The organism is Nitrospirillum viridazoti CBAmc, assembly GCF_000730165.1.
Taxonomy (GTDB): Bacteria; Pseudomonadota; Alphaproteobacteria; order Azospirillales; family Azospirillaceae; genus Nitrospirillum; species Nitrospirillum viridazoti.
In genome coordinates, this window is sequence record NZ_CP022112.1 from 1200687 (window position 1) to 1258357 (window position 57671).

General features: G+C 67.7%; 45 protein-coding genes (2 of these 45 cut by a window edge). 14 read left to right on the plus strand and 31 right to left on the minus strand.

The genetic code is table 11. From position 1 onward, the window contains the following. Positions 1–365 carry the end of a universal stress protein gene (locus tag Y958_RS26840; RefSeq protein WP_244909620.1) on the plus strand. Its footprint begins 562 nt before the window's first position, so 365 of the gene's 927 nt are visible here — the last part of the coding sequence; the start codon falls outside the window, past its left edge; the stop codon is at positions 363–365. A gap of 83 nt (positions 366–448) precedes the next feature. Beyond that, on the plus strand, positions 449–2980 hold the full coding sequence (mgtA, locus tag Y958_RS26845) for a magnesium-translocating P-type ATPase (protein ID WP_088875265.1): 2532 nt from the start codon (positions 449–451) through the stop codon (positions 2978–2980). A 25-nt stretch (positions 2981–3005) separates the two neighbouring features. Here the strand turns inward: mgtA and Y958_RS26850 are convergent, their stop codons facing one another. The 4 genes from Y958_RS26850 to Y958_RS26865 are packed head-to-tail and all read right to left on the minus strand — an operon-like array spanning position 3006 to position 7300. Next, positions 3006–4487 (minus strand): efflux transporter outer membrane subunit, encoded by a 1482-nt coding sequence (locus tag Y958_RS26850; protein ID WP_088874919.1) that lies wholly within the window; start codon positions 4485–4487, stop codon positions 3006–3008. Then, on the minus strand, positions 4477–5448 hold the full coding sequence (locus tag Y958_RS26855; protein ID WP_088874920.1) for an efflux RND transporter periplasmic adaptor subunit: 972 nt from the start codon (positions 5446–5448) through the stop codon (positions 4477–4479). The genes Y958_RS26850 and Y958_RS26855 overlap by 11 nt, the downstream gene beginning before the upstream one ends. Continuing rightward, positions 5438–6160 (minus strand): ABC transporter ATP-binding protein, encoded by a 723-nt coding sequence (locus tag Y958_RS26860; protein WP_088874921.1) that lies wholly within the window; start codon positions 6158–6160, stop codon positions 5438–5440. Before Y958_RS26860 ends, Y958_RS26855 begins: the two co-directional genes overlap by 11 nt. Before the next feature lie 3 nt (positions 6161–6163). Next, on the minus strand, positions 6164–7300 hold the full coding sequence (locus Y958_RS26865; protein ID WP_088874922.1) for an ABC transporter permease: 1137 nt from the start codon (positions 7298–7300) through the stop codon (positions 6164–6166). A 259-nt stretch (positions 7301–7559) separates the two neighbouring features. Between Y958_RS26865 and Y958_RS26870 the strand changes: the two genes are divergently transcribed. From Y958_RS26870 to Y958_RS31645, 7 genes are all read left to right on the plus strand, one after another. Continuing rightward, positions 7560–7985 (plus strand): DUF3775 domain-containing protein, encoded by a 426-nt coding sequence (locus tag Y958_RS26870; RefSeq protein ID WP_088874923.1) that lies wholly within the window; start codon positions 7560–7562, stop codon positions 7983–7985. Positions 7986–8002: 17 nt separating this feature from the next. Next, positions 8003–9178, plus strand: a complete 1176-nt coding sequence (locus tag Y958_RS26875) for a patatin-like phospholipase family protein (protein WP_088874924.1) — start codon at positions 8003–8005, stop codon at positions 9176–9178. A gap of 34 nt (positions 9179–9212) precedes the next feature. After that, a complete protein-coding gene (locus Y958_RS26880; RefSeq protein WP_088874925.1) occupies positions 9213–9983 on the plus strand; it encodes a polysaccharide deacetylase family protein in 771 nt (256 codons plus the stop codon). Further along, positions 9980–11242 (plus strand): putative glycoside hydrolase, encoded by a 1263-nt coding sequence (locus Y958_RS26885; protein WP_244909621.1) that lies wholly within the window; start codon positions 9980–9982, stop codon positions 11240–11242. Before Y958_RS26880 ends, Y958_RS26885 begins: the two co-directional genes overlap by 4 nt. An 8-nt stretch (positions 11243–11250) precedes the next feature. Further along, positions 11251–13521, plus strand: coding sequence for a serine hydrolase (locus tag Y958_RS26890; RefSeq protein WP_088874927.1), 2271 nt, complete (start codon positions 11251–11253; stop codon positions 13519–13521). 126 nt (positions 13522–13647) lie between these two features. Continuing rightward, entirely contained in the window at positions 13648–14214 is a 567-nt protein-coding gene (locus tag Y958_RS26895) for a nitroreductase family protein (protein WP_088874928.1), read from the plus strand. Between the two features lie 21 nt (positions 14215–14235). Beyond that, positions 14236–14580, plus strand: a complete 345-nt coding sequence (locus tag Y958_RS31645) for a c-type cytochrome (protein WP_145727730.1) — start codon at positions 14236–14238, stop codon at positions 14578–14580. Between the two features lie 90 nt (positions 14581–14670). Here Y958_RS31645 and Y958_RS26900 read toward each other — a convergent pair whose 3' ends face one another. Genes Y958_RS26900 through hutI form a run of 8 tightly spaced genes read right to left on the minus strand, consistent with a single transcriptional unit; the run spans position 14671 to position 22063 of the window. Continuing rightward, positions 14671–15447 carry an ABC transporter ATP-binding protein gene (locus tag Y958_RS26900; protein WP_088874929.1) on the minus strand — a complete coding sequence of 259 codons (777 nt, stop codon included), beginning with the start codon at positions 15445–15447 and terminating at the stop codon, positions 14671–14673. Next, on the minus strand, positions 15444–16175 hold the full coding sequence (locus Y958_RS26905) for an ABC transporter permease (RefSeq protein ID WP_088874930.1): 732 nt from the start codon (positions 16173–16175) through the stop codon (positions 15444–15446). Before Y958_RS26905 ends, Y958_RS26900 begins: the two co-directional genes overlap by 4 nt. Positions 16176–16180: 5 nt before the next feature. Then, on the minus strand, positions 16181–16891 hold the full coding sequence (locus Y958_RS26910) for an ABC transporter permease (RefSeq protein WP_088874931.1): 711 nt from the start codon (positions 16889–16891) through the stop codon (positions 16181–16183). Beyond that, positions 16888–17787, minus strand: a complete 900-nt coding sequence (locus Y958_RS26915; protein ID WP_088874932.1) for a transporter substrate-binding domain-containing protein — start codon at positions 17785–17787, stop codon at positions 16888–16890. Before Y958_RS26915 ends, Y958_RS26910 begins: the two co-directional genes overlap by 4 nt. Then, complete coding sequence (locus tag Y958_RS26920) at positions 17784–18371, minus strand: HutD/Ves family protein (protein WP_088874933.1); 588 nt, start codon at positions 18369–18371, stop codon at positions 17784–17786. Before Y958_RS26920 ends, Y958_RS26915 begins: the two co-directional genes overlap by 4 nt. Further along, entirely contained in the window at positions 18368–20035 is a 1668-nt protein-coding gene (gene hutU, locus Y958_RS26925; protein WP_088874934.1) for a urocanate hydratase, read from the minus strand. Before hutU ends, Y958_RS26920 begins: the two co-directional genes overlap by 4 nt. Then, on the minus strand, positions 20032–20856 hold the full coding sequence (gene hutG / locus Y958_RS26930) for an N-formylglutamate deformylase (protein ID WP_088874935.1): 825 nt from the start codon (positions 20854–20856) through the stop codon (positions 20032–20034). The genes hutU and hutG overlap by 4 nt, the downstream gene beginning before the upstream one ends. A gap of 1 nt (position 20857) precedes the next feature. Beyond that, the gene (gene hutI, locus Y958_RS26935; protein WP_088874936.1) at positions 20858–22063 is read right to left on the minus strand and encodes an imidazolonepropionase; all 1206 of its coding nucleotides are present in this window, start codon (positions 22061–22063) and stop codon (positions 20858–20860) included. 89 nt (positions 22064–22152) lie between these two features. Here hutI and Y958_RS26940 point away from each other — a divergent pair, with 89 nt between their 5' ends. Then, on the plus strand, positions 22153–23529 hold the full coding sequence (locus tag Y958_RS26940) for a formimidoylglutamate deiminase (RefSeq protein ID WP_088874937.1): 1377 nt from the start codon (positions 22153–22155) through the stop codon (positions 23527–23529). After that, positions 23526–24236 (plus strand): histidine utilization transcriptional repressor HutC, encoded by a 711-nt coding sequence (gene hutC, locus Y958_RS26945; RefSeq protein ID WP_088874938.1) that lies wholly within the window; start codon positions 23526–23528, stop codon positions 24234–24236. The genes Y958_RS26940 and hutC overlap by 4 nt, the downstream gene beginning before the upstream one ends. Positions 24237–24275: 39 nt before the next feature. Here the strand turns inward: hutC and Y958_RS26950 are convergent, their stop codons facing one another. Together Y958_RS26950 and Y958_RS26955 are read right to left on the minus strand one after the other, a co-directional pair. Beyond that, entirely contained in the window at positions 24276–26606 is a 2331-nt protein-coding gene (locus Y958_RS26950) for a TonB-dependent receptor (RefSeq protein ID WP_244909622.1), read from the minus strand. A gap of 176 nt (positions 26607–26782) precedes the next feature. Then, positions 26783–28795 carry a tetratricopeptide repeat-containing sulfotransferase family protein gene (locus Y958_RS26955; protein ID WP_145727729.1) on the minus strand — a complete coding sequence of 671 codons (2013 nt, stop codon included), beginning with the start codon at positions 28793–28795 and terminating at the stop codon, positions 26783–26785. Positions 28796–29030: 235 nt separating this feature from the next. Here Y958_RS26955 and Y958_RS26960 point away from each other — a divergent pair, with 235 nt between their 5' ends. After that, positions 29031–30521 (plus strand): HAL/PAL/TAL family ammonia-lyase, encoded by a 1491-nt coding sequence (locus tag Y958_RS26960; RefSeq protein WP_088874940.1) that lies wholly within the window; start codon positions 29031–29033, stop codon positions 30519–30521. Positions 30522–30529: 8 nt separating this feature from the next. On the opposite strand, the gene Y958_RS26965 is transcribed toward Y958_RS26960, so the two are convergent. From Y958_RS26965 to Y958_RS26990, 6 genes are all read right to left on the minus strand, one after another. Then, positions 30530–31444 carry an SDR family NAD(P)-dependent oxidoreductase gene (locus Y958_RS26965; RefSeq protein WP_244909623.1) on the minus strand — a complete coding sequence of 305 codons (915 nt, stop codon included), beginning with the start codon at positions 31442–31444 and terminating at the stop codon, positions 30530–30532. 85 nt (positions 31445–31529) lie between these two features. After that, on the minus strand, positions 31530–32207 hold the full coding sequence (locus Y958_RS26970) for a TetR/AcrR family transcriptional regulator (RefSeq protein WP_198924870.1): 678 nt from the start codon (positions 32205–32207) through the stop codon (positions 31530–31532). 72 nt (positions 32208–32279) lie between these two features. Next, a complete protein-coding gene (locus Y958_RS26975) occupies positions 32280–33848 on the minus strand; it encodes an AMP-binding protein (protein ID WP_088874941.1) in 1569 nt (522 codons plus the stop codon). An 11-nt stretch (positions 33849–33859) separates the two neighbouring features. Beyond that, positions 33860–35509: a carboxylesterase/lipase family protein gene (locus tag Y958_RS26980; protein WP_244909624.1), complete on the minus strand. Its 1650-nt coding sequence runs from the start codon at positions 35507–35509 to the stop codon at positions 33860–33862. Further along, positions 35506–36861 carry a spinster family MFS transporter gene (locus Y958_RS26985; RefSeq protein ID WP_244909625.1) on the minus strand — a complete coding sequence of 452 codons (1356 nt, stop codon included), beginning with the start codon at positions 36859–36861 and terminating at the stop codon, positions 35506–35508. Before Y958_RS26985 ends, Y958_RS26980 begins: the two co-directional genes overlap by 4 nt. Before the next feature lie 10 nt (positions 36862–36871). After that, positions 36872–39133 (minus strand): TonB-dependent receptor, encoded by a 2262-nt coding sequence (locus Y958_RS26990; RefSeq protein WP_088874942.1) that lies wholly within the window; start codon positions 39131–39133, stop codon positions 36872–36874. Positions 39134–39415: 282 nt separating this feature from the next. Between Y958_RS26990 and Y958_RS26995 the strand changes: the two genes are divergently transcribed. Then, positions 39416–41341 (plus strand): M61 family metallopeptidase, encoded by a 1926-nt coding sequence (locus tag Y958_RS26995; RefSeq protein ID WP_088874943.1) that lies wholly within the window; start codon positions 39416–39418, stop codon positions 41339–41341. A 36-nt stretch (positions 41342–41377) separates the two neighbouring features. On the opposite strand, the gene Y958_RS27000 is transcribed toward Y958_RS26995, so the two are convergent. After that, positions 41378–42139, minus strand: a complete 762-nt coding sequence (locus Y958_RS27000) for an SDR family oxidoreductase (RefSeq protein WP_088874944.1) — start codon at positions 42137–42139, stop codon at positions 41378–41380. 48 nt (positions 42140–42187) lie between these two features. Next, positions 42188–43324: an MFS transporter gene (locus tag Y958_RS27005; protein ID WP_244909626.1), complete on the minus strand. Its 1137-nt coding sequence runs from the start codon at positions 43322–43324 to the stop codon at positions 42188–42190. Between the two features lie 144 nt (positions 43325–43468). Here Y958_RS27005 and Y958_RS27010 point away from each other — a divergent pair, with 144 nt between their 5' ends. After that, the gene (locus Y958_RS27010) at positions 43469–44389 is read left to right on the plus strand and encodes a LysR substrate-binding domain-containing protein (protein ID WP_088874946.1); all 921 of its coding nucleotides are present in this window, start codon (positions 43469–43471) and stop codon (positions 44387–44389) included. On the opposite strand, the gene Y958_RS27015 is transcribed toward Y958_RS27010, so the two are convergent. The 9 genes from Y958_RS27015 to Y958_RS27055 all read right to left on the minus strand — a co-directional run. Then, entirely contained in the window at positions 44376–45749 is a 1374-nt protein-coding gene (locus Y958_RS27015; RefSeq protein WP_244909627.1) for an MFS transporter, read from the minus strand. The two genes, Y958_RS27010 and Y958_RS27015, sit on opposite strands and share 14 nt — an antisense overlap. Before the next feature lies 1 nt (position 45750). Further along, complete coding sequence (locus Y958_RS27020; protein ID WP_088874947.1) at positions 45751–46938, minus strand: DUF3089 domain-containing protein; 1188 nt, start codon at positions 46936–46938, stop codon at positions 45751–45753. A 76-nt stretch (positions 46939–47014) separates the two neighbouring features. Continuing rightward, on the minus strand, positions 47015–48316 hold the full coding sequence (locus Y958_RS27025; protein ID WP_088874948.1) for a glycoside hydrolase family 1 protein: 1302 nt from the start codon (positions 48314–48316) through the stop codon (positions 47015–47017). A gap of 57 nt (positions 48317–48373) precedes the next feature. Then, positions 48374–49957 carry an AMP-binding protein gene (locus tag Y958_RS27030; protein ID WP_244909628.1) on the minus strand — a complete coding sequence of 528 codons (1584 nt, stop codon included), beginning with the start codon at positions 49955–49957 and terminating at the stop codon, positions 48374–48376. 79 nt (positions 49958–50036) lie between these two features. After that, a complete protein-coding gene (locus Y958_RS27035; protein WP_004273190.1) occupies positions 50037–50726 on the minus strand; it encodes a TetR/AcrR family transcriptional regulator in 690 nt (229 codons plus the stop codon). 70 nt (positions 50727–50796) lie between these two features. Continuing rightward, a complete protein-coding gene (locus Y958_RS27040; protein ID WP_088874950.1) occupies positions 50797–52455 on the minus strand; it encodes a carboxylesterase/lipase family protein in 1659 nt (552 codons plus the stop codon). Positions 52456–52463: 8 nt separating this feature from the next. Next, positions 52464–54743 (minus strand): TonB-dependent receptor, encoded by a 2280-nt coding sequence (locus Y958_RS27045; protein ID WP_088874951.1) that lies wholly within the window; start codon positions 54741–54743, stop codon positions 52464–52466. A 369-nt stretch (positions 54744–55112) separates the two neighbouring features. Further along, positions 55113–56954 carry a tetratricopeptide repeat protein gene (locus tag Y958_RS27050; protein ID WP_088874952.1) on the minus strand — a complete coding sequence of 614 codons (1842 nt, stop codon included), beginning with the start codon at positions 56952–56954 and terminating at the stop codon, positions 55113–55115. Further along, positions 56938–57671 carry the final stretch of an MBG domain-containing protein gene (locus Y958_RS27055; protein ID WP_088874953.1) on the minus strand. Its footprint extends 16162 nt past the window's final position, so only the last 734 of its 16896 coding nucleotides appear in the window; its start codon lies beyond the right edge, outside the window; it ends in the stop codon at positions 56938–56940. Before Y958_RS27055 ends, Y958_RS27050 begins: the two co-directional genes overlap by 17 nt.

Consider the following 57671-nt stretch of genomic DNA (forward strand, 5'->3'; position numbering starts at 1 on the left):
ATACCATTCTCGTCGCCTGGAAAAACAGCCGCGAAGCGGCGAACGCGGTGGCGCAGGCCATGCCGTTTCTCCGCCAGGCAAAAGAGGTCGTCATCGCCACCGTCGCCACCGACGGGCCGGAGGAGGTTCCCGGCGACCGCGATCTGGCCAGCTATCTGGAGCGGCATGACGTGGCCGCCGAGATCCGGCGGCTGGGCAAATGGGACACTGTCGCCGCCGGGCTGTTCAACGAGGCGGAGCTGCTGAACGCCGGCCTGATCGTGGCGGGCGCCTACAGCCATTCCCGCCTGCGGGAATGGGCGTTGGGCGGCGTCACCCGGGACATCCTGACCAAAACGCCGATACCGGCCTTGCTGGCCCACTAGGGTCCCCGGCCCTTGCAGGGTCGAGAACATCAGGAGGAGGCTCTGATGGCGTACGGTGCCGCAGTGGGACCATGCAGGGGGCCATGTTGAACACCTGCCCGCCCGCCATCTGGGCCTTGCCGCTGGCCGACCTGTTGGCGGCACTGCCGGCCGATGCCGGTGGCCTCATGACGGCGGAGGCGGAGCAACGACTACTGCGGTGGGGGCCCAACCAGGCGTTGGACCGCCGCCGGCGACCCGCTTGGCTGGACTTCCTGGCCCGTTTCGCCAATCCGCTGGTGTTGATCCTGCTGTTCGCCAGCGCCCTGTCGGCGGCCACCGGCAACACCTCCAGCTTCGTCATCGTCCTGGCCGTCGTCTTGCTGAGCGTCGTGCTGGACTTCATTCAGGAGCGGCAGGCCGAAGCAGCGGTGGAAGCCCTGCGCCGCACCGTCGCCGTGCGGGTCCAGCTATGGCGCGACGGCCATGAGACGACCGTGCCGCTGGAGCAACTGGTGCCGGGTGACGTGGTGCGGCTGGCGGCTGGCGACCTGGTCCCTGCCGACTGCCGCCTGCTGGAAGCGCGCGACCTGTTCGTGAACCAGGCCATCCTGACGGGTGAGCCCTACCCGGTGGAGAAGCGCGCGGACCAGGGGCCCCTGCTCACCGGCGCGCCTGGGGAGGCGACCGCCTGCCTGTTCATGGGCACCTCCGTCCTCGCCGGCAGCGCCACGGCCGTCGTCTGCCAGACGGGCGGCGCCACCCTGTTCGGACAGATGAGCCGCAGCCTGCAATCGGCGGCGCCACCGACGGCTTTTGAAACCGGGGTCCGCCGGTTCGGCTTCCTGATTCTGCGGCTCACCTTTTTCCTGGTCCTGTTCGTGCTGGCGGTGAATTCCCTGTTCCACCGCCCCTGGCTGGACTCCCTGATGTTCGCGCTGGCCCTGGCGGTGGGGCTGACGCCCGAACTGCTGCCCATGATCGTCACGGTGACCCTGGCGCGCGGCGCCCTGCGGCTGGCCAAGCGCAGGGTGATCGTCAAGCGGCTGGCGTCCATGCACAATGTCGGCGCCATGGATGTGCTGTGCACCGACAAGACGGGAACACTGACCCAGGCCGCCATCCAACTGGTGCGCACGCTGGATGGTGAGGGGAAGGATGACCCCCGCCTTTTCGAGCTGGCCTACATCAACAGCCGGTTTGAAACCGGCCTGCACAGCCCCATGGACGAGGCCATCCTGGCCCATGGCCAGATCGACATGACCGCTTGGCGGAAGTGCGACGAGGTACCTTTCGATTTCGAGCGCCGGCGCGTGTCGGTCCTGGCGGAAAACCATGGAACCAAACTGCTGGTGGTCAAAGGCGCGCCGGAGGACATGGTGCGGCTGTCCGGCCAGTGGCGCGGACCGGGGGGAACGCTTCGCCCCTTGGATGAGGAGGCCCAGGCGCGGCTGGGTGCCCAATTCCAGTCGCTGGGCCATGACGGCTATCGCGTGCTGGCCGTCGCCACCCGGCCGCTGCCGCCGGACCGCCAACACATCGACCGCGCCGATGAACACGACCTGGTCTTCGAAGGGCATCTCGCCTTCCTGGATCCGCCCAAGGCCAGCGCCACGGCCGCCGTGACCACGCTTGCGCGATCCGGCGTCGACATCAAGATATTGACCGGCGACACCGAGGCGGTCACCCGGCACCTGTGCGCGCAGCTGAACCTGCCCATCACCGGACTGTTGACGGGCGAGGAACTGCAGGCCCTGAACAGTGAGGCGTTACACGCGCGGCTGAAACAGGTGAACGTCTTCTGCCGCGTGACGCCGCAGCAGAAGGAGCGTGTGCTGTCAGCCTGCCGCCGGGCTGGGCACGTCGTGGGTTTCATGGGGGATGGGGTCAACGACGCCGCCGCCCTGCACGCCGCCGATGTCGGCATTTCCGTGGATAGCGCCGCCGACGTGGCCAAGGAGGCCGCCAGCCTTATCCTGTTGGACCAGGATCTTTCCGTCGTGCACGAGGCCGTGCTGGAGGGGCGGCGCACGGTCCTGAACGTCACCAAGTACGTCCTGATGGGCAGCAGTTCCAATTTCGGCAACATGTTCAGCATGGCCGGCGCGGCCTTGTTCCTGCCCTTCCTGCCCATGCTGCCAGTGCAGGTTCTGCTGAACAACCTGCTCTATGACGCGTCGGAGGCGGGCATCCCCTTCGACCGCGTGGAGGAGGAGGCGCTGACGCGGCCGGTGCACTGGAACCTGCCCCTGATCCTGCGCTTCATGCTGGTGCTGGGCCCGGTCAGCTCTCTGTTCGACTTCCTGACCTTTTACGTCCTGCTGCACCTGTTGCATGCCCACGAGGCCCTGTTCCAGACCGGCTGGTTCATCGAGAGCCTGGCGACACAGGTGCTGGTGATCTTCGTCATCCGCACGCCCCGCGCACCCTGGCGCGGCCGGCCCCATCCCCTGTTGGCCGGGTTGGCCGTGTCCACGGCGGCGCTGGCCGCGCTGCTGCCGCTGACCCCCTTGGGAGGGCTGTTCGGACTGGTCGCGCCACCGCCCGCCTTCTATCTGTTCCTGGTCGGGGCCATCGTGGTCTACCTCATGCTGGCGGAGGGCGTTAAAAGGCTGTTCTTCAAGAGATTTTCCTGATCAGGAGTTCCCCTTCGGTCGCCTGTCAATGATCCGCTGCGGGCGCGTTCCACCAGCCCCCGCCCAGGGCTGCGAACAGCGCCACGGTATCCTGGTAACGGCTGGCGCGCGCGGCGATGACGGAAAGCTTGGCCGTGCGGTACTGGACATCGGCGACCAGCACGTCCGCCTGGGCGGCGAGGCCGGCGGCGAAATTCGCCTGGGTCAGCGCCAGCGCGGCACCGGCCGTCTTTTCCGCCTGTTCCAGCAGGGCCAGGCTTTCCGCGTCATGCTCAAGCGCGCGCAGCACGTCCGCCACCTGCTGGAAGGCGTTCAGGACGGTCTGGCGATAGGCAGCGGCGGCGGCGTCATAGGCATCGATGGCAGCCTGGCGCTGATAGGACAGCGCGCCGCCATTGAATATCGGCTGGGCTACGCCGGCGCCCACGCTCCACACACCGCTGCCGGCCTGGAACAGCGTGTCGGACGACGTGCTGGAAACCCCGAACGATCCATCCAACGTGACGCTCGGCAGTAAGGCCGCCGTGGCCACGCCGATGGCGGCGCTGGCCGCGTGCAATGCGCTTTCCGCCTGCAGGATGTCGGGACGTTGCCGCACCAGCGCCGAGGGCAGCGACAGGGGAAGCGAGCGGGGCAGCGTCAGCTCGCTGAAATTGAAGAACGGCGGCTGCCAATCCGCCGGCAGCCGGCCGACCAGTACGGCCATCTGGTGCCGGGCCTGTGCCTGCTTCTGGCGCAGGCCCGGCAATGACGCCTCCGTCGCCTCCAACTGCGCCCGCAGGCTCAATACCGCAGCCTGGCCCGCCGTCCCCGCGGTTGCGTGCACAATGGCCAGACGGACCTGTTCCCGTTCCAACGCGACAATGGCCACGGTGGCCTCAATCTGGGCGTCATAGGCGGCACTGGCGATGGCCGTGTCGACAAGGGTGGTGGCGAGCGTCAGCGCGGCAGCGCGCATGGCGTTGCGTTGATAGTCCACCTGGGCGGCCAGTCCCTCCACACGCCTGTGCTCGCCCCCGAAAATATCCAGGGCGTAGCTGACCGACGCCGACAGGGTGAACAGGTTGAAGGCACCTTGCCTCGCTCCGCCTGCCGCGTTCCGGGACTCCCGCTGGCGCGCCATATCAGCCCCGGCATCCGCCTGGGGCCAGAAGATGCCTTCACCAGCCTTCAGGGTGTCCTGCGCCTGCCGTAGGGTTGCCTCGGTGGCGGCCAGGCTGGGACTGTCGGCCAAGCCCTGCCGCACCAGACCGTCCAGCGCCGGGCAATCGAACAGGTGCCACCAGTCGGCCGGCAGCCGCGCCTCCCCGTCGATGGTCTGGACGGTGCCGTCCGCCGCCACCGTGGACCGAAGGGCCGGGCCTTCGGCATAGCCGCTGGCGACCGGCGCGTCGGGCGCCTTGAAGTCCGGCCCGACGGTGCAACCGGCAAGCAAGGCGACCAGGGCGACGGCCGGCGTCAGGGCCGGGTAGACGCGCCGCGCCAAGGTGGCCGTGTTATTTCGCACCGATATAGACATCGACCAACTGCCCCGGATAGAGGTTGAGGTTCGCCGGCTTGTCGAAGCGGAAGATGATGGGCAGCACCCGCACGTCGACCCGCTCCTGCCGCTGGTTCGACAGTTCGATCTTGGGCGAGACGTAGGGCTGCATCCGCTCATAGGTCAGCGGCAGGTTGATGTCCGTGCCCTGCACATACATGCGGGCGACCATCTTCTCCGCCGGCGGCAGGCGGTTGATCAGAATCTCGTCGACATAACAGCGAATCTCCAATTCCTCCGGTGCCGATCCGATGATGACCAAGGGCAGATAGCCCTGGATGTAGCCGTCATAGGCGCCTTGCGATGAGACGTAGCTGCCGGCGGCGGCCTGGATCGACAGCACGATGCCATCCCTGGGGGCCCTGATGGTGTATTTGCGCAGCAGCGCCTCCGACGCGGCGGCGGCCCGGCTTAGGGCCACCTGCTGCCGTTCGACCACCCGCAGGTTGGTTTCCGCCACGGCCACGGCGTTGCGGGCGGTGTCGAGCGTGTCCTGGCTGACGGACTGGGGGTCCAGCGTGTAGGAGCGCTGCTGCTTGGCGAAGGTGTCGGCCACGCTCTTCAGACTGGCCCGCGCGTTGGCGATCTGGGCCACGGCGACCTCCAACTGGGCCTTCTGCTGCCCGGTCGTTTCCCGCTGGACGGAATCATCGATGATCACCAGCGGGTCGCCCGCCTTGACCAGACTGCCTTCCGCCGCCAGAACGCGGGTGATGGGGCCGCTGACCTCAGGGAAGATGGCGATGTTCGCCCCGTGGGTCTGCCGGCTTTCCACAATGCCGTTGGCATAGATGCCGTTGGCGTAGGGATTGGGCGCCGGGCTGAACACAGGCGGCTGCGCCGACAGTTGCTGGGCGGCGACATAGGCGCTGACGATACCCAGCAGCAGGCCGATGGCGGCGAACAGGAACAGGATCTTAAGTTTCACCGGCAACCTCCATCGGCCCGGCGCCGGCCTGGGTGATCCCAGTCAGCTTGCCGTCTTCCATGTGCATGATGCGGTTGGCGAATTCGAAGATGCGGGCGTCGTGGGTGATGATGATGATGCAGCGCTGGTCGGTCAGGAGTTCCCGCCGCACGAAGCTCAGGACAGTGCGACCGGTATCGCCGTCCAGGGACGCCGTCGGTTCATCCAGGATCAGGATCTCCGGGCGGCTGACGATGGCGCGCGCGATGGCCACCCGCTGCTGCTCGCCTCCGCTGAGCTTGACCGGCGGCAGGGCGGCGCGATTCTCCAGCCCCACGATCTTGAGATCGCGCAGGGCCTCCGCCATGGCTTCGTCCCAGTCCCGATGTTGCAGGATCAGGGGAATGGCCACGTTCTCCTGTGTCGTCAGGCGGGGGAACAGGTGATAATCCTGGAAGACGAAGCCCAGCTTGCGCAGGCGGAAAGTGGCGATCTCGTCACCGGACAGGCGCCAGATGTCTGTGCCCTCGATCTCCACCGTGCCGGCGTTGGGGCGCAGGATGCCGGAAACCATGCTGAGCATGGTGGTCTTGCCGCTGCCCGACGGGCCGACGACGTATAGCATTTCGCCGAAAAACGCCTCGAAGCTGACGTTCTGGACGGCCAGTGTCCGCGTCGCCCCCTCCCCGAACCATTTGGTCAGTCCGGCGGCCCGGACGGCGACGTCGGCCATGGCCTATCCCCGGAAGATGTCGAAGGGTTCGATGGTCAGCACCTTGCGGACCCCGACATAGCTGGAGATGCCGGCGATGATCACCACCATGGCGAAGGCCAGCCCGATGTTCGGAAAAGTGATGACGGCGGCGTAGTCGGGGATGCGCAAGCGGGCCAGCCAGATCATGACGGCGCACAATCCGATGCCCAGGCCGTAGCCGGTGAGCGCCGTGAACGCCGCCTGGAACAGGATCATGGCCACCAGCTCACGGCTCTTGGCGCCGATGGCCTTCAGGGCGCCGAACTTCTCCAGGTTCTCGATGATGAAGGTGTAGAAGGTCTGGCCGGAGATGGAGAGGCCGACGATGAAGCTGATGACGGTCATCAGCAGAATGTTGGTCCCGAGGCCGGTGCGGAAGGTGTAGAAGGCCGCGATCTTGTCGATGAACTGGTCCTTGGTCAGGGCCAGGTAGCCCATGGCGTGGACCCTGCCCGCAATGACCGCCGCGTCCGACGCCGTCTTGGGTTCGACCAGGATATAGGACGCGGTGAAGCGGGTATTCGGAAGGTACTGCAGGGCGCGATTGTAGGTCGTATAGAGCGTGGGCACGCCGAACAGGCCGCTGGTGGCCACCTCACCGATGCCCACGATCTTGACGCGATGGTCGTTCAGTTCGAATTCCGTGCCGATGGTTGGGTTTTCCAGCTTGGCGAATTCAGCGTCCTTGATGACGATGAACCCGTTCTCGGCGAAGATGTCCTGGATGTTGCCGTCGATCAGGCGCGGCCGGCCGAACAGCGTGGCGTCGTCCAGGCCCATGACGGTGACGAACTGGTAGGTGCCATCGCGCAGCTTGGCCAGGGCGCCGCCGGAATAGAGCGGCACGGCGTATTTCACCCCGGGTATGGACCGCACCTCATCCAGCACGTAATCGGGCATGGGAATGGAATTGGCCACCGTCTGCACGGCCGGATCCATCACCCACATCGTGGCGCCGATATTGATGACCGTCGCCGACGACCGGCTCAGGACACCGGAGAACAGCGAGGTCATCTGGATCATCAGGAAAACGGCGAAGGTGATGCCCACCAGCAGGGCAGCGAACTTCGCCCTATCATTTACCAACAGCTTGTAGGCGATTTTGAAGATGCCAAGCATCGGCGCCTTCCCGATGAAACAAGCGACGCTTCACCTTAAATGCGGCACCGGGAAAGACACTGATGTGGATCAGGACGGCTGGAATATTCGCCGAATGAATCTTCATGTACTTAAGCGAAGTACGACGGGCACCGCCAGCAGCCGCAAAGCCGAAAGACAACCCCCTTGAGCCAAATCAAGGATATATCCCGCCAATTCCTTTAAGCGTTCAAGACCACGCACGCCCACGGTCGCTGCCGGCCGGACAAGGGAGAGGACCATGCCCACGGTCGAGACGCCCCAGCGGGTCGAGTTGAACATCAGCGTCGAGAAAGTCTTCTACATCATTGTGAAGGCGCGGGAATTCGATGTGAAGGTGGCACCGGTGGAACCCGACCCTGGTTCCAATCCCGCCGATGACGGCGAGGGCTCCATCCTCGGCGACTATGCCGACGATCCGACGGCCGCCGAGCTTCGCGCCGCCATCAACGCCCTGAACGACGATGAAGTGATCGACCTGATCGCCCTGGCCTGGCTGGGGCGCGGCGATGACGACTGGGCCACCGTCCGGGCCTTGGCCCGCGAACGCCACCACCGCCATTCCGCCTCGTACCTCATGGGCATGCCGGCGTTGGGGGATTATCTGGAGGAAGGGTTGGCGGCGCTGGGCCACTCCTGCGAGGAATTCGAAGTCGGTCGGCTTTGAGGGGCGGGACCGGAACCATGCCCGACATGCCCCTGCTCCGGACCCATCGGTCCAATGCGCGTCCGCCGTTCCGGCGCATCGCCCTGGTCCTGCAGGGCGGCGGCGCCCTGGGCTCTTACCAGGCCGGGGCCTACGAGGCGCTGGCCGAGGCGGAGTTGCACCCCAACTGGGTGGCCGGCATGTCCATCGGCGCCATCAACGCCGCGCTGATCGCCGGGAACCCGCCCGAGGAGCGCGTGGCCAAGCTGCGGCAGTTTTGGGACGAAGTGGCCGGGGCGGCCCGGGCCCTGGATTGCCTGGAAGCGTTGGCGACCTCGCAAATGGATGGCGAGGCGCCGCGATCCACCCTCAACCAGCTGAGTGCCCTTATTTCGACCGTGGCCGGCGTGCCCGGCATGTGCACCCCCCGGCTGGTCCCACCCTGGGCGTCGTGGCCGGGCAGCACGGCGGCGACCAGTTTCTACGACACCGCCCCCCTTCGCCGCACGCTGGAGCGGCTGGGGGATTTCGACCGCATCAACGCCGGCGGCCTGCGCTTCAGCGTCGGCGCCGTCAACATCGAAACCGGCAACTTCACCTATTTCGACACCACCACCCACACCATCGGACCAGAACACGTCATGGCCAGCGCCGCCCTGCCGCCGGGTTTCCCGGCCATCGAGGTCGATGGCGAATTTTATTGGGATGGCGGATTGGTGTCGAACACGCCCCTGCAATGGGTGCTGGAAGGCGACGCGCATGAGGACACGCTGGCGTTCCAGGTGGACCTATGGAGCGCCAGGGGCGACATGCCGACAAGCCTGGCCGAGGCCATGACCCGTCAGAAGGAAATCCAGTATTCCAGCCGGACACGGGCCGTGACCGATGAATTTCGGCGCAAGCAACGGCTGCGGCATGCCATCGCCGCCCTGCTGGCCGGCCTGCCCGCCGACTACCGCGACCTGCCAGCGGCCCGCGACCTGGAGCCCGACGCGGACCATAAGGTGTTCAACATCATCCACCTGATCTATCACGCCAAACGCCACCAGGGCAGCACCAAGGATTTCGAGTTCTCCCGGCTGAGCGTGGGGGAGCATTGGGCCGTCGGCTACCAGGACACGGTGCGGACCTTGCGCCATCCGGAAGTGACGCGGCGCCCGGAAACGGCGGACGGGATCTTCACCTTCGACGTGGCCGTCGATGGCCGGGAATAGGAGGGGCGCCATGAGATGCCGGGGGCTGTTTCCCGTGATCCTCCTCCTGGTGTCCGCATTGGCGGCGCCGGCCGCGTGGGGGCAAGGCGGCACACCGGTCCTGGCCTATCACCGCTTCGATCCCACCACGCCCGGTCCCACCACCATCACGACGCCCGTCTTCGAGCGGCAGCTCGACTGGCTGGACGCCCACGGCATCAAGGTCGTCCCCTTGCAAAGCGTGGTGGAGGCGGTGCGCGGCGGCGAACGGCCCACCGAGGCCGTTGGCCCGGCGGCCGCCATCACCGTTGATGACGGTCACGTCTCGGTCTACACCCAGCTCTACCCCGTCATCCTCCGCCGTCATGTACCGGTCACCCTGTTCATCTACCCTTCGGCCATTTCCAACGCCGCCTACGCCCTGACATGGGAACAACTGGCGGAGATGGTGCGGTCCGGCCTGGTGGACGTGCAGTCCCACACCTATTGGCACCCCGATTTCCGCAAGGAACGTGCCCGCCGGACACCGGACGATTACCGGGCCTTCGTGAATTCCCAGCTGGTCCGGTCCAAGGCGGCGCTGGAGCGGCACCTGGGCGTCAAGGTCGACCTGCTGGCCTGGCCGTTCGGGGTCATCGATGCCGACCTCCAAAGCGCCGCCGAGCATGCCGGCTACCGCGCCGCCTTCGCCTATGAGGGTGGATTGGCGGCACCCGGCGTGCTGCCCTACGCCATTCCCCGCATTCCGGTTTCGAACCAGGCCCGCGACACCGCCTTCGCAGCACTGCTGGCCCAGGCGCCCGAGAAAAGGGACCACCCGCGATGATCCGACGGTTCCTCAGGAGCGCCTTGCTTGCCTTCTGCCTGGCGCCGGCGCTGGCCCATGCGGCGGCAGCCATGGCGGGCCGGGTTGTCGACGGTGCCACCGGTGCGCCCATCGCCGGCGCCACGATCATCGTCGACGGCCACCTGGTGCCCGTGGACGAGATGGGACGCTTCGCTGTCGCCTCCCCCGGTCCGGTCTTCGCCCGCGCTCCCGGCTATCGGGCACGTACAATCACCCTGACGGCATCGCCGCCCACAGATGCCGTGCTGCGCCTGGAGCCGTTCACACCCAAGGCGCTCTATCTCACCGTCTACGGCATCGGCTCCAGTTCCTTGCGCGATCCCGCCCTGGCCTTGATGCGGGAGAAAGGCCTGAACGCCCTGGTGATCGACGTGAAGGGGGACAGGGGGCTGGTCCCCTTCCCCAGCGCAACCGCCATGACGGTGCCCGGCGCCCGCGCGATCACCACCATCCCCAACCCGGCGGAGCTGGTGGCGACGCTTCACGCGCAGGGGATCTACCTCATCGCCCGCATCGTCACCTTCAAGGACCCGCTGCTGGCGGCCAGCCGGCCCGACCTGGCGGTGAAGCGCGGCAATGGCGAGCTGTTCCGCGACCGGGAGAATCTCGCCTGGACCGACCCGCTGCAACAGGCGGTTCGCGACTACAACATCGGCATCGCCATCGAAGCGGCCCAGGCCGGCTTCGACGAGATCCAGTTCGACTATGTGCGCTTCCCGGACGCCAACCAGCGTCTGCGCTTCGCCGGGCCGACCACGGAAAAGGATCGGGTGGCAGCCATCGCCGGCTTCCTGGGGGAGGCTCGCCACCGCCTGCTGCCCTATAACGTCTATGTCGCGGCAGACATCTTCGGCTACGTCTGCTGGAACCTGGACGATACCGGTATCGGACAGCACCTGGAGGAGCTGGCGCCGCAGGTGGATTACCTGTCCCCCATGCTTTACCCGTCCGGCTTCCAGTTCGGCATTCCCGGATATCGCAATCCGGTCAGCCATTCCTATGAGATCGTGCGCCTCTCCCTGGAAAATGCGCTGTCGCGCCTGAACATATCGCCCAAGCGGTTCCGCCCCTGGCTGCAGGCCTTCAAGGACTACGCCTTTGATCGCCGGTCCTTCGGCGGTGGTGAGGTACGGTTGCAGACCAAGGCGGCCGAGGATGTGGGGGTGGACGGATGGATGCTGTGGAACCCGCGCAACGTTTACGGCGACCTGGGCGTGGAACAGCAGGCCGCGCGCTGAGGACCGGCATGTCCCTGTGGCTGCGTCGCCATCTCCTGCTGGGCTTGGCCCTGCTGGGGCTGGGCGTCACACCGGCGTTCGCCGCCCGGCCGGACATGGCCTCCCTGGCGTCCGCCATCGATACCGCCGTCCGGGAGGAGATGACCGCCGGCCATATCCCGGGGGCCGTGGTCCTGGTCGGCGACCGCGACGGCATCCTGTACCAAGGCGCCTGGGGGCTGCGCCGGGTGTTCCCGGACACGGCACCCATGACAGCCGACACCATCTTCGACCTGGCCTCGCTGACCAAGGTGCTGGTGACCACCACCGCCATCATGCAGCTGGTGGAACGGGGCAAGGTGCATCTGGAAGCGCCGGTTTCCCGCTATTGGCCGGCCTTCGCCGCCAACGGCAAGGCCGCCATCACCGTTGAGGCGTTGCTGACCCATACATCCGGCCTGCGCGCGGACCTGGACCGGGCGCGCCGCTGGGACGGCGCCGCCGAGGCGCGGGCCCTGCTGCTGGCGGAGGCGCCGGTCAGCCCCCCCGGAGAGCGCTTCCGCTACAGCGACATCAATTTCCTGGTCCTGGGTGAGGTGGTGCGGCGGGTCAGTGGCCTGCCGCTGGACCGGTACGCGGCCCGGCATATCTTCCGCCCCTTGGGCATGACGGACACGCGGTTCGTGCCTCCCGCCGCCTGGCGCCCCCGCATCGCCCCGACAGACGTTCAGGATGGGATGTTGCGATGGGGGAAGGTCAGCGACCCCGCCGCCTATCACATGGGGGGCGTGGCCGGACATGCCGGCGTCTTCGGTACGGCGGCGGACCTGGCCCGCTTCGCCCGCATGCTGCTGAACGGCGGCACGCTGGGGAAACGGCGCATGCTGAAGGCCAGCACCATCACCCGGATGGTTGAGCCCCATGTGTTGCCAGGGGGAACAACCAGGGGGTTGGGCTGGGACAGGACCTCCCCCTATGCCGGTGGGCAGGACACCGCGTTCGGTCCGGGTTCCTATGGACACACCGGCTATACCGGCACATCGCTGTGGGTGGACCCGAACCGCGGATGCTACCTCATCATCCTGACCAGCCGTCTGCATCCCGACGGGAAGGGCGACGCACGCCCCTTGCGGCGGCGCTTGGCCGAAGCGGTGGCCGCCGCCTGGGCTCCCCCGGTATTGACCGGCATTGATGTGCTGGCGGCCCAGGGCTTCGCCCCACTGCTGGGCAAGCGGGTGGCACTGCTGACCAATCAGACGGGCGTGGACCGGCAGGGCCACCGGACCGCCGACCTGCTGTCAGGCGCAGCGGGTGTGCACCTGGCGCTGCTGCTGAGCCCGGAACATGGGCCGGCGGGTGACCGCGAAGGCCGGGTCGCCTCGGGCACGGACGCGGCCACCGGTGTTCCCATCCTCAGCCTTTACGGCAGCAGTCGGCGCCCCCCACCGGAAGCGATGGCAGGCCTGGACGCGATCGTCATCGACATCCAGGACGCCGGCGCGCGCTTCTACACCTACGCCACCACCATGGCCTATGTCCTGGAGGCGGCGGCCGCGGCCCATGTTCCGGTCTATGTGCTGGACCGCCCCAACCCCATCACCGCCACCGCGGTGCAGGGGCCGGTGCTGGACGCGGACCGCCGGTCCTTCACCGGCTATTTCGCCCTGCCGGTCCGCCATGGCATGACCCTGGGGGAACTGGCTTCGCTGTTCAATGCCGAGAACAATATCGGCGCGGCGCTGACCGTCGTGCCTATGCAGGGCTACCGCCGTGACCGCTGGTATGACGAGACGGACCTCCACTGGATCAATCCATCGCCCAACCTCCGATCCGTGAACGAGGCCACCCTCTATCCCGGCGTGGCGCTCATCGAGGGCAGCGCCGTCAGCGTGGGGCGCGGCACAGCGACCCCATTCGAGGTGGTGGGCGCGCCGTGGATCGACGGACCGGCCCTGGCTGACGTGCTGCAGGCCAGGGCCATCCCCGGTATCCAGTTCGCGCCTGCGACCTTCACCCCGACGGCGGATCGCTACGCCGGCTTGCCGTGCCAAGGGGTGCGCCTGACGGTGACGGATCGCACGACCCTGGACAGTCCGCTGTTGGGTGTGGAACTGGCGGCAGCGCTCCACCGGCTCTACCCGCAGCGGTTCACCCTGGATGACACCCTGGGCCTGATCGGCTCCAAGGCCACGGTTGAGGCCATCCGTTCTGGCGTCGACCCCCGCGCCATCGCCGCCGGATGGGACGCGGACCTGGCGGCCTTCAAGGCGCTACGCGCCAAACATCTGCTCTACCCGTGAACAGCGGCGGCCTGATCCATCTCAAGGTGCGCGGCGCCGGACCATGGGAAGGTGCGAACCATCGGCGCACGCTGGACCCGACGCGCCGGCCGTAACCGGAAGGGTCATGCCGCACAGGAGGGAACCATGGATCTCTTCGACGCCCTGCATAACCGCCGGGCCGTCCGCGCCTACAGCGAATCCGGCGTCGCCGCCAACCAAATCCGTTCGGTCATCGAGGCGGCGGTGGACGCCCCAAGCGGCATGAACCGCCAGCCCTGGTCATTCATCGTGGTGATGGACCGCCCCCGGCTGCGCCTGTGGTCGGACCAGGCCAAAGCCTTTCTGCTGCGGTCCTTGGACGACCAGCCCGAGTTGAAGCCGATGGAAAGCCATCTTGCCGACCCGGCCTTCAACATCTTTTACGACGCGCCCGCCCTGATCGCGATTTGCGCCACGGTGCCGGATGCCATGGCCCAGCAGGACTGTTGCCTGGCGGCCGAGAACCTCATGCTCGCGGCCTACGGCCATGGCCTCGCGACCTGCTGGATCGGCTTGTCGCACGCTTGGCTGAACAGCGCCCACGGCAAGGACGCCTTGGCCCTGCCGCCGACCATGCCGGTCGTGGCGCCCATCATCATCGGCCACCCCAGGGATGGCGCCCCGGCGAAGCCGCCCCGTAATGCCGCCCACATTTCCTGGATTGGCGACTGAAGCCACCGCCGGAGAGCCATCATGCGCGCCTCCCTCACGGTCCTGTGCTGCCTCATCACCACCGCCTGCGCCGCCAGACAGGATAACCCAGAGGCGGTGCGACGGGGGAAGGAGCTAGCCATCACCTGGTGCTCGGAATGCCATAGGGTAGCGCCTGACCAGCCCACGGGCGCACGGCCCGGCCATATCATGCCACCGCCCATGAACGCCCCCAGCTTCATGAGCGTTGCCGCGCGGCCCGATGTGGACAGGCGCCATTTGAAGGGCTTCGCGTCCGACCTCCACCTGCCCATGCCGATCTATCACCTGACATCCGAACAGCAGGACGATCTGATCACCTACATCCTGTCGCTGAAGGAAGGGTGACGTCCAGCTGCCGGGGGCGAGAGGCACCAGGCCCGCCCCTACGCCCGAAGCCGCCGCCGGAAGGTATCGCCTTGTCAAAGAATTGCGGGGTCAAAGAGCCGCGGGGGACAGAAAGGCGCGAAACGCCGGGGATGCGTCGGCGCCGAACATGTGGGCCGGCGGTCCGCTGGACTCGACCCGCCCGTTCATCAAATGCACTACCCGGCTGGACACGTCCCGCGCGAACGCCATCTCGTGGGTCACGACGATCATGGTGCGCCCCTCCTCCGCCAGGGATCGCATCAGGGCCAGGACCTCGCGCACCCGTTCCGGATCGAGGGCGGAGGTCGGCTCATCGAACAGGACCAGCTTCGGGTTCGTCGCCAGGGCCCGGGCGATGGCCACCCGCTGCTGCTGCCCGCCGGAGAGCCGCTTGGGATAGGCGGCGTGAAAGCTGGCCATGCCCACCCGTTCCAGCAGCGACCGCGCGGTGGCCAAAACCTCCTCGCGGTCACGGCGATGGACGCGCAAGGGGGCCTCCATGACGTTCTGCAGCACCGTGAGGTGGGGCCAGAGATTGAAGCCTTGGAAGACCATGGCCGTCTGCGTCCGCAGGCGGGCGGCGGCACGGCTGTCGGAAACCTCCAGGCGGCCGTGGCGGTTGCGCGCCAGGGGCGCCTGCACGTCGCCGATGGCGATCTGCCCCTCGTCTGGAACCTCCAGCAGGTTGAGGCAGCGCAGGAAGGTGCTTTTGCCCGAGCCGCTGCCCCCCAGGATGGAGATGACCTCCCCCTCCCGCGCCTCCAGCGAAATGCCGGCCAGTACTTCCCTGTCGCCGAAGGACTTGCGGATGTTGGTGGCGGTCAGGACAGGGGGCGGCACGGTCATGACAGCGGCTCCAGGGTGGGCGGAATGGGTGCGAGCGGGGTGGGCGCGCGGTCGACGTCCAGCCGGCGCTCCAGCGCCGTCAGCAGGGTCGACAGGGTCGCGTTGATCAGCAGGTACAACGCCGCCGCCGCGCAGAACACGTCCAGGGTGCGGTAGCTGTGGGCGATGACCTGTTGCGCCACGCCGGTGATGTCCAGTACCGTGATGGTGCTGGCCAAGGAGGTCGACTTGGTCATCATGATGATTTCATTGGAATAGCTGGGCAGCGCGATGCGGATGAGCGACGGCGCGATCACCCGCCGCAACAGCATGAACCCGGTCATGCCGCAGGCGCGGCCGGCTTCGATCTCTCCACGCGGCACGGCGGCCAAGGCCCCGCGAAAGATTTCGGCGATATAGGCGGAGCAACAGCAGGTCATGGCCAGGCAGGTGCAGAAGACCGGGTCCCGGAACGCCGCCCAGAGGATGCCGTGGCGTATCCAGGGGACCATGGCGAACCCATAATAGATCATGAAGATCTGCAGGATCAGCGGCGTGCCCCGGAACAGGAAGGTCCAGGTCCGCTGGATCAGGCGCGGTAGCGGCGACCGCGCCACCGACATCGCCGTGAGGCCCGTGGCCAGCACCGTGGCGCAGACGCCGGAAACCGCCAGAATCAGCAGGGTCACGGGCACGGCGCGCACCAGCTGCGCGGTGACCGACCCGATGAACGTCAGATGCTCCTCCATCGCGCTCAGCCCCTGTCCCACCGGTTGGAATAGCGGCCGCCATAGTGGAAGGCCGTGCTGGAAAGGGTGGTGAGCACCAGGTAAAGCGCCATGGCCACGCCGAAGAACAGGAAGGGATGCCGGGTTGATCCGGCGGCCACCAGGCTGGTACGCATCAGCTCGCTCAGCCCGGTGACGGCGATAAGGGCGCTGTCCTTCAGGTTGAATTGCCAGACATTGCCCAGCGCGGGCAGGACGATGCGTGTCACCTGCGGCAGGACGATGCGGTGGAAGCACATGAGGTCGCCGAAGCCCATGGCCCGCGCCGCCTCGAACTGGCCCCGGGGAATGGCGCCGACCCCACCCCGGAAAATCTCGGCCTGATAGGCCGCCGACACGAGGCCGACCGACACGCTGCCGATCAGGAAGGGCGGCGGCAGACCCGGTGCCTCCCAGCCGAAGGTCTCCGACAGCGACAGGATCAGTGACGGTAGGCCGAAGTACAGCAGCAGGATGACCAGCAACTCCGGCACCCCGCGCAAGACCACGCCATAAACCAGCGCCGTGCGCCGCAGCCAGCGTGGTCCCTTCAGCCGCGCCCAGGCCAGCAGGACGCCCAGTACCGTGCCGATGGCCATGGAGGTGGCGGACACCGCCAGGGTGAGCAGGCAGCCCTTCAGCAGCAGGGGCGCCCAACCGTCCGGCCCAAAGCCGAGAAGCGTGAGGTCGTCCATCATGGTTGGGGGCTCCCGGCGGCGGCGCCCGGGTGGGCATCCAGGGTCGGGGTGGCGTCCGCCTTGAACCATTTCAGGCTGAGGCGCCGCACGGTGCCGTCCTCCACGGCGGAGCGGATGGCGGCGTTCAGGCGCTCCGCCAAGGCGGTGTCGTCCTTGCGCAGGCCGAAGCCTTCGCCGGCGCCAAGCTCGCCGCCGATCAGTTCCGGCCCGACCAGGACCAGGTCCTGCGCGTCCGGTGCCGCCAGCAGCGGCCGCAGGTAGGTGGTGTCATCCAGCGTGAGGTCGATACGGCCGCTCAACAGGTCCAGATCCCGTTCGCCCATGGTGCGATAGGATTTAACGGTGATGACATCGGCCAGGTATTTGTCCAGGAAGCCGTCGTAGGTGCTGGAAATGGCGACGCCCAGGGTCTTGCCGCGCAACTCCTCGCGCAGGGCCGCCAGCGCCTGGGTCTGGTGCTCGGGCGTGGGGTTGGCGTCCAGGTCCAGCACCAGGTCCCGGTTGGCCATGCGGGCCAAGGGGCTGTCCTTCTGGGTGACGAAGACGCCGGTGGTGACGGCGTACGGCAGGGAGAAGGCCAGCACCGCCTTGCGCGCCGGCGTGATCTGCAACGCGTCGGCGATGACGTCGATCTTGTGGGCCTGCAAGGCGCCGATCATGCCGTCCCAATCCTGGGCCACCAGCTGGCAGCGCAGGTTCGCCCGCTGGCAAAGGATTTGAAGCAGATCGGGCTCGAAACCGATCAGGGTGCCGTCGGGCCGGGTGATGTTCCAGGGCGGGAAGGCTCCCTCCGTCCCGATCACGACGGTCCGAGGGGGTAGGTCGGCCGCCCGCGCGCCGCCTAGAGACAGTAGGACGGCCAGCCCGAGAACGGCGCCGCGCAGGGTTTTGCTCATGGCCGCTCCGCCAACGGGACGATCTCGATCCACCAGCACACCGCCGTCGCCCGGACGGTGATGGACGCTGCCGTCCCAGCATCGACGAGGAGGGCGTCAAGCGGCCCCAGGGTATGGGCTTCGTCGCCGTGCATCACCTGCGCCGTCCCGGTCGCCACCAGCAGGTGGGTGGCGGCCGGGGTCAGCGGCAGGGTAACGGTGCCGGGGGGCAGCTGGCGCTGCGTGCCGCGCATCCGGCCACGGCGCACCATCAGGTTCAGGTCGGTGACGGGCCCGCCGTCCGGCGTTCCCGATACCGGCACATCGCCGGGAAACGCGTGGGCTGCTATTTCCGGTGTCACCAGGACGGGGGCCGTGCCGCCGCCGAAGTCCAGCAGCAGGCGGCCTTCCAGCACCGCCAGCACGCGGTCGATGCCCGGGAAGTGGGAAAAGGGCCCCGCCCCCCGCACGTCCGCGATGCTGACGCGCCAGAGGATGTCGCCCGCGCCATCGTCCTGGCGGGCGACCTCGCGCGTGACGCCGCCCCCGTTCTTCCAGGCCTGAGCGGGCCGTGAGGCCGAGGGAAGCAGGCGGACACCCCTCATCCCAGGATACCGGGCAGGTCAAGGCCCATGGTGCGGGCGCAGTCGCGGGCGATGTCGTAGCCGGCGTCGGCATGGCGCATCACGCCGGTGGCCGGGTCATTCCACAGGACGCGCTCCAGCCGCTTGGCGGCTTCGGGGGTGCCATCGGCGACGATGACCATGCCGCTATGCTGGGAATAGCCCATGCCCACGCCGCCACCATGGTGCAGCGATACCCAGGTGGCGCCCGACGCGGTGTTCAGCAACGCGTTCAGCAGCGGCCAGTCGGACACGGCGTCGCTGCCGTCCCGCATGGCTTCCGTCTCGCGGTTGGGGCTGGCGACGCTGCCGCTGTCCAGATGGTCGCGGCCGATCACCACGGGGGCCTTCAGCTCGCCCCTGGCCACCATCTCATTGAAGGCCAGTCCCAGGCGGTGGCGGTCCCCCAGCCCAACCCAGCAGATGCGGGCCGGCAGGCCCTGGAACCGGATCCTCTCCCGCGCCATGTCCAGCCAATTGTGCAGGTGCCGGTTGTCCGGCAGCAGTTCCTTCACCTTGGCGTCGGTCTTGTAGATGTCCTCGGGATCGCCGGACAGGGCCGCCCAGCGGAAGGGGCCGATGCCACGGCAGAACAGCGGGCGGATGTAGGCGGGCACGAAGCCGGGGAAGTCGAAGGCGTTGGCAACCCCCTCGTCCTTCGCCACTTGGCGGATGTTGTTGCCATAGTCGACGGTGGGCACACCCGCCGCCTGGAAGTCCAGCATGGCCTGGACGTGCACCGCCATGCTGGCGCGCGCGGCGGCGGCCACGGCCTGCGGCTCGCGTTCCCGCCGCTCGACCCACTCGGCCACCGTCCAACCCACCGGCAGATAGCCGTTGACGGGATCGTGGGCCGAGGTCTGGTCGGTCAGCAAATCCGGACGGATGCCGCGCCGGACCATCTCGGGCAGGAGTTCGGCGGCATTGCCCAGCAGGCCGACCGACACCGCCTTCTTCTCGGCACAGCTGCGTTCGATGATGGCCATCGCCTCATCGATGGTTTCGGCGGCATGATCCAAATAGCCGGTCCTCAGGCGCATCTCGATGCGGCTGCGCTGGCATTCGATGGCCAGGCAGGAGGCGCCGGCCATGACGGCGGCCAGCGGCTGCGCCCCGCCCATCCCGCCCAGGCCGGCGGTCAGCAGCCAGCGGCCCGACAGGTCGCCACCATAATGCTGGCGGCCCATCTCGACAAAGGTCTCATAGGTGCCTTGGACGATGCCCTGGGACCCGATGTAGATCCAGGAACCGGCCGTCATCTGGCCGTACATAGCCAGGCCCTTGCGGTCCAGCTCGTGAAAATGCTCCCAATTGGCCCATTTCGGGACCAGATTGCTGTTGGCGATCAGGACGCGCGGGGCGTCGGGATGGGTGCGGAAGACACCCACCGGCTTGCCGGACTGGACCAGCAGGGTCTGGTCGGCCTCCAGCCGCGTCAACGCCTCCACGATCCGATCGTAGCTCTGCCAGTCGCGAGCGGCGCGGCCGATGCCGCCGTAGACCACCAGCTCCTCCGGGCGCTCCGCCACGTCGGGGTGCAGGTTGTTCATCAGCATGCGCAGCGCCGCCTCGGTCAGCCAGCTTTTGGCGGTGCGTTCCGTGCCGGTGGCGGGGCGGATGACGCGGGTGTTGTCGATGCGGCTCATAGGGTCCTTCCCAGGCTGGTGGCGAAGGCGAGGCAGTCGTCCAGGATACCGGTCAGGACCGTGACGAGAGGCCTCGCGTAAGCGGGGTCGAAAGGGGGCGGCCAAGTGTCGGGGCCAGGCTCGTCCGGCTCGGCGAGATAGCCCCGGATGGCCAGTTCCATCTGAATGGCGTGGATGCCCTCGGCGGGGCGGCCATAGTGGCGCGTCGTCCAACCGCCTTTGAACCGGCCGTTCAGCACGTGGCTGTGGCCGCTGGCGGCGCAGCGGTCGTGGACGGCGGTGGCCAGCGCCCCGTCGCAGGTGGCGCCACCGTTGGTACCGATGTTGAACTGCGGCAGGGGGCCGTCGAACAGGCGCGGGATGACGCTGCGGATGGAATGGGCGTCATACAGGACGACGGCGCCATGGTTCCGCCGCAGCCGCGCCAGCTCCGCCCGGATGGCGTCGTGGTAGGGATCGAAATAAGCTGTCCGCCGCGCGGCGATGTCGGCGGCATCGGGCGTGGCCCCGGCGTAAAGCGGCTCACCGTCGAAGGTGGTGACGGGGCAGAGGTCGGTTGTCGCCTGGCCGGGATAGAGCGATGCGCCGGAGGGGTCGCGGTTGACGTCGATGACGCTGCGCGACAGCCGCGTCCGGATGGTGGTGGCGCCCATGTCCGCCGCGAAGGCGTACAGCCGATCGATCCACCAGTCGGCGTCCTTGCGCGCCAGCCAGGGCGACGCGAAGCGGCCCAGCAGCCCATCCGGTATGTCGGTGCCGGTATGGGGAAAGGTCACGACCAGGGGCGCGGCGCCGCGGTGGATTTCCAGCCAGTCTGTCATCTCAGTTTCCCCGCCAGACACGCGCGTGCAGGGGGGTGAACCCCATGCGATAGACCAGATCCGCCGGCCGCTCGATATCCCAGATCGCCAGGTCGCAGGACTTGCCCGCCTCCAGCGTGCCTATCTCATGGTGCAGCCCCAAGGCGCGGGCGGCGTTGCGGGTGACGCCGGCAATGCACTCATCGACCGTCATGCGGAACAGGGTGGCCCCCATGTTCATGACCAGCAGCAGCGAGGTCAGGGGCGACGTACCCGGGTTGCAATCCGTGGCCAGGGCCATGGGCACGCCGGCCGCGCGGAAGGCGTCCACGGGCGGCAGCTTGGTTTCCCGCACGAAATAGAAGGCGCCGGGCAGCAACGTCGCCACGGTGCCGGCCGCAGCCATGGCCGCGACACCATCGGCGTCGGTATGTTCCAGATGATCGGCCGACAGGGCACCATGCCGGGCCGCCAGCGCGGCGCCGGACAGGTTGGACAACTGGTCGGCATGCAGTTTGATCGGCAGGCCATGGGCGGCGGCGGCGGCGAACATCCGCGCCGTCTGATCCGGCGTGAAGCCGATGCCCTCGCAGAACGCGTCGACGGCGTCGGCCAGCCCCTCCCCCGCCGCCGCCGGCAGCACGGTGTCGCACAGGAAGTCGATATAGCCGTCGGCGTCACCGCTGAATTCAGGCGGCAGCGCGTGGGCGCCCAGGAAGGTGGTGGTGATCCGGACCGGCCGCGCCTGCCCCAGCCGGCGCGCGGCGCGCAGCATGTGCAGCTCAGCCTCCAGAGTCAGTCCGTATCCTGACTTGACCTCCACCGTCGTCGCCCCTTCCGCCATCAGGGCGTCCAGCCGAGGCAGCGCGCTGGCCGTCAGCGCCGCCACGTCGGCGTCGCGCGTGGCACGCATGGTGGAAAGGATGCCGCCGCCAGCCCGGGCGATCTCCTCATAAGAGGCGCCGGCCAGCCGCAGTTCGAACTCATGCGCCCGGCTTCCGCCATGGACCAGATGCGTGTGACAATCGATCAGGCCGGGGGTGATCCAACGGCCGGCGCAATCCACCACCACGCCGGCGTCGAAAGCGGGCGCGTCGGCAGCGGGGCCGGCATAGACGATCAGGCCGTCGCGCATGGCAACGACGCCATCGCGAACGATCCCCAGCCCAGGCTCAGCCCCGGCAAGCGTCGCCAAATGGGCGTTTTTCCACAGCTTGTCGCAACGCATGCCCGTTCTCCCGGCGGCTCAGGTCCGCCTCAATGGTTGCGTTCGCACCTTAGAATGTATAGACATATGGCGCAACAGGAGAATGCACCATGGGCACTGACGGCGGTTCGGACGGGGCTTTCCACTTCCAGCAGGCCCTGCTTCCCGAGGGTTGGGCGGACAATGTGCGGCTGACGGTCCGGGATGGCGTCATCGCCACCCTGGAACGGAACGCGACCCCCCAGGCCGGTGATGAACGGCAGCCGGTGGCGGTGCCGGGCCTGCCCAACCTGCACAGCCATGCCTTCCAGCGCGGCATGGCCGGCCTGGCGGAGGTGCGGGGGCCGGCGGGCGACAGCTTCTGGACCTGGCGCGACGTCATGTACCGCTTCGTCGATCGCCTTTCACCCGATGACCTGCACGCCATCGCGGCCTTGGCCTACATGGAAATGCTGGAGGCCGGGTTCACCCGCGTCGGGGAATTCCATTACCTTCATCATGATCGGGACGGCGGCCGGTTCGCCGACCCGGCGGAGATGAGCGCCGCCATCGTCGCGGCGGCGGATGAGACCGGCATCGCCCTGACCCATCTGCCCGTGTTCTACGCGCATTCCGGTTTTGGCGGGGCGGCACCGGGACACGGACAGCGCCGCTTCCTGCACGACCTGGACGGCTTCGCCCGCCTGCTGGACGCGGCGCGGACCAAGGCGCGTGCCCTGCCCGATGCGGTCGTCGGCGTGGCGCCGCACAGCCTGCGCGCGGTGACGCCCGAGGAATTGACCGAGGTGGCCGGCCTGGCCGGCGCCGCCCCCGTGCACATCCACGTCGCCGAGCAGGTGAAAGAGGTCGAGGACTGCGTGGCCTGGGGCGGGGGCCGGCCGGTGGAATGGCTGCTGGCCAACGTGGCCGTGGACGCCCGATGGTGCCTGGTGCATGCCACCCACGTGACCCCGGCGGAGGTCGCGGACATGGCGGCGCGCGGCGCAGTGGTCGGCCTCTGCCCCATCACGGAGGCCAACCTGGGCGACGGCATCTTCCCAGCCCCCGCCTATCTGTCCGCCGGTGGCCGGTTCGGCGTCGGATCGGACTCGAACGTCCTGATCGACGCGACCGAGGAACTGCGCCTGTTGGAATACGGCCAGCGCCTGGCGGGCCGCAGCCGCAACGTGATGGCGCGGGCGCCGGGACGATCGACGGGCCAGGATCTGATGGAGGGCGCGCTGGCGGGTGGCGCCGCCGCCCTGGGCGCGCCATCCGCCATCGCGGTCGGCCATGCGGCGGACCTGGTCAGCCTCGACACCCAACATCCGTCGCTGCACGGCCGTCGGGGCCCGGCGCTGCTGGACGCCCTGATCTTCGCCGCCGGCCGGACGGCCATTGACGGGGTCTGGCGCCGGGGCAAGCAGGTGGTTAATACTGGCCGGCACCAGCGGCGGGACGCCATTGTCACCCGTTACCGCCAAGTCCTCGAAAGATTGACCCAGTGACGCTTTCCCTGCATGAGCGCATTCGAACGGACATAGAATCGGCCATCCTGTCGGGAAAGCTGGCGCCGGAAGACCGGCTCCCCGTCGAGCATGAGCTGATGCAGACCTATCAATGCTCGCGCATGACGGTCAACAAGGCGCTGTCCGCCTTGGCCGCGGCGGGTCTCATCGAGCGGCGCAAGGGCGCCGGCTCCTTCGTGGGCCGCCCGCATGCCCATTCCATGATCCTGGACGTTCCGGACCTACCGGTCGAGGTGGCCAAACGCGGCCATGTCTACGGCTATCAGCTGCTGGTGCGGAAGCTGCGGGCGGCGGCTCGGGGAAACGCCGAGGAGGAGTTGCTGGCCGGCGGTCGCCGGCTGTTGCAGTTGGACGGCCTGCATTCCGCCGACGGCGCGCCCCTGGCGGTGGAACGCCGCCTGGTCAGCCTGGCCGCCGTGCCGGCGATCGCGGAGGCGGACCTTGAGAAGGAACCGCCAGGAACCTGGCTGCTGCGGCATGTGCCGTGGACGGAGGCGGAAACCCGCATTTCCGCCGTCCCCGCGGATGCGGAGATCGCGCGTCTTCTCAAGACGCCGGTCGGCACGGCCTGCCTGTTGGTGGAACGGCAGACCTGGCGCAGTTCGGAACGGATCACGGCCGTGCGCCAATATTTCCTGGGCACGGCCTATCATCTGGTCGCCCGGTTCGGCAGCAGCCGTCCGTGACGGCCTGCGGCCCCGAAGGACCGCAGGCCGGACGGGACATCAGAACTTCTGCCCGAACTTGACACCGAACAGTCGCGGCTTCGTCGGATAGATGCGCGCGTACTGGCCGGAGATTTCAGGGGCGGAGAAGGTGTTGCGGGTCAGCCCCCCACGGTCGTCGAACAGGTTCTGGACATAGAACTCGGCGCTGGTGTTGCCGATCTTGCCGCCCATCGAAATGTCCACGGTGGTGAAGCCCGGACTGTCGCCGACGAGCTCGTCCGCCGTGGTGCCCAGGAAGCTGCGCGTGCTGGTCTGGTGGTTCAGGGATCCCTGGACGAAGCTGTCCGCCTCCCCCAACAGGAATTCATAGCGGGCCGTGGTGTTGAACTTGATCCGGGGCTGCACCGGCAACCGCGTGCCCTTCGGCGCCGCGATGATGCCGGAGGCGCAATCCGGGTTGCTGTTGGCGCCGATGGCGCAGAAGTCGGTCGCCAAACGGGCATCGTTGAACGCACCCGATGCCGACAGGGTCAGGCTGCGGGTGACGGCCCAGGTGATGTCCGTCTCGACGCCGTACACCCGGGCGTCGCCGGCATTGTAGATGTTGGTCACGCTGCCGGAGTTGAGCGCCACCAGGGCGTACTGCAGGTTGTTCCATTCCTCGTAATAGACGGCGCCGTTGAAGCGTAGCTTCTGATCGAACCACGACGTCTTCCATCCCAGCTCGTAATTGTCCAGCGTATCCGATCCGTAGGGTTCGACGCCCGCGCGGCGATTGTTACCGCCGGGGCGGTAGCCGGTGGAATATGTCGCATAGACCATGCGATCCGGATCGATCTGCCAGGTCACGTTCAGTTTGTGGGTCTCGCCCGAGTCATTGAATTTCTTGTTGAGGTAGGAACAGCTGTTGAGCGACGGGAAGGGGGTCACGCAGCCGGCCTTCGCCGCGTCGCTGGCGAAGCCTGAGAAGCCGGTTAGCGTGTTGTCGGCGATGAATCCGCGCACGCCGCCGGTCAGGGTGACGCTGGGCAGGATATCGTAGGAGGCCTGGCTGAACACCGCGTAGTCGCGGTCGACGATATGCACGTTGGTGAGGAAGATGTCGTCTTCATACACGGGCGATCCCTGTTGGGACGACCCGTAACCCGGCGCGTAATAGTTCGCCTGGGACTGGTTGGTCTGCTCTTGATAGAACAGGCCGGCGGTAACCCGCCAGCGGTTGGTTGAGGGCGAGCTGAAGCGCAGTTCGTGACTTTGCTTGGTCAGATCCTGGTGCCCATAATAATATTGGGTGGGGTCGATCTGCTTCCCCATCGAATTCGTGAAATACCCATAGTTGGGATAGGCGTCGTAGGCGACGGTGTAGTAGCTGTAGTCGGCGTGGGTGTCGATCGACCGCTGCATATAGCCGCCGGAATAGAGCACATCCCAATCCCAGACCTTGCCCTCGACCGTCAGGGCCGCCTGGTACCACTTGTCGATGTTGCGTTCCGGCGCATAGTCGTGGACCTGCAGGTCACCGGCCTTGGGGTCGTAAAGGAAGGAACCGTTGGACCGCTGATGCTGGGCGATGACCTGGGGGGTAACGGTCCAGTCGTCGTCCAGGTCGATGCCCAGGGCGACGCGGCCGCCATAGGTGTCGACGTCGTTGAAGTTCTTTTTGACGAACTTCGAGTTGTCCACGGTGATGGGGCTGTTGACCACCGTGCCGTCGTCCAGGGTATGGGGGCTCTGGTAGGTGCGCTGGTGGTAGGTGTTGTCGATATAGCCGCCGTCATGCTCGTCAAAGCCGACGATGCGCACCGCCGCCCTGTTGCTGAGGGGGATGTTGACGAAACCCTCGATGGTGCCGCCCAGGCTGCCCTTGTCGAAGCGGGTGCCCTGCACGTCATAGCCCGCGGAGAATTTGGACGTGTCCGGCTTGTTGGTGATGATGCGCAGGGTGCCGGAGAGGGAACTGGCGCCGTAGAGCGTGCCTTGCGGCCCGGACAGCGCCTCGACCCGGGCAACGTCATAGATATGGACGTCCAGCAGGGAGCCGATGGTGGTGACCGGTATTTCGTCCAGGTAGAAGCCGCTGGTGGGCAGCGCGCCGAACGGCAGGCCGTCGCCGCCGGACGAGATGCCGCGGAAGAACAGCTGGCTCTGGCCTGGCCCGAAAGACTGGAAAGACACGCTGGGCAGCTGCTTGGCGTAGTCGTCGAAGGACTGAACCTGGTGCTGCTCCAGCGTGGCCGTGCCCAGGGCCTGCAGGCTGATGGGCACGTTCTGGAGGTTCTCGCTGCGCTTCTGCGCCGTCACCACGATTTCCATCAGGCCTTCGTTCGCCGCAGAATCCGGGGTCGCCGGTGCGGCGGGCGTGGTGTCGGCGGCGATGGCGGACTGCATTCCCCATATCGGCGCAAGCGCCGTGGAGGCCAGAAGCAGGACCAGCCTGCCGGCCCGCTTGGTCTTAACTCGCATTATGATCGCCCTTTCCCATGAAGTTCCGCTTCTGTCCCTGTTCTTGTGGGTCTTCCGCCCTTAGGTATTTTTGTTGTTTTACTTTATATTGACTCACACAACTACAACTCAACTTCCGGATAGGTGTGCAGCACGGTCCCCAGCGCCGCTTTCAGCGGCGCCAGCCAGGGCTCGAAACGCCGCCAATGGTCCAGCCCCTCGGTGAAGATGGGCTGGCGGACCTGCTCCGAACTGGGGGTGCGCACGGTGCGCCGGTTGTCCCAAAAGGCCAGGCAGCCGTCCTCGAACGGCAGGCCCAGATGCTCCAACAGCGCGTGGACCTCGTTTTCGGTGTCTGCCACCAGCCGTTCATAGACGACACGGTGCACGCTGCCGGGGGCCGCCCGGTCCACATGGGCCATGAGCGTTGCGTAGTCCGCGTAGTAACGCCCCAGTTCCATCAGGTCGTACGTGAAGGCCTGGCCGCGCGCGAAATGCTGCTTGTAGGCGGACCACCCGACACCCAGGGGATGCCGGCGGACATCGACGATCCGCGCCTTGGGCAGGATGGCGCGGATCAGCGCCACATGCATCCAGTTGTTCGGCATCTTGTCGATGAAGAAGGGTTTCGCCTCGTGCCGGTGCACCCGCGTCCGCGCGATGTATTCGGCGCCCAACGCCTGCAAGGCGTCGGGGGGCAGGTCATCCAGGCATTCCGGATACCGCCCGGCGGCAGCCCCCTTGCCGGGTGCTGCCAGCCGTGCGGCGATCGCCATCATGTCGGGCAGTTCGCTGGTGCCCTCGACCATGCTGTGGCTCGCCAGGATCTGCTCCACCAGGGTGGAACCCGAACGGGGCAGGCCGACGACGAAGATGGGGTCGGGCGCCAGGCAGCCACCGCGCGCCCGGTCCAGGAAGCCCCTGTCGACCATGGCGGCGATGCGGGCGCATTGGTCGTGCGTCTCATCCGGGTCGTAGCCCAGCTGGGCCCGGCGCAGGCGGTTGCCCTCGGCATAGGCCTGGAAGGCGGCCGCGTCGTCACCTCCCGCATCCTCAAGCGCCTTGCCCAGCGCGAAATGCAGGTGCAACCGGTTCTCGTCATCCGCCGTGGCCCGCAAGCCGCGCTCCATGGCCGCCCTGTCGTCCACGGAAAAGCGGAAGGTCTTGAGGTTGGCCAGGCTCCACCACGCCTCGCCCAGCGTGGGCTGCTGCTCAAGGGCGGTGCGATAGGCGGCGATGGCGTCGTCCACCCGGCCGATCGCCTTCAGGACATGGCCGTAGCTCATCCAGCCCTTGGCCTGCTGCGGGTGGCGGGCCAGAACGTGGGCGTACACGGCGGCGGCGGCCTCCTGGTCGCCGATGCGGACCAGCAGCGAGGCCTTGAGCATCAGCACCGACGGATTGTCCGGCTCAGCCGCCAGCAGATGCTCCACCTCGGCAAGGGCGTCGGCCGGCCGGTTGTGCCGTTGCAGCGTGCGGGCCAGCAACTCGCGGGCCGCGGTGAAGGCGGGCGCCAGTTCCAACGCGCGCCGCAGCAGGGTGATGGCATCGTCGTACCGGCCCAGGCGCACGGCCAGCTCCGCCATCATGCGGATGGCCGCTACGTCGGTGGGCTGGGCGCGCAACCGGTCCCGCAGTGCCCGCTCCGCCACGTTCAACCGGCCCTCGATCATGGCCATGGCGGCCTGGGCCAGGACGGGATCGCGGGTGGACGCCTTCACGCCGGCCAGGTGGGCCCGTTCCGCCTCCTCATGCTCGCCGGCGAGAGCCAGCGTGTCGGCCAGCGCCCGCCAGGCGGCGGCCAGGTCGGGGCTGAGAGCGCCGGCGCGACGCATTTCAATCAGGGCATCCGGAAGCTGGCCCAGGTCGCGCAGCGTCAGGCCCAGTTCCAGGGCCGTGGCGGCCGATTTCGGCTCCGCCGCGGCCAAGTGGCGGAGAACCTCCGCCGCCGCCTGGATGTCCCCCGCCAGCCTGAGGGCGCGGCCTTGGATCAGCCGCGCGCGCGGGTGGCCGGGCGCCGCGTCGAGCACTTCCGCGACCTGCGCGATGGCCAGGGCCGGGGCGCGATCAACCAGCGCGGCCGCGCGGTCCAGGGCCGCATCGATGGAAACCAGGGGCGGCGCGGCGCCGTTCATGCGGCCCTCGCCTGCGGACCGGGATGGGAGGGATATGCAAGGTCCGACATGGGATGCCAACTCCTGCTTCGTCTGGGATGGCCCATTTGTCCCAGCTGGGCCCGGTTCCGTTGCCGATGTCGCCTGTTCACGCATATTGTCTATACATTCCCGCTTCGATTTAGTCTATACATAATTGCCAGATCGCGCTGCCCGCCGCATGAATCTTGCGACTTATGGACCTGAGGAGCAAACAATGACGCCATCCGTCCTGCTGAATGGTCCCCTGACCTGGCGCGACCTCAGCGCCGTCGCCCGGGGCAGCGAGCTGGTGCTGTCCCCGGACGCCTGGGCCCGCATCGGGAACGCCCATGCCGTGGTCGAGGCCATTGTGGCGCAGGGCATCCGGGCTTATGGCGTGAACACGGGGGTCGGCGCGCTGGTGAGCACGGTGGTGGATCGCGCCAAACAGCGCGACCTGTCCCGCAACCTGGTCATGAGCCATGCCTGTGGCATGGGACAGCCCCTGGAGACGGCCGCCGTGCGGGGCATCATCGCCGCCCAGATCAACAATTTCGCGCATGGCCGCTCCGGTGTGCGGCCCGACCTGGTGCAAGGCCTACTGACACTGCTGGCCCGGGGCTGCATACCGGAAGTGCCGTCACGCGGGTCGGTGGGCTATCTGACCCACATGGCCCATATCGGCCTGGTCCTCATTGGCGCCGGCTCGGCCTATATGGGCGACCGCCGCCTGTCGGGGCGGGAGGCGCTGGACACCATCGGCATGTCCCCCTTGGTGCTCGATTCCAAGGAAGGGCTGAGCCTGGTGAATGGCTCGCCCTGCGCCACCGGCCTGGGCGGCTATGCGCTATCACGGATTGAGCGGCTGCTGGCCGCGGCGGACGCCGTGGCGGCGCTGACGCTGGAGGCGCTGGGCGCCCAGATGTCGGCGTATGAGGCCCAGGTGCTGCAGGTACGGATGTCGAATGGGCTGCACCGCACGGGCGCCGCCCTGCGGAATTACCTGGCGGGCAGCCGCCGCCTGGAGCGCGCCGCGGGGACCCGTTTGCAGGACGCGCTCAGCCTGCGGGCCGTGCCGCATGTGCATGGTGCCGCCCGGGACGCCTTCGACGGCGCCTGTGCCGTGATCGACCGGGAACTGCAATCCGTCACGGACAACCCCATCGTCTCCGGCACGCCGGCGGCACCGGTCGTCGAGTCCGAGGCGCACGCCGTGGCCCCCGCGCTGGCCATCGCCCTGGACTCGTTGGCCATCGCCATCGCGCATCTCGGCGCCATCTCCGAACGTCATACCGACCGGCTGGTCAATCCGCTGGTCAGCGGCCTTCCCCCTTTCCTGGCCAGCGATCCCGGCGCCACCACCGGCTTCATGATCGCGCAGTACACCGCGTCAGCGCTGGTGGCGGACAACCGCCGCCTGTGCGCGCCCGCCAGCCTCGACGGCGGCATCAACTCCGCGCTGCAGGAGGATTACCTGGCCCATCCCACGGCGGCGGCCACCAAACTGCTGGCCGTCATCGACAACACTGAATACATCCTGGGAATTGAACTGCTGGCGGCGACCGAGGCGCATGACCTGGCGGTTGATCCGGCGGACCGCGCGCCCGGCACCGCCGCCATCCACGATCATGTGCGCGCCTGCGTCGGCCGTTATCGCGATGATCGGCCGTTGGCCGATCACCTCAATATCGGCGCCGACATCATCCGAAATGGCCTGCCGGCGTGAATGGGCACCTAGCGCGGCACCGCCATCACCCTGTCGCCGCCCATGCCGGCGTTGGCCAGTTCCCGTTCCGCCTGGGTGAAACCATAGGCCGGCACGATCTCGTCGCTGCGGTCGGAGATGCCGTCCCAATTGGCCACCACCTTCTCGCCCGCGCCAGCGCCCGCCCCGATATAGCGGCCAGCCGTCAGGGTGACGCTGGCCGTGGCGAAATGGCCGGCACCCGCGCAGAGGATGGCGCGGGTGGGCGCGTCCTCACCCGCCAGCGCCAGAAGGCCGGGGCTGACCAGGCTGGGCGCCAGCAGATCCAGGCTGTTCTCCGACAGCACGCCGTGGGTCATCTGCGTCGCCGCCGTCGGGGCCAGGCAATTGATCCGGATGCCGTATTTCTCACCCTCGATGGCCAGGGTCTGCATCAGCCCCACCAGCGCCATCTTGGCCGCACCGTAATTGGCCTGGCCGAAATTGCCATAGAGGCCGGATGACGACGTGGTCATGACGATGCGGCCATAGCGCTGCTCCCGCATGATGTCCCACACCGCCTTGGCGCAGATGAACGCCCCGGTCAGGTGCACATCCACCACCAGGCGGAAATCATCCAGGTTCATCTTGGCGAAGCTCTTGTCGCGCAGGATGCCGGCATTGTTCACCAGGACGTCGACGCGGCCCCAGGTATCCATGACCCGCGCCACCATGGCCGCCACCCCCGCCTCGTCCGTCACCGACGCGGCGATGGCGATGGCTTGGCCCCCCTGCGCGGCAATCTCCGCCGCCACCGCGTCGGCGGCAGCCTGTGCCAGGTCATTCACGACCACCCGCGCGCCCTGCCCCGCCAGGTACAGGGCATGGGCGCGCCCCAGGCCCCCACCGGCCCCGGTGATGATAGCGACCCGCCCCTCCAGCGACATGCGTTCCCCCTTCGCCATTTCGTTCTCCCATATTTGCATTTTCATCTAACTCTCTGGTGAGTGAATAAAATGATGGCGGTCTGCTTCAACGCGGCCCAGGCCCTCAGGACTCCTGTCGCCGCTGCCTGCAGACCTCCAGGAAGCCGGCGGCCATGAACGAGGCCATGCGCGCCTTGACCGCCGCGAAATCGTCAGACTTGCACAAGCCCCCCGACAGCTTGTCGATGCGCCCCGTGCGCGCCAGCGTCAGCAACAGGGCGCCGGTGACGAAGTGATAGCCCCAGAAGATGTCTTCCTCCGGACTGTCCGGCAGGGCCTTCTTCAACAGACCGATCAGGCGCAGCACAACAGGGTCGAAGTGCTGGTCCATCAGCTCCGCCCCCCATTCCGGGGTGTTGGCCACCTGCGCGCCCAGGGCGGCATAGTTCTTCCAGCCATCGCCCCCCTTGATGTACAGGTCCAGGTCGGTGTCGAGGAAAGCGTGCAGCGCGCCCTCCACCGTGGGCTTGCCGCCGGTGGCCGCATCATATTCGTCCAGCGCCTTCATGCGTCGGGTGCTGGTGACCTCCGCGCGACGGGCAAAGACCGCATCGAACAACTTCTTCTTGTCTTCGAAGTAATAGTTCAACAGCGTATGATGCACGCCGACGCGCTTGGCCACATCCTTCAACGTGACGCCGTAGAGCCCATGCTTGGAGAAAAGATACTCGGCCTCATCGAGGATCTGCTCCATCATCTCGGCGCGCTGCTCGGCCTTGGTCGAGCGCCGACGCGGTTTCACCTGTTCACTCACCACGCAATCTTCCGTCCTGACGTGTGCCCCGGATGGCACGCGCGCCACCCGTTCCTTCAATCAGCCTCCATATTGGGCACGCAGCCGGATTTTGTCGATCTTGCCGGTCGAGGCCTGGGGCATGCTGTCCACGCGGATGACCGCGTCGGGTATCCACCAGGCCGCGACCCGGCCCCGCAGGGACGCCAGCAGCGCCCCATCGCTGATATCGTCGCAGGTTTCCACCAGCAGAATGGGGCGTTCGCCCCATTTGGGGTCCGGCCGGCCGATGACGGCGGCCAGTGACACCTGCGGCAGCGCGCCGACGATGGCCTCGATCTCCGCCGGGTTGATCCATTCGCCGCCGGACTTGATCAAATCCTTGGCCCGGCCGGTGATCATGAGATTGCCATTGGCGTCGATGCGCGCCAGGTCGCCGGTGGGGAACCAGCCGTCGGCATCGGTGGCAGGCGCGTCGTGGCCGAAATAACGGGCGATGACGGCGGAGCCGCGGACGCGCAGATGCCCTTCAACCTCGCGCTGCTCCGGCAACGGCCGGCCCTCGGCATCGGTCAACAGCAGGTCCACGCCCACGGCGGGCCGGCCCGCCAGGGTGGCCGACCGCCCGGGGTCGTGCGCCGGCGTCACCGTGCCGGTGGGCGACATCTCCGTCATGCCCCAGCTGGTCTGCACAGCCACCCCCAGGCGCCGCTCGATCCGGTCCATGAGAGCGGGCGCCAGGGGAGAACCGCCCATGAGGATGCGCTTCAGCGTGGGCAACTCGCCGCCCACCGCCTCCAGATGTTCCACCAGGCCCAGCCAGACGGTGGGCACGCCCACGCCGACGGTCACGCCTTCCGCCAGGATCAGCCGGGCCAGGCTGGCGCCGTCGGCATGGCGGCCGGGCAGCACCAGCTTCGCCCCCACCGCCGGCGCCGCGAAAGGCAGGCCCCAGGCGTTGGCGTGGAACATCGGCACCACCGCCAGCACGCTGTCGCTGCCGGAAATGGCCATGACGTCGGTCTGCAGCACCCGCAAGGTGTGCAGGAAGCTGGAGCGGTGGGTGTACATCACCCCCTTCGGCGCGCCGGTGGTGCCGGAGGTGAAGCAAAGGCCCGATGGTGCCGTCTCCGCGAAGTCGCCCCAGGTGACGTCATGCCGCGGCTCGGCGATGAGCGGTTCCAGCACCGAGACTGGCGGTCCGTCGGATGGCCCGCCCGCCCCCTCGGCGTCCCCATCGATGACCAGGAGGCGTTCCAGGCCCGGCACGCCCTGCTGGATCTGGCGCGCCAGGGGCAACAGGTCGGCGCTGGCGACCAGCAGCCGCGCACCGGACTGCGTCAGCATGGCGGCCAGCTGTTCCGCCGTCAGGCGGGGGTTCAGCGTGTGGCAGACGGCGCCCATGCCCATGATGGCGTACCACGCCTCGACATGGCGCTGGGTGTTCCAGGCCAGCGTGGCCACACAGTCACCGACCGTGATGCCGAAACTCGCGAGCACGGATGACACGGCCAGGCTGCGCGTCTTCAGGTCGGCATAACCGATCCGGTCGGCACCGCCGCCCTCCCGGGCGGTGACGACCTGGGCGCGGGGATGCCATTTGGCGGCGTGGCGCAGGAACTGGTCCAGCGTCAGGGCGTAGTCCTGCATCGCTCCCCACATCACGGGCAACCCGCGGTCTTGGCCGGAAGGACCGGGGACATGATGCCGGTGTTCCAGTTCCACGGCAGGGTGCCGGCGGCGTGGCGGCGGCAGACCGTCGCCTCGTGCAGCGCGTACATGCCGGGCATCAGGTGGGTCTCCGGCTGCGGCGTGGCGGCGAAATGCATGTAGGCCGCGGCGCCGTCGTAGGGTTGCCATGCCGGCTGGCCGGCCGCGCTGGGCGTGCCGGTGCGGGCAAAGGAGGTCCAGTAATCCATCATCGCATCCGAAAAGCGGGCTTCGGCCGGGGCGTCCGCCACCTTGGGCCAGTACGGCGGCGTGCCGTGGGCGGTGCCGAAAACGTAGGGGATTTCCGAGGCGTGGAAGCCGTGCAGGCCCTTGGCGTCCGCCTCGGGATAACCGTGGTCGAACAGATAGAGGAACGCCGGCTGGCCCAGCGCCGTCTGCTTGATCGCCAGGCGCTCTGACGTCCAGGCGTAGAGCGCGTCGCGGGTGTTGGCCAGGATGCTCTCGCCCATGTCGCTGGCGGGATATAGCGCCAGGTAGGCGTCGGCCAGGTCGCCGTACTGGTGGCGGATGGCCGTTTCATAGGTCGCGGCGTCGGTCGGCGGTGGTGGCGCCAGGAACCGCAGAGACCGGATCTCTCCGCTGTTGAAGCCGACCAGCAGGGGTACGGGCGCCTGCCGCCCCTGGTCGAACACATCGACCAGCTGGCCGGTCAGGACGTGGCCGTCGATGTTGCCCCAGGGACCGTAGCCGGCCTTGACGGCCGCGACGGTCAAGGCTTCGGCGTCCATGCCGCGTAACGCCGCGACGTCGGCGGCGCCGACCGCCGCCGCCAGCCGCCTGCCATTCTCCTCCGCCGACTGTTCGCCGTAGCGGGCCTCCTTCAGCGTCGGGGTGGAGATCATATAGGCGCTCTGCGCGATGGCCTTGGCGAACAGGTCGCGGGCCGGTGGCGACGCCATCAAGTACATGACGCTGAGCGCGCCGGCGGATTCACCGGCGACGGTCACGTTGGCGGGGTCGCCACCAAAGGCGCCGATGTTGCGCTGGACCCAGCGCAGGGCCTCGATCTGGTCCAGCAGGCCGTAGTTACCGGAAACGCCGTCCGGAGATTCAGCGCTCAGATCCGGATGGGCCAGGTAGCCCAGGACGCCCAAGCGATAGTTGATGGAAACGACGATCACGCCGTGTTCCGCCAGGCGGGTGCCGTCGTACAGCCCCTCGCTGCTGGCGCCGCCCACCAGGGCGCCCCCGTGGATCCACACCAGCACCGGCGCCCTTTTCGCCGCCTTCGGCGCCCAGACTTTCAGCGACAGGCAGTCCTCGCCCATTTTCGCCGGCGGGTCGGCATAAAGGCTGCCGGGGCGGGGCGGCGGCTGTACGCAGGCGGCGCCGAAATCATGGGCCGGTCGCACGCCCGTCCAGGACGGGACCGGCACCGGCGGCTTCCACCGCAGCGGCCCGACCGGGGGCTGGGCGTAGGGTATGCCCTTGAACACGGCCAGGTCGCCCACGACCTGACCTTCGACCAAGCCCACCGGGGCGTTGACGACGGGCCCACCCGGGGCGGCGCTGGCGGAAGTGGCGTGGGCGAGAAGCAGCACGGCGGCGCAGACGCCCATGCGCAGAAGCGGACGCATCATCGATCTCCAGTCCGGGCCCCTTCCTTCCGCAACACCCGCGCCAGGGCCAGGAACAGCAGGACGGCCAGGCCATAGAAGGGGACGAGCGTGTAGAAGGCGAGTTGCAGCGAGTGGTGGGGGTGTGTGGCGTGAAACAGGTCGCTGACCGCGCCCAGATAGGTGGGACCAAAGCCCAGGCCGATCAGGTTCATGACCAGCAGCAGCAAGGCGCCGGACAACACGCGCTGGTCGGGCCGCACCTCCTCCTGCACCAGGGCGACGGCCGGCGACAGGTAGAAGTAGTTGAAGAAGGTTGGGCCGGCCAGGAACAGCAGCGCCAGGGGCCAGGACGGCGCCCAGATGAAGCCGACGAAGAAGGGCACCGCCGCGCACAGGGCCACTGCCGGCACCAGCGCGTAGCTGTGCCTGGCCCGGGCGGCGAACCGGTCGATCAACCGGCCGGAGACGTACATGCCGGCGCTGACGCCGATGCCGATCAACAGGGCGTAGTAGATCGCCACCTGGCCCAGGGCCATGCCCTTTTCCCGCATCAGGAACAAGGTGGTGAAGTTCAGCAGGGCATAGGTGACGAACTGGGTGGCGCCGGTCGCCAGCGCCACCAGCAGCAGCGCCGGGCGGGTGAAGAACATTCGCACCGTTTCCCAGAACCCGGCCTTCGCCGATGGCGTGACCGGGCCGGCCGGCACCGACGCCACCGGGCCGACGACGTCCAGCCCCCCTCGGCGTGGTTCGCGCACCAGCAGGTACACGGCCAGCGCCGTGACGACACCGACGGCGCCCAGCAGTTGGAAGGCGCTGCGCCAGTTATAGGCGGCGGCGATGGCGGCCCCGAAGGCCACCCCCAGGGCCTGGCCCAGCGGCGGGCCGAAGTTGTACAACCCCAGCGCCGTGCCGCGCCGGCCCGGGCCGAAATAGTCGGAGATGATGGCGTAGGAGGGCGGCACGCCGCCCGCCTCCCCCACCCCCACGGTCATGCGCGCCAGCACCAGCTGCGGATAGGTCGAGGCCATGCCGCAGGCCACCGTGGCCGCACTCCACAACGCGCAGGCGATGGACAGCACCCGCACCCGGTTAGTTCGGTCGGCCAGCCAGGCCACGGGGATGGAGATGAAGCAATAGAACAGAGCGAAGTAGAGCCCGCTGATCAGGCCCAACTGGCCGTCGGTGACCTTCAGGTCATCCTGGATGGGCTTGGCCAGGATGGACAGCAACTGCCGATCCAGGAAATTCAGGACATAGACGAAGCAGAGCATGCCCAGCACGAACCAGGCGCGTGCCCCCGGCCGCGCGGACGGCGCGACCGGGGAGGTGGTGCCGGCGTCGGCCGCCGGCGGCGCAAGCGTCTCGGGCACCGCCATCACCTCAAATCCCATAGGTCAGCCGGATGCCGACGGTGCGCGGCCGCATGGTGCCATAGCGGCTGGCCAGGAACGCCTCGGGATGGATGTAGGTGATGGAGGCGTCGTCGAAGAGGTTCTCGACATAAGCCGTGGCCGTCCATTTGTCGCGCGCCACGCTGAAGCTCATGTTCACATTGTTATAGCTGTCGGTGTAGCCGAAGGTGGGGTTGATGGTCTGCGGCTGTCCCGGCACCCGCGGGAACTCGCTGGGAAAGGACCCCACATGCTGGAAATTGATGGCGACGTTGCCCATCATGTCCGGCGTCACATCGAAGGCGTACTGGGCGTAGGCGGATCCCTGGAAATGCGGTGACGACAGGCTGGCGCCCAGCACGGCGCCGGAAATCGCCGCCTCGGCCGCGCTGAGCTTCGTCACCCGGGCGTCATTGAACGAACCGTTCAGGCCGATGGTGAGGCCGGTGACGGGCACGGCGGCGATCTCGAACTCGATGCCCTTGCTTTGTGCCGCGCCGATGTTGGTGGCGAACTGCACCGAGTCCGACACGCGGTTGGCCTGGACCTGGATGTTGCTCCAGTCGATCAGGTAGAGCGCCAGGTTCGCCGACAGCCGGCCGTCAAACCACCGACCCTTGGCGCCGATCTCATAGTTGGTCAGGTCGTCGGAATCCGCGCCGTTGGGAATGATCAGGTCGTTGGCGTTGACCGTGCTGGGCCGCCCGGCATAGGCGTTGACCACGGGGGCGCGGAAGCCGGTGGCGATGGTCGCGTAGGTCGTCAGTTCCGGGATGGGCTTGAACGACGCGCTGACCTTGTAGGACGGCTGGCTGCCCTCCGCCTTCGTGCCGGTGGCCGGCGGCGTCGAGGTGATGGTCAAGGGTCCCGACCTGCCCAGCAAGGCGTTCGTCAGATAATTGGAGTTGTAGCCGCCCGTGGTGAACGCCTGGGCATCCAGGCCGCCATAGCGCAGGCCGCCGGTCAGCCAGAAGTCGTCCGTGACGTGGTAGGTCAGCTCACCAAAACCCGCCAGCTCATGCGAGTTCGTGTAGGTGTAAAGGCGTTGGTAATACTGATCCGGCACGCCGGTGATGTTGTGCGCCTTCAGGTAGGCGATGTCCGAGCGGTAGAGGTAGTTGATGTCCAGCCGGCGATCCAAATAGAAGGTGCCGATGGTCCAATCCCATTTGCCGCCGGGATCGGACGACAGCCGCGCCTCCTCCACGAAGGTGTTCTGGAAGGCGGACGCATCCAGGCCGAAGGGAATGGCGCCGGCGAAGGTGCCGGCCAGGTCCACGAAGAACTGCTGGTCGAATTCCGACCAGGTCGTCGAACTGGTGAAGTGCGCGCCGTCGAACTGATAGTCGATGGTGCCGTTGACGGTGCCCAGCTTGCCGGTGAACAGGTCCGGCTCGTTGGAGTTGCGCTTGTACTTGCCCAGCCGGGGATCGACCAGGGCGCTGTCATGCGGGTTGCTGTCCTCATACGAGGCCAGCAGCTTGATCTGCAGGCGGTCCGACCCCTTGAGCAACAGGCTCATGCGGCCGCCGGTGTCGATCAGCGTGTTGGCGTTGTGCACGCCGGTGCCCAGGTTGTCGACCCAACCCTCCTCATGGCGGTAGAAGCCCACCATGCGCAGCGCCAGCTTGTCCTCCACCAGCGGCACGTTGACCATGGCGTCATAGCGCTGGCGCCAGGAGTCCGATCCGGTCAGGGCGACATCGGCCAGGGCGCTGCTGTCATATTGGGTCACGTCGGGGCTCTTGAGCAGGATGCGCAGGGCGCCCGACAGCGAGCCCGACCCGAACAGCGTCCCCTGCGGACCGCGCAAGAACTCCACGCGTTCCACGTCGAACAGGTTGGGATCCAGAACGGTGGTGTTGCCGGTGGTGGAGATGGGCAGTTCGTCGATGTAGACGGCGACGCTGCTTTGCAGGTTGGCGCCATAGCCATTGGTGGCGATGCCGCGGGCCGTGAAATTGTTGAAGTTGGCGGTGGGCTTGTTCAGCACCACGCCCGGCGTCTCGCGCGCCAGCCCCTCATAACCGACGATGCCCTGCTTGGTCAGTTCCTCCTGCGAGAACGCGGTGACGCTCAGCGGCACGTCCTGCAGACGCTCGGGCCGGCGGGTGGCGGTGACGACAATTTCCTGCAGGGCGTCGGAGGCGGACGCCTTGGGCGCCGTTGACGCGGTATCCTGCGCCCGGGCCGAAACCGTGGACGTGAGTAACGTGGCCGCGCACGCGGACACGAGCAGCTTGGCTCTCATGACGTGTTAATCCTCCCGTGCGTCGCCGATCGAACGTCGGCGTATGGGCGTCACCATGAGGCAGGCGCACCTCCATGTCAACATTCACTCTCACGTGTGTGAATATTATGGTCATGGCAGCAGGCCGGGCTTGGGAATGTGCGTGAGGGGGTTGGCGGAGATCACCGCGCGGGCTGGGTCCAAACCCTGACGCCGCTATTCCCCGGCGCGCGCCACCCGGTTGCGCTAGAGGTAGGCGTGGTGTCTATAAAGCCCGCCTGACAGGCAAAGAAGGATCCCGCGTTGAAGACCTTAGGTTCTGCCGCCGTCGCCCTTCTCCTGGTGGCGGGTTCCGCCTCGGCGCAACCCGGTGCCGGCCCCCAGCCGGTGACGTCGGCGCCATTCGTCCCGGCACCCCAGGACAGGCCCTTCAACGGCGCCATCCGGCTGGAGGTGGACGCGACGGATACCGTGCACAGGGTCTTCACCGTCCATGAAACCATCCCGGTGCAGCAGGCCGGCCGCATGGTCCTGCTGTACCCGGAATATGAGACGGGCAGCCACGCCGCCACCGCCTCCATCGCGGCGCTGGCGGGCCTGACGCTGCATGCGGGCGGCCAGCCCCTGGCCTGGCGTCGCGACCCGCTGAACCCCTACGCCTTCGAGGTGGAGGTGCCGGCGGGCGTCACCGCCGTCGAGGCCGACTTCCAGTTCCTGTCCCCCACCGGCCCGCGCCAGGGGCCCATGCGCATGACGCCCGGCATGGTCACCATCGCCTGGCAGACCCTGTTGCTGTACCCGGCCGGCTGGTTCACCCGCGACATACCCGTGGCGGCCAGCCTGCGCCTGCCCACCGGCATGACCCCGGCCACCACCCTGGCGCCCACTTCCGGCGCCGGGGGAATGCTGAGCTTCGCGACTGAGACGCTGGAGGATCTGGTCGATTCCCCGGTTTATGCCGGCCGCCATGTCCGCGAGGTTCCGCTGTCACAAGACAAGGCGGCGCCGGTGACCCTGGCGCTGCTGGCGGAAAAAGCCGAGGATCTGGAGACCACGCCGACGCAGATCGCGGGCCTTGCCCGCATGGTATCGCAGACCCACCGCCTGCTGGGGTCAGCGCACTACCGCCGCTACGCCCTGATCGTGGCGCTTAACGACCAACTGCCGGGCCCCGGCGGGTTCGAGCACATGGAGTCCAGCGAGAACGCGGTGCCGCCGGACTTCTTCCAGGCCGCCGACGGCTATGCCGTCTACCAGGACCTATTCGCGCACGAGTTCGTCCATTCCTGGAACGGCCGCTACCGCCAGCCGGCCGGCCTGTGGGCCCCGACCTACAACCAGCCGGTCGATGGCAGCCTGCTTTGGGTCTATGAGGGGCAGACGGAGTTTTGGGGCCGTGTGCTGGCGGCACGCGCCGGCCTGAGGACGGCGGCGCAGACGCTGGATGCCCTGGCGATCGATGCCGCCGTCGCCCAATCCCGTGTCGGCCGGGCGTGGAAGTCGCTGCAGGACAGCGCCAACGACCCGTCCATCGCCATCGGCCGGCCCATGGTGTGGCGCGATTGGCAACGGCGGGAGGATTATTATGGCGAGGGCGTGCTGCTGTGGCTGGATGCCGACAGCCTCATCCGCGAGCGCACGGGCGGCAAGCGCGGCCTGGACGACGTGGCGCGCGCCCTGTTCGGCGGCCCGGCCGGGGACCGGGTGATCCGCACCTATGGCTTCGACGACGTCTGCGCCGCCCTCAACAGCGTATTGCCCTTCGACTGGGCCGCCTTCCTGCGCCGGCGGCTGGACGCGCACGACGACACCGGACTGTTGGATGGCCTGACGCGGGGCGGCTATCGCCTGGTCTTCACCGACACACCCACCGACTATTTCCGGCAGACGGAGACGGACGGCGGTGGTATCGACCTCAGCTACTCCATCGGCTTGGTGGTGGACGCCAAGGGCCAGGCCCGCGCCGTCGCCTGGAACGGCCCGGCCTTCCGCGCCGGCCTGACCGTCGGCAGCCGCCTCACCGCGGTCAACGGCCAACCCTTCAGCAGCGACAGGCTGATCGAGGCGGTACGGCAAGCGGCCACCCGTCCGGTCGAGCTGCGCTTCGACAGCGACGGGGCGGACCATACCGCCGCCGTCGACTATCATGGGACCTTGCGCTATCCCCGCCTGGAACGCGTCACCGGCACGCCCGACCGCCTGACGGCGCTTTTACGGCCTCTGCCGTGACGGCAGCCGGCGCGGGAATCACGCAAGCCCCGCCGCTCATTTACCGCCGGTCACATCGAGGAAGGTGCCGGTGATGAAGGACGCCTCGGCGCTGGCCAACCACAGGATCGCGCGGGCGACCTCCTCCGGTTGGCCGCCCCTTCCCATGGGGATGGTGTCCTTGACACGATCAACCCGGCCCGGCTCGCCACCGCTGGCATGCATGTCGGTATAGATGTGACCGGGGCGAATGCAATTGACGCGGATCCCCTCCCGCGCCACCTCTTTCGCGAAGCCGATGGTGAACGTCTCGACGGCGCCCTTGGACGCGGCGTAATCGACATATTCGTTGGGGCTGCCAAGCCGGGCCGACGCCGACGAGATGTTGATCACGGCGCCGCCCCGCCCGTTGTGGCGATAGGCCATGCGCTTCACCGCCTGTTGCGCGCACAGGATGGGGCCAATCGCGTTGACCAGGAAGATGCGCCGCATCCGCTCGAACGCCAAATCCTCCAGCCGGGATTGCCGCGCCAGCATGGCGGCGTTGTTGACCAAGACATCGATCCGCCCGAACACTTGGTCGATCGCGGCGAACAGGTCGGCGACCTGCGCCGGATCGGCACTATCGGCGCGCACGGGCAGAGCCCGGCGCCCGGCCGCCTCCACATCCGCCGCCACCGCCTGGGCGGCGGCCTCGTCGGACAGGAAGCTGATCGCCACGTCATAGCCTTGCGTGGCCGCGAGCCGGGCCGTCGCCGCGCCGATGCCGCGACTTCCCCCCGTTATCAGCATCAGCGGCGCATCAGAGACAGTATTCATTGGATCAACCTTTCTATTTCACCTGGCCCTATTTCACGCGGCCCTGTTTCACGCGGCGGTGCCGCACAGGTGGGGGCGCAACGCCAGAACAAGCGGGACAATCAGGGCGGCGGTCGCGGCGGAGGCCAGCACGCCGACGGTCTGGCTGCTGTGGTCGGCGATCGCGCCGTAAAGGATAGGTGCGACGCCGCCGGAGCCGATCACGCTGGTGTAAAAGACGGCGAAGGCGCGGCCCGTATCGGCGCCCGAAAGCTCAGGCACGGTGCCGTAAAGCACCGAAGAGGTGCCGTTGAGAACGACGCCGAGCAGCGGAAGCAAGATCAGCGTCTGCGTCAGGGGTGTGAACAGCGTCGCCATGATCAGCACGGCGGTCGCGGCCTCGGTCACAATGACGGTTCCGACCACACCCAGCCGTTCCCCCAGCCAGCCGCACGTCGCCTTCCCGAACGCGCCGCCGATGAACAGCAGGCCAAGGGCCAACCCCACGGTGGGCGAACCCCCGCCCTGTCCGTGGATGAGGAAGGGCAGAAACAGTAAATAGCCCATGCGGGTGGCCGTATCGAGCCCGCCTATCGCCGTGAGAATCCCGAAGCCGCCGCGGCCACGACGGCCGGAATGGCCAACTGGCGCGGCCTTTCCCAGGGCGGTCGCCCCCCGCGCCAGCGATGTCAGGGCGATCGCGACGACGACGCCAAGCACCACCATCAGGCCCAGCACCGCCCGCCAGGCGAGGACGGGCAGCAGGACCGCGACGAGCGCCGGCAGCAAGGCCTTTCCGAGGTCGCCCGAAAAATTGTAGATGCCGAGCGGGCGGCGCGACGCCCTGCCGTAACTGTCGGCGACGAGCATCGAGCCGCGTGGATGCTGGATGCTGGACCCGGCGCCGGCCACGATAAGACCGACGCAAAGGCCGGCGAAGCCGAACGGCAACGCCACGACCAGCAGTCCCGTTGATGCGATGAGGGTCGACAGGATCAGCGCCGACCGCGCGGAGACCCCGCGCAGAAGCCGGTCGGCCGGCAGTTGCAGCCCACCCATCGTTCCCGAATAAAGCGCGCGGATGAGGGCGAGCGCCGCGTAGGAAAGACCGAATTGCGCCTGCCACACCGGTAGGAACGCATAGAGCCCGTCGGTATAGCCGTCATGGAGCGCATGGGCGAGGCACGCGGCCAACAGGCTGCGCAATTTCGTCGTCGCTGGGGGGCTGGGGTCGCCCACCGTCGCGGAAAGGCCGGTCGAGGATGCCATGGCGGGATGGTAGATAGGCGATAAATTTTCAACTAGCCTGTCATTGATCACGATATGCGTCAGCTTTAATCACGGGATTCCATGCGCCGCCTGCCCCCCCTGAACGCGCTGCGCGTCTTCGAGGTCGCCGCCCGCACGGGCAGTTACGCCGAGGCGGCGGCGGAGCTTGGCGTAACCCATGGCGCGGTGAGCCGGCACATCGCCGCCCTGGAAGGCTGGCTGGGCCAGAGGCTGTTCACCAAGGAAGGCCGCCGCATGGTGGCGACGCCCATGGCGGGCATATTCGCGGCGGAAGTCGGCCTTTCCCTCGACCGCCTGGCTGTCGCCGCGGAGGCCTGCGGCCGGCCGGGCGCGCGCCGCATCCTGCGTGTCAGCGCGCCAACCAGCTTCGCGATGCGATGGCTGATCCCGCGCCTCGGCCGCTATCATGCGGACCATCCGCATGTGGAGGTCGTGGTCACCACCGTCTCAACGGTGCTTGAGGCGTTGCGCGGGGGTGTGGACGTGGCGATCCGGCGGAGCACCGCGCGGGAGCACGCGTGGCCGCAGCACCGCGTCGTTCCGGTGCTGGATGACATCGACACGCTGATCATGAGCCCGGCGTTGTTCGCCCGCCGGCCCATCCTGCGGCCCGCCGACATCGAGGGGCACACCCTGCTGGCGACCGAGACACGCGGCGGCGACTGGGCCGACTGGCTGGAAGCGGCGGACCTGCACCACCTCGCCGGGCTTCCGCGCCAGGTGTTCGATCACTTCTTCGTGACGCGCCAGGCAGTGGAAGACGGGCTGGGCATCGGGATCGGCCCGCTGCCCATGCTGGAGATCGATATCGCCGGGGGACGGCTGATGACGCCACTGCCGCAGATCCAAGTTCCGCGCCTGGGCTATGTCGCCGTCGTCCCGCGCCAGGCCGACGCCGCCAACCTGCTGACCGGTTTCGTCGACTGGCTTGTCGAAGAGGGGGGCCGTCCCCCGCCGGGCCCTGGGCCTACCCAACCGTAGCGCGCGCCCTCGCCCGGCGGCCCCTCGCCCGGCGACCGAGGGCAAGGACGCTGAGGAAGGAAACGGCGCACATCGCGCCCAGGTAGACCGATATGGGTACCGTTGACTGGAAGCGCGCGAACAGCGCCGTGGCGATGATGGGGGCGAAGCCGCCACCGACGACGGAACCGACCTGATAACCGAGCGACGCGCCGGAATAGCGCACCTCGACGGGAAACAGTTCCGCGAACAGGGCGGCCTGCGGCCCGTACATCAGGCTGAGGAACAGCATCTCCACCGTGATCGCCAAGGTGATAAGGACGGGCGATGCCGTTTCAATCAGGGGAAACAGGGCGAAGGCCCAGAGACCGGCCAGCACGGCGCCGACCATGAATATGCCCCGGCGGCCGAATTTGTCGGAAACAGCCCCGCAGATGATGAGGACCGGCAGCATGAGCGCGCTGGCCAGCATCACGGCGGCCAGCAATGTCTCCTTCGCGATGCCCAGGGTCGCGGTACCGTAGGCGACGACATAGGTGATCGCCATGTAGAAGCAGGTGTTGTTGGCGACGAAGGCGCCCCCCGCCAGCAGCACATCCCCAAGGTGGTCACGCAGGACCCTGGCCAGGGGCGGTCCCTGGACGGCGCCCGCCACAGTGGCCCCAACGGTCTCGAACTCCCCGGGTTCCTCCAGGTGACGCCGGACATAACCGCCGATCAGAACCAGCACGACGCTGAGCAGGAACGGCAGGCGCCACCCCCACGCCAGGAAGGCCTGGGGTGCCAAGCCCTGGCCGACCAGCAGGAAGACGACGTTCGCCAGCACCAGGCCCACAGGTACGCCGATCTGGACGAAACTGCCATAGAACCCGCGCCGTCCGCTGGGTGCGCTCTCGATCGCCATGAGCGCGGCGCCGCCCCACTGCCCGCCCACCGCCAGGCCCTGTGCGAACCGCAGGGCCACCAGCGCCAGGGGGGCGGCCACGCCGACCTGGGCATAGCCCGGCAACAGGCCGATGCCGGTGGTCGCAAGCCCCATCAGCAGCAGGGCGCCCGAAAGCGCGCGTTTGCGGCCGAAAACGTCCCCCAGATGGCCGAACACGACGCCGCCCAGGGGCCGCACGATGAACCCCACGGCGAAGGTGCTGAACGCCGCGATCTGCGCCACGAGCGGGGGCAGGTCGATGGGAAAGAACTGCGCCGGAAACACCAGGGCCGCCGCCGTTCCGTAGATGAAGAAGTCGTACCACTCGATGGCCGCGGCGGCCGCAGCGGTGACGGCGACCTTGACGATGGACGCGCCAGGCGCGGGGACGATGGACGCGCCAGGCGCGGGCACCTTGCCGGTCATCGTCCCCTCCCCCTCTATTTTCTTATCCATTCTAGCGGCGCCCGGCGGCATAGGCCGCGCCTTGGCGGCCTATGATGTCGACCAAGTCGCCGATCGCCTCGTGCATGTCGATGCGATGCAGCCCCCAGTCGGGAAACAAGCGCCCGTCCACGATCACATCGCCGGGGATATCCCGTGTCCGGGCATCGTCCGTGCCCGCGTTGACGTGGATGGCCAGGTAGGTGTGGTCCCCGTTGCTGACGCACCGGGCGGTCAACAGGCCGGGGGTGGTGACGAAGGGGGTATCGATCGTTCGGGGTGTCCTGGTCCAGGAAAAGCCGGCCGGCGCCCAGGCCCCGAAATCCGCCGCGAAATAGCTGTGCAGGGATCCTGCCCCTCCCGCCAGGTCAGCCGGATTGGTGCAGAGCGCGTGGGAATTGGTGAAAATCTTCTGGGACAAAGGGTCCAGGGCGCGGCCGAACAGGCCGCCCGGCGGCGGCGGCGCCGAATCCCGGAAGGAAACGTAGGCGATGACACAGCCCGTCTGGTCGGCGGCGTGACAGGCCGGAATATGCTGGAAGGTGCCGCCGACGTCGGCCCCATCGGGGACCACGACGTTGGTGCCCAGCAGGATGGCCGACACCAGGCGCGCCTGCGCCGGCTTGCCGTCGATCTCTTCCTGCATCAGCTGCGTCAACACGACGGAGCCCTGGCTATGCCCGATAAGCACGACACCACGCCCCTGGTTATCGTGCGCCATGTAGTGGCGCCACGCCGCCAGGATGTCGGCATACGGCATCGCCCTGTCCGGCGGCTGGCCGGCCGTGCCGTTCATGCGCGCATGCAGTGAGGTCAGGGTCACCTGCCGGTACATCGGTGCGAAGGTTCGGCACCGGGCGGCATACCGGGCGAATTGCCCGGCCACGACGGTGAATTCCTCCGGCCCAGGCATCAGGTCACTGTTGCCGCCCGGATCCAGCGAAACGGTGGGATAGACGTAGAAGCAGTCGATCGGCGGATCGCTGGCCGGCCTGAAGGTCTCGCGCGTCATGTGGCCATCCGCCGTGATGACGGTCGCGGTCTGGTCCTGCGCGCAGGCGTCGGCCCGGCCGGGACGGCAGAGCCAGTTGGCGTCCTGGCTATAGTCGGGCGCCGCTGGCCCGGCGGTTTGCGCCCGGCCCGGCACGGCCGCGACCCACAGGCCGGCGACCAGCGCCGCGCCTTTCCAAAACCCGTCCATGACGCCTCCCGTTTTATCGTTTTCCCGGTTTATCGTTCGCTGCCAACTCTCGGATCCTGTGGCGGGCTGGGCCGTCTCAGCCTCCGCGGATGATGTCCGCCAGGTGCTGGGAACTGGGCTTGGGTGTTCGCGCGAAGGTGTCGCGGTCGACGGCCACCAGGCCGAAATGCTGGCCGTACCCTTGCGTCCATTCGAAATTGTCCAGCAACGACCAGTAGATGTAGCTGCGCACGTCGATACCCGCGCGCAGGCTTGCCTCTACCTCCGCGACGCTGGCGTCCAGCCAGGCGACGCGGCGGGCGTCGTCATCCGTGGCGATGCCGCTTTCGGTGACGAATATGGGCTTGGCGGTCTTGCGCGCGGCCAGCCGGATCACCTGTCCCAGGGCCTGCGGGTAATATTCATATCCCGCCGCCGTCATCTCCGCCCCCGGCGGCGCGGCGGTCAGGCCCTTGGCATCGACCCGCAGGCGCGTGTACGCCTGCACGCCCACGAAATCGCTGGCGTTCACCGCATCCCACCAGCCACCGTACAGCGTCGCCTCGACGGTGGGGGCGAGGCTGTCGTCGCCCACCGCTTCCACCGCCTGCGTGGTCAGCGTGACGCCCACGGGGAAATCGCCGGGTCCCGCCTTGATGGCCTGGTAGGCCTTGGCATGAGCCTCGAGCAGATGGGCGTCGATGCGGTCGGGGTCGGCGAACAGGATGGAAGAGAACCGTGGGGACTGGGTGGCACGGGCCGCGGCGGCGATCATCGCGGTGCGCGCGGCCCGGTATTCGGGCGTGGCCGCCCCCCGCAGGACCTTCACCAGCAGGTGGATGTTGGCCTCGTTGAAGGGCGAGGCCATGCCGATTTGGCCGCCCAGCGCGCGCGTGGCCCGTTCGCAGAAGCGGGCGAACAGGTCGGGGCTGTCCGGTGCCTCCCATCCCCCGCGGGTCGCGAACCACAACGGCACGGTGAAGTGGTTGTACGTCACGATGGGCAACAGCCCGTGCGCCCGGCAGGCGGCCAGTACCCGCGTGTAGTGGTCCAGCTCGACCTGGGAAAAATGGCCCGGCTCCGGCTCTATCCGGGCCCATTCGATGCCGAAGCGATAGCAGTTCAGCCCGATCGCCCGGGCGATGGCGAAGTCCTGCTCGTATCGATGATAGCTGTCGCAGGCGCCGCCCGACGGCTCCTTGTAGACCGTCTCCGGCAGGTGCTCCAGCAGCCAGCTGTCGGAATTGGTGTCGTTGCCTTCGCTCTGGTGGGCCGAGATCGCGGCCCCCCACAGGAAGCCCTTCGGCATGGCCGGGCGTCGGGCCGCGCGCGCGGGAAGCGCGTTCAAGGCGGTCGCCGCCGCCAGCCCCGCCAATACCGTCCGGCGTGTGGTCGCCATTCCTTCCTCCCTCAAATCCTTCGCCTCTGTTCCCCGTGTGCCGCATCCCCACCTTGCTCAGCCGTGGTCGGCACGCAGGCGCGCCTTGTCGATCTTGCCCGTCACCGCCTGCGGCATGGCACCGACGCGCACGATGGCGTCGGGCAACCACCAGGACGGTATGCGTGGCCGCAGCGCGGCCAGCAGCGCCTCGTCGCTGATGTATCCGCCCTGGCGCTGCTCGATCACCAGGACCGGACGCTCGCCCCACTTGGCATCGGCCCTGCCTACCACCGCCACTTGCGCCACCTCGGGCAAGGCGCCCACGATGGCCTCGATCTCGACAGGGTTGATCCATTCCCCGCCCGACTTGATCAGGTCCTTGGCCCGGCCCGTGATACTGACCTGGCCGTCGGCGTCGATGACGGCCAGGTCGCCGGTGTCGAACCAGCCGTCGGCGTCGATGGCCGGTTCGCCCTGCCCAAAATAGCGTTCGACCACGGCGGCCCCCCGCACCCGCAGCCGGCCCTCACGTCCCCGCTGCTCGGGCAGCGGCGCGCCGTCGGCATCGGTCAGCCGTAAATCGACACCGATGGGCGGGCGGCCGGAACGGGAGGCCAGCCGCACCGGCGCGCCCGGTGGCGTGGTGGTGCCCAGGGGCGACAGTTCCGTCATGCCCCAGCTGGTCTGCACGACCACGCCCAGGCGCCTTTCCAGCCGGTCCATAAGCGCCTGCGGCACCGACGCGCCGCCCAGCATGACCCTTTTCAGCGAAGGCGTGTCCTCGCCCGTCCGGTCCAGATGGTCCAGCAGCCCCAGCCAAACTGTCGCCACGCCAGCCGCGACGGTGACGCCCTCCGCGTTGATCATGGCCGCCAGGCTGGGGCCGTCCTGGTGACGGCCGGGAAGGATCAGCTTGGCCCCCACAGCCGGCCCGGAGAACGGGAAACCCCAGCCGTTGGCATGGAACATGGGCACCGCGACCAGAACGCTGTCGCGCGCGGTGAGGCCGCTGGCGTCCGCCTGCAGCTGGTGGACGGTGTGCAGGTAGTTGGACCGGTGCGTGTAGGTAACGCCCTTGGGCGCGCCCGTGGTGCCGGAGGTGAAGCACAGCCCCGCCGGGGTGTTCTCGTCGAAGCCGCCCCAGGCGGTATCCCGGCCCAGGCCCGCCAGCATGTCCTCGTACCCCCAGACGCGGACAGGGCCGTCGTCCAGCACGCCGGGAAGCGGGCCCCGCGCCTCGGCACCCGGCTCGTCCAGCACGACGACATGCTCCAGCGTCGGGCAGGCCGCCGCCAGCGCGCCGGCCAACGCCGTCAGATCCGGGCTGACGACCAGCACGCGGTTGGCTGCCTGCCGGATCATGCCGGCCAAGTGTGCGGGTGCCAGGCGGGGATTGAGGGTATGGCACACGATGCCGACCCCGACGGCGCCATACCAGCATTCCAGATGCGCCTGGCTGTTCCAGGCCAGGATGCCCAGATTATCCCCGAGGCCCAGGCCCAGCGCCTGGAACGCGCCTGACAGCCGCCGGCTGCGGTCCCGCAGCGCCGCATAGCCGATGCGGGTACCGGGCCCGCCCGCCGTCACTACCTCGGTGGCGCCGTGCCACTTGGCCGCATGGTCGATGAAGCGATCCAGGGTCAGGGCATACGGCTGCATCGCGCCGGCCGGCAAAGGCCCAAGGGGTGGAGGCCCAAGGGGCGAAGAGCTGGTCATCGGGGTGGGCGGTTCAGGCATGCTAGGGTGTCTTGTTCTGTTGGCAGATGGCCAGGAAGCCGGCGGCCATGAACTTGGCCATGTGCTTCTTGATGGAGACGAAGTCGTTGGAAGAACAAAGGCCGTGGGACAATTCGTCCAGACGGCCGGTACGGGCCATGTTGTGAGTCATGGCGCCCGACACGAAGTGATAGCCCCAGAAGATCGTCTCCTCGTCACAGTCCGGCATGGCCTTCTTCAGCAGGTCGATCAGCGCCAGGACGACGGGATTGAAGTATTTGGTCATTTTCTCGGCGCCCCAGCCGGCAGCGCTGTTGGCCTGCGCGGCGATCTTGCCGAAGGTGGCCCACTGTTCCACATCGTCGATCTGCACGTTCAGGTCGGCGTCGATCCAGGCGCTCAACGCCCCCTCGACCGTGACGGCGTCGCCCACCTCCTCGGCATAGCGCCGCATGGACTCCAGACGGTTACGGGCGGAAATGGGCGCCTTGCGCGCCCAGACCGCCTCGCAGATGCTGTCCTTGCCGTTGAAGTGGTAGTGGATCAGCGTGGAACTGACGCCGACGCGGGCGGCCACGTCCTTCAGCGTGAAGCCGTGGTAGCCGAATTCGGCGAACAGCTGCTCCGCCGCGTCCAGGATGCGTTCGATCGACGCCTCGCGGGCGCGGGCTTTGTGGTTACGGGCGCGCGTGGGTTGATCAGTGTTGCTCATTCGATTCCAAACTCCCGACCTGGATACCAAGGCGGCCTTCCCGGGCCGCCTTGGTCTGTCCCAGGTACGGTTAAAAGGCCGAGAAGCCGATGTCGAGCCGCCAGCCGCGTCCCTGCTGGCGGCGGGTGGCGACCAGCGTATCGGCGTAGGTGAAGGCGGCCGGCTGCAGGCCGCGCCGGGCGGCTGGACGGTCATCGATGTCGAGATAGCCGGCCTGGGCTGCCATATACCGGGGCCATGCCGCCTCCCCCGGGGCGGTGGGCGCGCCATCCCGGACGAAGCTGGCCCAGTAGTTCATCATGGCATCCGAGAGCCGGGCCTCCGTTTCGGTCAGCGGCGGCCGGGGCCAGTTGGGTCCCAGCGCCCCGGACGGACCGACCTGGCCGAAGATGTAGGGCAGCTCGCTGGCATGGAAGGCCGCTAGGTCGCGCGCCCGCTCCGCCGGGGTGCTGTGTCGGAAATAATAGAGATAGGCCGGCTGTCCCGCCGCCGCCTGTTGGCGCGCCAAATACTGGGCGGCCCACCCATACAGCCCGTCGCGGATGGAAGCCATCACATCGGCCCGTGGGTCGGCCCCGGGATAGACCGCCAGGTAGGCGGGCGCCTGGGGACCGAAGCGGCGGCGGACGTCGGCATCATACGCCGCCGGGGTGTCGGGCGCCTTGGGCATCAGGAAGGGCAGCGAGCGGATCTCCCCCTCGTTGAAGCCCGCCAGAACGGGCACCTTGGCCTGCTCTCCCCGGGCGAAGGTGTCCGCGAACTGCCGCGTCAGCGTGACGCCGTCGATCACCGGCTCCGGCTGCCAGCCTTGGGCCATGCCGGCCTTGAACAAGGCGACAAGGTCGGCTTTGCGCAGCGCAGCAGCGTCGGTGGCGCCCACCGCGGTGGCCAACGCCGCACCCGCCGCCTCCGCCGATGGAAGGCCCAGGGTTTCCTCATGCAGAGCCCGGTAAGAGGGCATGTACCCGCTTTGCGAAATCGCGCCGGCGAACAGGCCGCGGGCCGGCGGGCTGGCCAGCAGCGCGATGACGCTGAGGCCGCCGGCCGACTCCCCGGCGATGGTGACCCGGCCGGGATCGCCGCCGAACGCCGCGATGTTGTCGCGTACCCAGCGCAGCGCCGCGATCTGGTCCAACAGCCCGTAGTTGCCCGACAGGTGCTGCGGCGATTCCGCACTGAGCGCCGGATGCGCCAGGAAGCCCAGCAAACCCAAGCGATAATTGATGGAAACGACGATGATGCCGCGTCGCGCCAGGTTGGCACCGTCATACAGCGGTTCGGAACTGCTGCCCCCCACCAGCGCGCCGCCGTGGATCCAGACCATGACCGGCAAATGTTCCGCCCCGGCGGGCGTCCAGACGTTCAGGGTAAGGCAGTCCTCGCTGACCGGGGCCATGCCGCCCGAATAGATGCCGGTGGATGACGGCGGCGGTTGCAGGCAGGCGTGGCCGAAATCGCGGGCGTCGCGCACCCCCGTCCAAGCTCGGGCCGGAACCGGCGGGCGCCAGCGCAGGTCGCCCACCGGCGGCTCGGCGTAGGGAATGCCTTTGAAGGCTGCCACCTTGGTTCCCGGCACCATGGCTCCCTGCAGGTCGCCACCGCTGACGTGTGCCCGGGGCGGGGTGTCCGCCGGCCCGACCGGCGCTGTTTTGGCGCAGGACATAAGGGCCAACCCCAGGCAGGCCGCCGCCAGCCAGCGGTGCCCTTGTCCCCTTCGCGCTTTCCGCATCGTCGTCCTCATAGGTCGGCCGCCAGCCGCAGGCCGAACGTCAGCGGCCGCACGATGGCGTAGCGGCTGTAGACGAAGGCCTCCGGATGCACGTAGGTGATGGCGCGGCTGTTGGTGAGATTTTCGCCGTACAGCGTGGCGGTGACCTTGCCGAACGTGGCACCCGTCTGCAGGTTCAGCAGCGTATAGCTATCGGTGTGGTCATAGAGCGCGCTGGGCTTGCCCAGCGTGCCGGGGGTATTGGGAAAGCCGACGGGGAACGACCCGACGTGCTGCACCTGGAAACCGCTGAACCCGGGGATCGTGCCGAACAAGGTGTAGCCGTAGGTGCCGAAGAACGATCCCTGCAGGTGTGGCGAGGCCAGGCTGGCCCCGTTCACGGCGCCGGAAATCTGCGCCTCCTGCGCGGAAAGCCCCGTCACCTTGGCATCGTTCACCGCGGCGTTCAGGCCCAGGACCAGCCCGTGTACCGGTTCCAGCGTGACCTCCGCCTCCAGCCCCTTGCTTTCCGCGGCGCCGATGTTGGTGGCGAACTGCACGGAGTCAGAGACGCGGTTGGCCTGGACCTGCAGATTCTGCCAGTCGATGTAATAGGCCGCCAGGTTGGCGGTCAGCCGCCCATCCCACCAGCGCCCCTTCAACCCGATTTCATAGTTGGTGAGGTCGTCCGAACTCGCCCCCGTTGGGATGACCAGATCGGTGGGACTGACCGTGCTGACACTGCCCGCGCGCGCGTTGTAAACGGGCGTGCGGTAGCCGGTCGATACGGTGGCGTAGAGCGTCAGGTCATGCGACGGCTCATAAGTCAAGCTTGCTTTCCAGGACGCTTTTTCGGCGTCGGGATAGGCGGTGCTGGACGCCGGCGTCGGCGTCAGGGCCAGCGGCGCCCGGATGCCGCCCAAGGCGTAGGCGAAATAAAGCGAGTTGAACCCCGGGGCGACATCGACCGTTGTGGCGTATTTGCCGTAGCGCAGGCCACCGATCGCCGAGAGCGTGTCGGTGATATGGTAGGTCAGCTCACCGAAGCCAGCCAGTTCATAGGAACTGGAGTTGCTGACATTGGAATAGAAAGTGCCGTCGGCGGGCAGGCCGGTGATGCCGTGCGTGGCGAGATAGGCCGGGGTCGATGCCTCGCGCGCGGCCAGGTACTGGTCACGATGCAGATAGTAGGTGCCCACCGTCCAATCGAACCGGCCGCCCTTTTCCGAAACCAGCCGCGTTTCCTGGACCACTGTTTTCCAGATGCCGTGGTCGAAAAGGTTGAAAGGCAAGGCCAAGGCGAACGTGCCGGCCAAGTCGACGTCGAACAGCCCATCCTGGTAGCCGTAGCTGGTGGAACTGGTCAGATGCGCCCAGTCAAACTGATAGTCGATGGTGGCGTTATAGAGCTGCGACTTCGACGTATAAAGGTCGGGCATGGTGGTGTATCGCTTGCGATCACCCAGGGAAGGAGTTACCAGCGACGCGTCCTGGGGATGGCTGTCCTCATAGAGGCCCATCAGCCGGATGCTGAGACGATCCGTCGGTTTCCATAGGATGATCCCCCGCCCGCCCCAGTCCTTCAGGGTGTTGGAGTTCTTGACGCCCGTGCCGACATTGTCGACGTAACCATCCTCGTGCCGGTAGAAGCCGACGACGCGCACCCCCAGCTTGTCATCCACCAACGGTACGTTGACCATGCCGTTGTAGCGCTGGCGGACGGCACCGGCGTCCGGGGTGTAGCCCGTGTCGGTCAGGACGGAGGCGTCCACCCGGTTCAGGTCGGGGCTTTTGGTCAGGATGCGGAGCGCGCCGGACAGCGAGCCCGATCCGAACAGCGTGCCCTGCGGCCCGCGCAGGAATTCCACGCGTTCCACGTCGAACAGGCTGGGGTCCAGCGTCACGGAGTTGCCGATGGTCGTCAGCGGCAGATCGTCGAGATAGACGGTGGTGGTGCTTTGCAGCCCGGCCTCGTAACCGTTTACGGAAATGCCGCGGGTGGTGACGCTGAGATTATTGTCGCTGCGGTGGTCCAGCACGACGCCGGGTGTCTCCCGCGCGATGCCCTCCACCCCGACGATGCCCTTCTGGGTCAGTTCATCCTGCGAGAAGGCCGTGATGCTGATCGGCACGTCCTGCAGACGCTCGGCCCGGCGGGTCGCCGTCACCAAGATTTCCTCAAGCCCGGTGGAATTGTCGCGCTTCTGGTCTGAATCCTGTGCGGCCGGCACCGGCGTGGTCTGCGCGACGGCTGCCGACGCGCCGGCAAGCAGCGCCACCAGCGACGCCGCGTAAGCTAAGCGGTTCATGTGTGCCTCCCTGTTGCGGCCGCGTCTTAGTGACGCGTTGTCGCGAACGGAGGAACCTTCTCATATCCGCTGCGGTGAGGCAATACTGACTGACGAGTAAGTCAGTATTTATCGCTGCGGCATCCCACGGTCACGGCCAACGGTAGGCATGGCACCATCGCCGGGTTGGCAAAATGCGCCCGGTCCGTTTGATAACGCTTTAATGTCAAGCAACATTGTCATCTTTCGGACGGGTCAGCTCGACCAATCAAGCGAAACCTGTCTGGAGTGCCAGGGAACCCGTGAAGTACGAGGCCGGCACACGCCACCACCGCGCCAAGGCACCTGGCCATCACGTCCCGTTAAGGCGGATAAGAACAGGAAAATCCGTTAAGGCTTGGCCGTAGCGGTGACGGATGCCTTGCGGCCTGCTCTGGCCGGCTTCGGCCCAGGGCTAGCCTCGGGTGGAGGGGCGTCGGAGGCTGGCGCGGGGACGGTCATCCCGTATTGCGCATGTTCCTCCTTCAAGGCGGCGATGGCGCTCAACCAGTCGCCCAGGGCGGGCTGGCGATGCACGCGGTGGTTGGGATACCAGGGCGATGTCGTGTCGCCGATGCCCCAGCGCCAGTCGACGGAGTGCGCGAGCAGCAGCGAGACCGGTTTGCCCATGGATCCGGCAAGATGCGCCACCCCGGTGTCCACCGCCACCACATGATCCAGGTTGGCGATGACGGCCGCCGTGTCGATGAAGTCCTGAAGCTTGGGGCTCAGATCGTGCAACCGACCCTTGAAGGCCAGGGACTCTCCCGCCCGCGGCCCGACCTGCAACGAGAACCAGTCGGCATCGGGAATGGCGTCGAGAACCGCCCCCAGATGCGCCAGCGGCAAAGAGCGGCGGGCGTCCTCGGAATGCTGGGGACGGCCAGCCCAGACGACGCCGACGCGGCGCCGGCCGTTGGGCGGCGGCAGCAAGGTCCGGCCGCGGGCCACCTGTTCCTCCGGCAGGGTCAGCCAGCCGGGCAACAGCGGCAGGTCCGCGACGCGGAGCGACAGCATGTGCGGCAGGCTTAACAGCGGCACGTGATAATCAAACGATTCCTGGACGCTGAACATGTGCGGGTTGTCGGGGCGGGGAACCACACGGATGCCGTCTTTGGCCAGGGCGGTACTCAGGACCCCGGTCAGCGGAGACGACACTTCCAACACCAGATCCGCGAGGCCATGGCGATCCCTCAGGATATGGGCCAGCGGGGTGAACTGGAGAATGTCGCCGAAGCCCTGTTCCCCCCAAACGTAGATGCGTTTGCCCGCTAGGTTCTCGCCCCGCCATTGCGGTGCCGCCAGGATACGACGGGGTTCGGGAAACTGGTCCCATACCCAGCGCCATTCGTAGTCCGCCCAGCCCGTGGCGAAGTCGCCGCGCGCCAGGCATGCCAAGGAGTGGTTCCAGCGGGCCAGCGCGTTGCCGGGCGCCAGCTTCAGCGCCATATCCAACGCCATCACGGTGGCGTCGATGAAGCCGGCGGTGCGCAGGGCCTTGTCCAGGGTCTGAAGGACTTCCTCCAGCCGTTCCAGCCGTCCGTCGGGCATCCCTTCCGGCAGGGTGGCCAGCGCCGCCGTCAGTTCCGGCAGACGGTCGCTGATTTCGTCGACCAGCTGCCTGCCCAGATCGCGCGCCTCGGGCAGCACCCGGCCAAAGAGGATGACGCCCACGATCAGCGGCACGACCGCTTCACGCGATTGCCCCATCCAGGCCAATCCCGTACCCATGTTGACCCAGGCGGAATAGTTCAAGGGCGATAACGCCAGGATGCGACGGTAGAGAGGCATCGCATCCGCATGCTGGCCACGGGTCTGCAGCATGACCGCCAGGTTCAGCATGGCGGCAGCGGCGCGCGGCAGGTCGCCCATGCGCTCGAACACGGTGCCCAGCGAGCAGTAGTAAAGGGGCTCACCGGGTTCGATCTTCAAGGCGTGTTCGAACAGGCCGGCGGCTCTCAAATTGTCTCCCTCATAGGCGGCCATGACGCCCAGCTGGTGCAAACTGGGCGCCGTCACCTCCGGGCGCTCGGTCAACTGCAGGAAGACCTGGCGCGCCTCGGCCGTCCTTCCGGCGGCCTGCAGTTGCAACCCCTGCGCGAATACGGGAACGCGACGTCCCAATTCCATCAGCATGTCGCCGCTGCGTTCGACCACCGGGATGGAAAAGTCGCCGCTATTGTTTCCGCTCATCCTGCTTCGTGCCTTGAATGGGGGCTGAGGTCATTTGTAGCTGATTATAGACGCCGCCTTCGCTACCGGCGGAAGAAACCGCGTATGTCTGCGCGGAGGATACTTGACCGCCACCGCTCTCGCCGCCACGGGAGGAACTGCCTTGCGAGGCGGTGCTGCTCGAAGATGCGCCACTGTCGCTGGACGACGTCCCGCCGGATGCGCCGGACGAGGTTCCGCCGGATGTGCCCGAGGATGCGGCCGCGCTCGGCGCCGTTGCATCGCCGCCGGCCGCCGGCGTCGATGCCGCAGTGCCGGCGGTGGCGATGGCTGCTGTCGCCCCGGTCGAGCCCGTGCCGCTGGCGGTGACCGGCGCGCTGACGCTTCCCACGCCCCCACCGAGACTGGCGGTGATGGCGGGGGCGGCCAGGCTTGCGGTCGGCAGCAAAGCCGCCACGACTTGGCGCTGCAAGGTGCTTGTGGTCAGTGCCGCAGACGCACCGATGCTCAGCGACCCAGTCTGGTACAGAATCGTGTAATTGCCGAGGCCAGTACCGATGGCGCCCGAGGCGGTGATGCCATAGCTGCCGGGCGCCGCCGAAGCCACGGCGCCGGGACTGTTCAACGTCACCTGGGTGACGCTGTCACCGTTCATCAATCCCGTCACGCCGTAACCCGCCAGGATCAGCTCGAGACCAGCCGTCTTGGTTTCATCGCTGGCCGTAATGGTCAGGCTGG

Excerpts from the sequence above, each read along its gene's own strand:
- mgtA (WP_088875265.1), top strand. The coding sequence starts at position 449 with ATGTTGAACACCTGCCCGCCCGCCATCTGGGCCTTGCCGCTGGCCGAC.
- Y958_RS26860 (WP_088874921.1), bottom strand. The coding sequence starts at position 6,160 with ATGGCCGACGTCGCCGTCCGGGCCGCCGGACTGACCAAATGGTTCGGG.
- Y958_RS26865 (WP_088874922.1), bottom strand. The coding sequence starts at position 7,300 with ATGCTTGGCATCTTCAAAATCGCCTACAAGCTGTTGGTAAATGATAGG.
- Y958_RS26870 (WP_088874923.1), top strand. The coding sequence starts at position 7,560 with ATGCCCACGGTCGAGACGCCCCAGCGGGTCGAGTTGAACATCAGCGTC.
- Y958_RS26875 (WP_088874924.1), top strand. The coding sequence starts at position 8,003 with ATGCCCGACATGCCCCTGCTCCGGACCCATCGGTCCAATGCGCGTCCG.
- Y958_RS26885 (WP_244909621.1), top strand. The coding sequence starts at position 9,980 with ATGATCCGACGGTTCCTCAGGAGCGCCTTGCTTGCCTTCTGCCTGGCG.
- Y958_RS26890 (WP_088874927.1), top strand. The coding sequence starts at position 11,251 with ATGTCCCTGTGGCTGCGTCGCCATCTCCTGCTGGGCTTGGCCCTGCTG.
- Y958_RS26895 (WP_088874928.1), top strand. The coding sequence starts at position 13,648 with ATGGATCTCTTCGACGCCCTGCATAACCGCCGGGCCGTCCGCGCCTAC.
- Y958_RS31645 (WP_145727730.1), top strand. The coding sequence starts at position 14,236 with ATGCGCGCCTCCCTCACGGTCCTGTGCTGCCTCATCACCACCGCCTGC.
- Y958_RS26900 (WP_088874929.1), bottom strand. The coding sequence starts at position 15,447 with ATGACCGTGCCGCCCCCTGTCCTGACCGCCACCAACATCCGCAAGTCC.
- Y958_RS26905 (WP_088874930.1), bottom strand. The coding sequence starts at position 16,175 with ATGGAGGAGCATCTGACGTTCATCGGGTCGGTCACCGCGCAGCTGGTG.
- Y958_RS26910 (WP_088874931.1), bottom strand. The coding sequence starts at position 16,891 with ATGATGGACGACCTCACGCTTCTCGGCTTTGGGCCGGACGGTTGGGCG.
- Y958_RS26915 (WP_088874932.1), bottom strand. The coding sequence starts at position 17,787 with ATGAGCAAAACCCTGCGCGGCGCCGTTCTCGGGCTGGCCGTCCTACTG.
- Y958_RS26920 (WP_088874933.1), bottom strand. The coding sequence starts at position 18,371 with ATGAGGGGTGTCCGCCTGCTTCCCTCGGCCTCACGGCCCGCTCAGGCC.
- hutU (WP_088874934.1), bottom strand. The coding sequence starts at position 20,035 with ATGAGCCGCATCGACAACACCCGCGTCATCCGCCCCGCCACCGGCACG.
- hutG (WP_088874935.1), bottom strand. The coding sequence starts at position 20,856 with ATGACAGACTGGCTGGAAATCCACCGCGGCGCCGCGCCCCTGGTCGTG.
- hutI (WP_088874936.1), bottom strand. The coding sequence starts at position 22,063 with ATGCGTTGCGACAAGCTGTGGAAAAACGCCCATTTGGCGACGCTTGCC.
- Y958_RS26940 (WP_088874937.1), top strand. The coding sequence starts at position 22,153 with ATGGGCACTGACGGCGGTTCGGACGGGGCTTTCCACTTCCAGCAGGCC.
- Y958_RS26950 (WP_244909622.1), bottom strand. The coding sequence starts at position 26,606 with ATGCAGTCCGCCATCGCCGCCGACACCACGCCCGCCGCACCGGCGACC.
- Y958_RS26955 (WP_145727729.1), bottom strand. The coding sequence starts at position 28,795 with ATGAACGGCGCCGCGCCGCCCCTGGTTTCCATCGATGCGGCCCTGGAC.
- Y958_RS26960 (WP_088874940.1), top strand. The coding sequence starts at position 29,031 with ATGACGCCATCCGTCCTGCTGAATGGTCCCCTGACCTGGCGCGACCTC.
- Y958_RS26965 (WP_244909623.1), bottom strand. The coding sequence starts at position 31,444 with ATGGCGAAGGGGGAACGCATGTCGCTGGAGGGGCGGGTCGCTATCATC.
- Y958_RS26975 (WP_088874941.1), bottom strand. The coding sequence starts at position 33,848 with ATGCAGGACTACGCCCTGACGCTGGACCAGTTCCTGCGCCACGCCGCC.
- Y958_RS26980 (WP_244909624.1), bottom strand. The coding sequence starts at position 35,509 with ATGATGCGTCCGCTTCTGCGCATGGGCGTCTGCGCCGCCGTGCTGCTT.
- Y958_RS26990 (WP_088874942.1), bottom strand. The coding sequence starts at position 39,133 with ATGAGAGCCAAGCTGCTCGTGTCCGCGTGCGCGGCCACGTTACTCACG.
- Y958_RS27000 (WP_088874944.1), bottom strand. The coding sequence starts at position 42,139 with ATGAATACTGTCTCTGATGCGCCGCTGATGCTGATAACGGGGGGAAGT.
- Y958_RS27010 (WP_088874946.1), top strand. The coding sequence starts at position 43,469 with ATGCGCCGCCTGCCCCCCCTGAACGCGCTGCGCGTCTTCGAGGTCGCC.
- Y958_RS27015 (WP_244909627.1), bottom strand. The coding sequence starts at position 45,749 with ATGGATAAGAAAATAGAGGGGGAGGGGACGATGACCGGCAAGGTGCCC.
- Y958_RS27020 (WP_088874947.1), bottom strand. The coding sequence starts at position 46,938 with ATGGACGGGTTTTGGAAAGGCGCGGCGCTGGTCGCCGGCCTGTGGGTC.
- Y958_RS27025 (WP_088874948.1), bottom strand. The coding sequence starts at position 48,316 with ATGGCGACCACACGCCGGACGGTATTGGCGGGGCTGGCGGCGGCGACC.
- Y958_RS27030 (WP_244909628.1), bottom strand. The coding sequence starts at position 49,957 with ATGCAGCCGTATGCCCTGACCCTGGATCGCTTCATCGACCATGCGGCC.
- Y958_RS27035 (WP_004273190.1), bottom strand. The coding sequence starts at position 50,726 with ATGAGCAACACTGATCAACCCACGCGCGCCCGTAACCACAAAGCCCGC.
- Y958_RS27040 (WP_088874950.1), bottom strand. The coding sequence starts at position 52,455 with ATGCGGAAAGCGCGAAGGGGACAAGGGCACCGCTGGCTGGCGGCGGCC.
- Y958_RS27045 (WP_088874951.1), bottom strand. The coding sequence starts at position 54,743 with ATGAACCGCTTAGCTTACGCGGCGTCGCTGGTGGCGCTGCTTGCCGGC.
- Y958_RS27050 (WP_088874952.1), bottom strand. The coding sequence starts at position 56,954 with ATGAGCGGAAACAATAGCGGCGACTTTTCCATCCCGGTGGTCGAACGC.